The 57,671-nt window shown below is 71.4% G+C and carries 37 protein-coding genes (1 of these 37 running past the window's edge); 22 read left to right on the forward strand and 15 right to left on the reverse strand.

Annotated features, from left to right (window positions below):
• A partial coding sequence (locus tag KGQ19_RS14790; RefSeq protein ID WP_212009706.1) for a helix-turn-helix transcriptional regulator occupies positions 1-461 on the forward strand: 461 nt, incomplete at its 5' end.
• A gap of 12 nt (positions 462-473) precedes the next feature.
• On the opposite strand, the gene KGQ19_RS14795 is transcribed toward KGQ19_RS14790, so the two are convergent.
• From KGQ19_RS14795 to KGQ19_RS14810, 4 genes are all read right to left on the reverse strand, one after another.
• Positions 474-3,380 carry an AfsR/SARP family transcriptional regulator gene (locus KGQ19_RS14795; protein WP_212009707.1) on the reverse strand — a complete coding sequence of 969 codons (2,907 nt, stop codon included), beginning with the start codon at positions 3,378-3,380 and terminating at the stop codon, positions 474-476.
• A gap of 79 nt (positions 3,381-3,459) precedes the next feature.
• Positions 3,460-4,377 (reverse strand): TIGR03564 family F420-dependent LLM class oxidoreductase, encoded by a 918-nt coding sequence (locus tag KGQ19_RS14800; protein WP_212009708.1) that lies wholly within the window; start codon positions 4,375-4,377, stop codon positions 3,460-3,462.
• A gap of 64 nt (positions 4,378-4,441) precedes the next feature.
• Positions 4,442-6,706 (reverse strand): NACHT domain-containing protein, encoded by a 2,265-nt coding sequence (locus tag KGQ19_RS14805; protein WP_212009709.1) that lies wholly within the window; start codon positions 6,704-6,706, stop codon positions 4,442-4,444.
• Positions 6,699-7,721 (reverse strand): DUF6801 domain-containing protein, encoded by a 1,023-nt coding sequence (locus tag KGQ19_RS14810; RefSeq protein ID WP_212009710.1) that lies wholly within the window; start codon positions 7,719-7,721, stop codon positions 6,699-6,701. Before KGQ19_RS14810 ends, KGQ19_RS14805 begins: the two co-directional genes overlap by 8 nt.
• Positions 7,722-7,896: 175 nt before the next feature.
• On the opposite strand from KGQ19_RS14810, the gene KGQ19_RS14815 reads away from it, so the two are divergent.
• Positions 7,897-8,130: a hypothetical protein gene (locus tag KGQ19_RS14815; protein ID WP_212009711.1), complete on the forward strand. Its 234-nt coding sequence runs from the start codon at positions 7,897-7,899 to the stop codon at positions 8,128-8,130.
• A 20-nt stretch (positions 8,131-8,150) separates the two neighbouring features.
• Here the strand turns inward: KGQ19_RS14815 and KGQ19_RS14820 are convergent, their stop codons facing one another.
• From KGQ19_RS14820 to KGQ19_RS14830, 3 genes are read right to left on the reverse strand one after another with little or no spacing between them, the layout of a single operon-like run.
• Entirely contained in the window at positions 8,151-8,999 is an 849-nt protein-coding gene (locus KGQ19_RS14820; RefSeq protein ID WP_212009712.1) for a hypothetical protein, read from the reverse strand.
• Entirely contained in the window at positions 8,992-9,747 is a 756-nt protein-coding gene (locus tag KGQ19_RS14825; protein WP_212009713.1) for a hypothetical protein, read from the reverse strand. The genes KGQ19_RS14820 and KGQ19_RS14825 overlap by 8 nt, the downstream gene beginning before the upstream one ends.
• A complete protein-coding gene (locus tag KGQ19_RS14830; protein ID WP_212009714.1) occupies positions 9,744-10,301 on the reverse strand; it encodes a hypothetical protein in 558 nt (185 codons plus the stop codon). Before KGQ19_RS14830 ends, KGQ19_RS14825 begins: the two co-directional genes overlap by 4 nt.
• A 129-nt stretch (positions 10,302-10,430) precedes the next feature.
• On the opposite strand from KGQ19_RS14830, the gene KGQ19_RS14835 reads away from it, so the two are divergent.
• Positions 10,431-11,192, forward strand: a complete 762-nt coding sequence (locus KGQ19_RS14835) for a Crp/Fnr family transcriptional regulator (RefSeq protein ID WP_212009715.1) — start codon at positions 10,431-10,433, stop codon at positions 11,190-11,192.
• Here KGQ19_RS14835 and KGQ19_RS14840 read toward each other — a convergent pair.
• On the reverse strand, positions 11,101-12,438 hold the full coding sequence (locus KGQ19_RS14840) for an APC family permease (RefSeq protein WP_212009716.1): 1,338 nt from the start codon (positions 12,436-12,438) through the stop codon (positions 11,101-11,103). The two genes, KGQ19_RS14835 and KGQ19_RS14840, sit on opposite strands and share 92 nt — an antisense overlap.
• A gap of 55 nt (positions 12,439-12,493) precedes the next feature.
• On the opposite strand from KGQ19_RS14840, the gene KGQ19_RS14845 reads away from it, so the two are divergent.
• The 4 genes from KGQ19_RS14845 to KGQ19_RS14860 all read left to right on the forward strand — a co-directional run bounded on the left by KGQ19_RS14845 (position 12,494) and on the right by KGQ19_RS14860 (position 18,137).
• Entirely contained in the window at positions 12,494-13,492 is a 999-nt protein-coding gene (locus KGQ19_RS14845; RefSeq protein WP_212009717.1) for a GlxA family transcriptional regulator, read from the forward strand.
• Positions 13,489-14,532, forward strand: a complete 1,044-nt coding sequence (locus KGQ19_RS51055; RefSeq protein ID WP_212009718.1) for an ArsR/SmtB family transcription factor — start codon at positions 13,489-13,491, stop codon at positions 14,530-14,532. Before KGQ19_RS14845 ends, KGQ19_RS51055 begins: the two co-directional genes overlap by 4 nt.
• A gap of 78 nt (positions 14,533-14,610) precedes the next feature.
• Complete coding sequence (locus KGQ19_RS14855) at positions 14,611-16,335, forward strand: ABC transporter transmembrane domain-containing protein (RefSeq protein ID WP_212009719.1); 1,725 nt, start codon at positions 14,611-14,613, stop codon at positions 16,333-16,335.
• The gene (locus KGQ19_RS14860) at positions 16,332-18,137 is read left to right on the forward strand and encodes an ABC transporter ATP-binding protein (RefSeq protein WP_212009720.1); all 1,806 of its coding nucleotides are present in this window, start codon (positions 16,332-16,334) and stop codon (positions 18,135-18,137) included. The genes KGQ19_RS14855 and KGQ19_RS14860 overlap by 4 nt, the downstream gene beginning before the upstream one ends.
• 24 nt (positions 18,138-18,161) lie before the next feature.
• Here the strand turns inward: KGQ19_RS14860 and KGQ19_RS14865 are convergent, their stop codons facing one another.
• Both KGQ19_RS14865 and KGQ19_RS14870 read right to left on the reverse strand, forming a co-directional pair.
• Positions 18,162-23,762 (reverse strand): trypsin-like peptidase domain-containing protein, encoded by a 5,601-nt coding sequence (locus KGQ19_RS14865; RefSeq protein WP_212009721.1) that lies wholly within the window; start codon positions 23,760-23,762, stop codon positions 18,162-18,164.
• A gap of 7 nt (positions 23,763-23,769) precedes the next feature.
• On the reverse strand, positions 23,770-24,075 hold the full coding sequence (locus KGQ19_RS14870; protein WP_212009722.1) for a trypco2 family protein: 306 nt from the start codon (positions 24,073-24,075) through the stop codon (positions 23,770-23,772).
• A 236-nt stretch (positions 24,076-24,311) separates the two neighbouring features.
• Between KGQ19_RS14870 and KGQ19_RS14875 the strand changes: the two genes are divergently transcribed.
• Both KGQ19_RS14875 and KGQ19_RS14880 read left to right on the forward strand, forming a co-directional pair.
• Positions 24,312-25,466, forward strand: a complete 1,155-nt coding sequence (locus tag KGQ19_RS14875; RefSeq protein ID WP_212009723.1) for an inorganic phosphate transporter — start codon at positions 24,312-24,314, stop codon at positions 25,464-25,466.
• Between the two features lie 24 nt (positions 25,467-25,490).
• The gene (locus tag KGQ19_RS14880) at positions 25,491-25,760 is read left to right on the forward strand and encodes a hypothetical protein (RefSeq protein WP_212009724.1); all 270 of its coding nucleotides are present in this window, start codon (positions 25,491-25,493) and stop codon (positions 25,758-25,760) included.
• 105 nt (positions 25,761-25,865) lie between these two features.
• On the opposite strand, the gene KGQ19_RS14885 is transcribed toward KGQ19_RS14880, so the two are convergent.
• Positions 25,866-32,480 (reverse strand): isopeptide-forming domain-containing fimbrial protein, encoded by a 6,615-nt coding sequence (locus KGQ19_RS14885; RefSeq protein WP_212009725.1) that lies wholly within the window; start codon positions 32,478-32,480, stop codon positions 25,866-25,868.
• Between the two features lie 173 nt (positions 32,481-32,653).
• Positions 32,654-33,235: a hypothetical protein gene (locus KGQ19_RS14890; RefSeq protein WP_212009726.1), complete on the reverse strand. Its 582-nt coding sequence runs from the start codon at positions 33,233-33,235 to the stop codon at positions 32,654-32,656.
• A 230-nt stretch (positions 33,236-33,465) separates the two neighbouring features.
• Here KGQ19_RS14890 and KGQ19_RS14895 point away from each other — a divergent pair, with 230 nt between their 5' ends.
• The 3 genes from KGQ19_RS14895 to KGQ19_RS14905 all read left to right on the forward strand — a co-directional run bounded on the left by KGQ19_RS14895 (position 33,466) and on the right by KGQ19_RS14905 (position 37,210).
• Positions 33,466-35,088 carry a M4 family metallopeptidase gene (locus KGQ19_RS14895; RefSeq protein WP_212009727.1) on the forward strand — a complete coding sequence of 541 codons (1,623 nt, stop codon included), beginning with the start codon at positions 33,466-33,468 and terminating at the stop codon, positions 35,086-35,088.
• A gap of 221 nt (positions 35,089-35,309) precedes the next feature.
• A complete protein-coding gene (locus tag KGQ19_RS14900) occupies positions 35,310-36,353 on the forward strand; it encodes an ATP-binding cassette domain-containing protein (protein ID WP_212009728.1) in 1,044 nt (347 codons plus the stop codon).
• Positions 36,350-37,210 (forward strand): ABC transporter permease, encoded by an 861-nt coding sequence (locus KGQ19_RS14905; protein ID WP_307856423.1) that lies wholly within the window; start codon positions 36,350-36,352, stop codon positions 37,208-37,210. The genes KGQ19_RS14900 and KGQ19_RS14905 overlap by 4 nt, the downstream gene beginning before the upstream one ends.
• A gap of 10 nt (positions 37,211-37,220) precedes the next feature.
• Here KGQ19_RS14905 and KGQ19_RS14910 read toward each other — a convergent pair whose 3' ends face one another.
• The gene (locus KGQ19_RS14910; RefSeq protein WP_212009729.1) at positions 37,221-40,514 is read right to left on the reverse strand and encodes an ATP-binding protein; all 3,294 of its coding nucleotides are present in this window, start codon (positions 40,512-40,514) and stop codon (positions 37,221-37,223) included.
• Between the two features lie 637 nt (positions 40,515-41,151).
• Here KGQ19_RS14910 and KGQ19_RS14915 point away from each other — a divergent pair.
• From KGQ19_RS14915 to KGQ19_RS14945, 7 genes are all read left to right on the forward strand, one after another.
• Positions 41,152-45,162 carry a non-ribosomal peptide synthetase gene (locus tag KGQ19_RS14915; RefSeq protein ID WP_212009730.1) on the forward strand — a complete coding sequence of 1,337 codons (4,011 nt, stop codon included), beginning with the start codon at positions 41,152-41,154 and terminating at the stop codon, positions 45,160-45,162.
• Positions 45,152-45,361, forward strand: coding sequence for an MbtH family protein (locus tag KGQ19_RS14920; RefSeq protein ID WP_212009731.1), 210 nt, complete (start codon positions 45,152-45,154; stop codon positions 45,359-45,361). The genes KGQ19_RS14915 and KGQ19_RS14920 overlap by 11 nt, the downstream gene beginning before the upstream one ends.
• Positions 45,358-46,737, forward strand: coding sequence for an ATP-grasp domain-containing protein (locus tag KGQ19_RS14925; protein WP_212009732.1), 1,380 nt, complete (start codon positions 45,358-45,360; stop codon positions 46,735-46,737). Before KGQ19_RS14920 ends, KGQ19_RS14925 begins: the two co-directional genes overlap by 4 nt.
• On the forward strand, positions 46,734-48,080 hold the full coding sequence (locus tag KGQ19_RS14930) for an MFS transporter (protein WP_212009733.1): 1,347 nt from the start codon (positions 46,734-46,736) through the stop codon (positions 48,078-48,080). Before KGQ19_RS14925 ends, KGQ19_RS14930 begins: the two co-directional genes overlap by 4 nt.
• A gap of 35 nt (positions 48,081-48,115) precedes the next feature.
• Positions 48,116-49,603, forward strand: a complete 1,488-nt coding sequence (locus KGQ19_RS14935) for an NAD(P)/FAD-dependent oxidoreductase (protein WP_212009734.1) — start codon at positions 48,116-48,118, stop codon at positions 49,601-49,603.
• The gene (locus KGQ19_RS14940) at positions 49,603-49,860 is read left to right on the forward strand and encodes a phosphopantetheine-binding protein (RefSeq protein WP_212009735.1); all 258 of its coding nucleotides are present in this window, start codon (positions 49,603-49,605) and stop codon (positions 49,858-49,860) included. Before KGQ19_RS14935 ends, KGQ19_RS14940 begins: the two co-directional genes overlap by 1 nt.
• A gap of 147 nt (positions 49,861-50,007) precedes the next feature.
• Positions 50,008-51,540 carry an amino acid adenylation domain-containing protein gene (locus tag KGQ19_RS14945; protein WP_212009736.1) on the forward strand — a complete coding sequence of 511 codons (1,533 nt, stop codon included), beginning with the start codon at positions 50,008-50,010 and terminating at the stop codon, positions 51,538-51,540.
• Between the two features lie 90 nt (positions 51,541-51,630).
• Here KGQ19_RS14945 and KGQ19_RS14950 read toward each other — a convergent pair whose 3' ends face one another.
• Positions 51,631-53,379 carry a DUF885 domain-containing protein gene (locus tag KGQ19_RS14950; RefSeq protein ID WP_212009737.1) on the reverse strand — a complete coding sequence of 583 codons (1,749 nt, stop codon included), beginning with the start codon at positions 53,377-53,379 and terminating at the stop codon, positions 51,631-51,633.
• 657 nt (positions 53,380-54,036) lie between these two features.
• Between KGQ19_RS14950 and KGQ19_RS14955 the strand changes: the two genes are divergently transcribed.
• The 3 genes from KGQ19_RS14955 (at position 54,037) to KGQ19_RS14965 (ending at position 57,366) form a co-directional block, all read left to right on the forward strand.
• Positions 54,037-54,549 (forward strand): hypothetical protein, encoded by a 513-nt coding sequence (locus KGQ19_RS14955; protein ID WP_212009738.1) that lies wholly within the window; start codon positions 54,037-54,039, stop codon positions 54,547-54,549.
• A complete protein-coding gene (locus KGQ19_RS14960; protein WP_212009739.1) occupies positions 54,546-55,307 on the forward strand; it encodes a class I SAM-dependent methyltransferase in 762 nt (253 codons plus the stop codon). The genes KGQ19_RS14955 and KGQ19_RS14960 overlap by 4 nt, the downstream gene beginning before the upstream one ends.
• 1,228 nt (positions 55,308-56,535) lie before the next feature.
• Positions 56,536-57,366 carry a hypothetical protein gene (locus tag KGQ19_RS14965; RefSeq protein WP_212009740.1) on the forward strand — a complete coding sequence of 277 codons (831 nt, stop codon included), beginning with the start codon at positions 56,536-56,538 and terminating at the stop codon, positions 57,364-57,366.
• Positions 57,367-57,409: 43 nt separating this feature from the next.
• Here KGQ19_RS14965 and KGQ19_RS14970 read toward each other — a convergent pair whose 3' ends face one another.
• Positions 57,410-57,671 carry the 3' portion of a GntR family transcriptional regulator gene (locus tag KGQ19_RS14970; RefSeq protein WP_212009741.1) on the reverse strand. It continues 422 nt past the right edge of the window, so only the last 262 of its 684 coding nucleotides appear in the window; its start codon lies off the right edge, out of view; the stop codon is at positions 57,410-57,412.

Below are 57,671 nucleotides of genomic sequence, written 5' to 3' on the forward strand. Positions count from 1 at the left end.
CCCCCCACGCGCACGCCCCCGCCGAGGGCTCCGCCGCCGACAACGCCGTCCCGGCGGCGAAGAGTCTGCGCGCCGAGTACCGCCTGAGTGTGATCCGTGCCGAGGAAGACCGACCGCGCGCCGAGCGCGGAACGCCGCCGGCCCGGCCGCGACGGCGAGCCGCCGGTGTCGCTGGTGTCGCAGGTGTCGCAGGTGTCGCAGGTAGGACCCGGCGCACCGGTACGGGTCGCGGCGCGGGCACCGGTATCCGCGATATCACCTTGTCGCAGCGCCAGATCGAGGTGATGACGCTGATGTCGCGCGGGGCACGCAACGCGGAGATCGCCGAGCGTCTGCACGTCACCGAGAAGACGGTGAAGAACCACATCAACCGCATCTTCCGGGAGCTCGGCACCGACGGCCGGGTCGAGGCGGTGCTGCTGTGGCAGCGGCTCCAGGCTGAGGACGGCGGCGGACGATAGGGGGCGGAACGTTCATGGTCGGTCCAAGCCGTCCAACCCCCGCAAGAACTCCGCCACCTCGTCAACGTCCTCGGCGTCAAGGTCCCGCAACAACACCAGCGCCCGTGCCGCCAATCCGCCCGCCGGTCCCTGCCGTCCCTGGGCGTGCTGCACCTTGGCCAGGCCGAACAACGCCCGCGCCGCGTGGTAGTCGTCGCTGGAATCGCTCAGCCTCAGCGCCTCCTGGAAGTGCTCGACCGCCGTGTCGGCGTGCCCCAGCCCGTGCTCGGCCGTGCCGAGGGCGATCAGGATGTTCGCTTCCAGCATCGCGTTGTGGCAGCTCCGCGCCGCCTGCTGTCCGAGTTCCCCGACGCGCAGCGCCTCGCCGAACTCCCCCAGCTCCACATACAGCTCGCACAACACGTCGAGCGTGCCGGCCTCGTAGTAGATCAGCCCACTGTCACGCGCCAGCACCACCGCCTTCTCGGCGTGCGGCAGTGCGGCAGCGTAGTCCTTGGCCTCGCGCAGCGTGGAGGCGAGGTTGCCGAGGATGCTGATGCGCAGCGCTTCCTCGCCGAGGTCCTCGACGAGCCGCAGCGCGCTGTGCAGCTCACGCACCGCGGCGTCGTTCTCCCCCAGCCGGGAGTAGGCGACGCTCAGATGGTTGTGCAGCACCGCCTGGGCCACGTGGTCCCGGAGCTGTTCGGCGGCGCGCATGCCGAGGCGGACGGTCTCGACCCAGTCGCGGGCCTGCCCGGCCGCGTAGAAGTACTCGAAGAGCAGGTAGCACAGCTGCCACACGCGATCGTGGCGGCCGATCCGCTGCGCGGCGCGCATGAGCGGGGCGATGTTGTCCCACTCTTGGGCACACCAGGCGACCCGTTCGCTCTGGCCGCCGAGGGACACCAGTTCGTAGGGGAAATCGTCCTGGAGCGTGAACGGGAGCCGAATGGAAGGAGTAGCCCGATACCGCTGCGCCAGGGTTCGTACATACCACTCAAGCAGCCGCTCCAGCGCCTGTTGCCGGGAGTCGTCCGGCTCGCCGAGTCGCGATGTCTCCTCGGCGTAGAAGCGGGTCAGGTCGTGCATCCAGTAGCTGCCCGCGGTGGTCTCCAGCAGGTGCTGCCCGGCCAGGTCCCGCAACGTGTCGGCGGCCTGCGCCGGCGCGAGCGCCAGCAGCGCCGCTGCCGCCTCGGGCCGGATGCCCACGCCCGGGACCAGGCCCAGCAGACGGAACGCGCGGGCGGTCTTGGTGTCGAGCCGGGTGTAGGACCAGGACAGGACGCCGCGCACCGAGGACAGTTCGTCGTCCGGCAGCCGCAAGGCATCCAGCCGGCCCCGCACGTTCTCCAGATCGTGGGCCACATCGCCGATCTTCACCTCGGCTCCAGCCGACACCTGCTCGGCGGCGATCCGCAACGCCAGCGGCAGGTGGTCGCACAGCTCGGCCAGGTGCCGGGCGGCCGCCAGCTCGCCGTCCACCCGCCCGTTCCCGATCGCGGTGAACAACAACGTCAGCGACTCGTCCGCGGAAAGCGGGCCCGGCGCGACCCGGCGCGCCGCGTATCGGACGGACAGGCCGCTGAGCCGGTTGCGGCTGGTGACGATGACGAACGAGGGCCCGCCCCCGGGCAGCAGATCCTCCACCTGCTCGGCGGACTCGGCGTTGTCCAGCACGATCAGCATGCGCTTGTCCCGGACGATGCTGCGCCACAGCCCGGCCCGCTGATCGCGACCATCAGGGATCTTCTTCACGTTCACCGAGGCGAGCAGGTGGTGCAGCGCGTCCGCCGACGTGCGCGCGGGCTGCCGGGGGTCGAAGCCGCGCAGGTTCACGTGGAGCTGGCCGTCGGGGTAGGCGGCGGCCAGCAGGTGGGCGCAGCGTATGGCCAGGGCGGTCTTGCCGATGCCGCCGGCGCCGACGATCAGGGCGATCTGCGGGCCCCCGGCATTACGCGCGGCCTCCATGACCTGATGGATCGCCTCGACCCGGCCGACGAAGTTCGCGTCACCGCGCGGCAACTGGGCCGGGCGGACCAGCGACTCGGGCTGCGCTGACGGGGCCGGGGCTGGGTCCGGTGTCGGCGCCGGGTCGGGGTTCGGGTTCGGGTTCGGGTTCGGGTTCGGGTCCGGTGCCAGTAGGGGATCCGGTGCGAGTGCCGATGCCAGTGTCGATGCCAGTACCGGTGCCGTGCTGTCAGCGAGCATCGACGCGTGCAGAGCCTGCGACTCGACCGAAGGATCGATCCCGAGGTCGTCGGCGAGCAGCTTACGAAGCTCCCGATAGTGCGCGAGCGCGTCAGCGGTCTGCCCGCTCCGGTGCAACGCGCTCATCAGCAGCCCTCGCAGCCGCTCGTGATAGGGGTTCGCTCGAACATGGTCCTGGAGCTGCTCGGCCACGGCAGTCGGCCGACCGAGCTCCAGCAACACCTCGGCGCGCTCCATCAACAGCCGCAACCGCAGATCGGCCACCCGGGCCCGATGCTCGGCGGCGAACGGACCGGGCAGCCCGCCGAGCGCCGACCCCGGACGCCAACACGCCAGCGCCTCGTCGAAGGCCTCGACCGCCGCGACCCGGTCCTCATCGGCCCGGCTCGCTCGCGCCCGCGCCGCCACCCGCTCGGCCACCACGACGTCGAGCCCGTCCGCACCGAGCCGGAGCGAATACCCCGAACCGGAGCTGTCCAGCGCCTCACCCACTTGATCGAAGGCCCTGCGCAGCCCGGACATATAAGTGTGCAGATTTCCGGTGGCCGTGGCGGGCGGCGCCTCACCCCACACGTAGTCGATCAGATCGTCCCGCGAGACGATGTTGTTCCTGCACAACGCGAGTACGGCGAAGACCGCCCGCTGCTTCGGCGGGCCGAGAACCAGCTCCCGGTCGCCGACGAAAGCGCGCAGCGGCCCGAGGGTCTCAACCCTGAGGCGCCCGTTCTCCATGCCAGTTCAACGTTCTGCCATAGTGCGGTCGGACTGCCCGACTGGAAGCAGCAAGATACACCCCGCCCGTTCGCGCGCGTCAGCTGCCCGCCAATTGGCCCAACAACCGCCAGGTACGGCGCCGGTCCTCCGCGGTGGACAGGTCGGTCGAGGAGAAGACCACCTCCGTCGCCCCGGCTTCGCGGTAGCGGCGCACCTCGGCGGCGACAGTCTCCTCGTCCCCGACGACCGCGAGGTCGCCGGCCCGGGTGGCACCGGAGAGTTCGATGACCCGCTGGTAGGACGGGAACTGCTCGTAGAACGCCAGCTCTTCGACCGCCTTGCGCCGCACCGTCTCGACATCGGAGGTGACCACCCCCGGCACGAAGGCGACGATCCGGGGCGCGGGGCGGCCCGCCGCCTCGGCCGCGGCGCGCACCTGCGGGACGATGTGCTCGGCCAGCGCACGGGGGCCGGCGAGGTAGGGCAGGATCCCGTCGGCGAGTTCGCCGGAGGCCCGGAGCGCCTGCGGGCCCATGGCGGCGACCAGGATCGGCACCGGCGGTTCGGCACCCGGCACGGTCGCGGGCAACGGCGTGGTGGCGGTCAGCAGTTCGCCGTGGAAGTCGGCACTACCGGTCTCGATCAGCTGGCGCAGGGCGGTGAGGAATTCCCGGAGCAGCCGGATGGGACGCTCGTAGGGGATGCCGAAACCCGTCTCGGTCAGCCACTTGGTGCCCAGCGCGAGTCCGAGATGATAACGACCGCCGGTGGCGGCCTGCGCGGTCTGGGCCTGGCTGGCGATCAACAGCGGATGCCGACCGAAGATGGGGATGGCCGAGGTGCCCACCTGCAGGCCGGGCACTTCGCGGCCGACGATGGCGGCGAGCGAGGGCGAGTCGTACCCGAAGGTCTGACCGAACCACGCCGAGCGGGTACCCGCCTGTTCGGCCTCCCGTGCCAGCTGCACAGTGGTGTCGATCGAGTTCTGCAGAGAAAGCACTACGCCAGTGGTCATGCCCGGGAGAACCAACACGGGCATGATCGCATTCCCGGCCATCAGAACCCGCATATGAGAAGCCTTACGCGACGATGGCCGACTCGGCCCGGTCAGCCTTCGGCCACCCGCGCCGCGTCCCCGGATCGCCGCCGTCCGAAGGGGCATGCTGGATCAGGTGCTCGCGCAGCCGCGCGTGCCGGAACTGATACACCGCCCCCGACTGCCGCAGGACGCCCCGGCGGCAGCCGTCGTCCAGGAACGCCACCAGCCGCCACGGCAGCGCACCGTTCAACGGCAGCCAGATGCGGGCCACGGCGACCCACTGCCCCCACGCCGTCAGGCTCAGCCCGTAGCCGACGCCCGCGCCCAGCGCGCTCTCGATCCCGAAGACGATGCCGATCTCGACGGCGCGGACCGGACCGGTGAGGAAGCCGGCCACGATGCCGGCCTCCGGCCCGATCACCAGCGCCCACACCAGCAGGTGCACCGCCACGTTCTTCCGGCTGGCCCGCAGCAGGTCCGAGGGACTGCCCGCGGCCTTGATGTCGATCGGCGCCTCCAGCACCGCCACCAAGGCGAGCGCCAGGCCCGCCCCCAGGCCGATCTCGGTCGGGAATATCAGCAGGCTGGCCGACAGAGTGCCGTCCATCCCGTCGTCCAGGTGCAGATCGGGCAGCAGTACCTGGTCGACCAGCACGATGCCCAACGCCGCCGAGGCCCCGAAACCGATACCCCACCCCAAGCGGGCGGCCAGCTTCTCGCGGAACCAGCGCGGGCCGCCGAACCGGCGCAGCCGCACCGGCAAGGGTTTCAGCGCCGTCCGGTGCTCGGCGACGAAGTGCGCGGTGCCGAACATCAGGCCCGCCGCGAGGCCGTGCAGCAGCCCGACCGCCAGCCCCCGCTTGAGCGCGAACCCGAGGCCGTGGTCGGTGGCCACCAGGTCTATCGGGATGTTCCCGATCCCGGTGACCAGGCCGAAGATGAGCCCGGCCAGGCCGGCGATCAGCAGTGCCCGGGACCGGCGGCGCATCGTGGCCGCGAGCTGCCACCAGGCCAGGTCGCCGGTCTCCAGCCGGCGCAGGTGTTCGGCGATGAACCGCAGCCAGCCCTCGGCCTGCTCCGCCGTCCAGCGGCCGGCCGATCCCGGACGCCACCGGTCGGCGGGCTGCTCGTAGACCGTCCGCAGGAAGCCGCCGAGGAAGTGTTCTTCCAGGGCCGCGACCGAGCCGAACTTCAACGGGTCCATCAGGTCGGTCGGGAACTTGTCGTGGTCTTCGCTGTAGACGGCGCGCGCCAGCGCGACCATCAGCGGTGTGGTCAGTACGGCGGCGAGGTTGGCCCCGGCCTGGTTGGCGCCGCTATTGCCATGGCCGTTATCGCCATGGCCGCTGTTGCCGTTGCCGTTGCCATTGCCATTGCCATTGCCGTTGTTGCTGTTGTCCCGCAAGGTGGCCAGGACGTGCTGCCATTTCGTCGTGCCGACGGCGGCATCGGGGCCGGAGCGCGAGTCAGGGGCCTCCTTCGCACTGGTGCGCGGGAGGTACCCGTCCAGGTCGTCCAGCGTCAGATCACGCACCTCGACCGCGGCGGCCCCGGACAGCCCGCGGGTCCCGACCACCGCGTCCCGGTACTCCTCGATCCGGCTGGTCAGCATCATCGGCATGAGCGGATCGGCCGAGAGCTTGCGCAGCGCTGTGCGGTGCAGGCCGTCGGCGAGCTCGTCGAATCCGTCCAGCACCGGCAGGATCAGCTGGGCGTCGACCAGGACGGCGGCCAGCGTCCGGCCGTCCCGGTCGGCGGCGGCCAGCCCCGGATGGTCGCGGATCAGCCTGCTGATGAGCCAGCTCTTGAGCGGGACCTCCGAGGAGTCCCACGACCCCAGGCTGAACAGCACCGGCACCGGCGTGCCGGGCGTGCGCCGGTCCAACCGGTCCAGCACGAAGCGCAGGGCCAGGATGGTCTTGCCCGAACCGGCCCGGCCGAGCACCACCAGCCGCCGGGACGGCACCCGTTCGTAGACCTCGGCGAGCTGGTCGAGCGTGCCGGACAGGTCCAGCGGCGCGGCGTGCTCCCCGGCCGGGACTCTGCGGATGGTCTCCCAGTGGTCGATCAGGTCCTCGGCCGCCGTCCCGTAGCGGACCGGTAGCGGGACCGGGTCCTGGATCCGTCGCAGGTTCTCCTCGTCATGCCAGCGGCGGTGCACCGCCTGCGCCAGCTCCTCGATGAGCTGGCCGATCCGGCCCGCCGAGAAGGAGCCCTGGAAGATGATCGACTCGATCTTCCCGGCCTGCACCAGCGGCCCGTAGGAGGTGCCGCCGGCCTCGTTGCGGACGTTCGGCTCAGCCATCGCGTCGGCGCCTCGACCACCGTAAACGGCCGTAGCCGGTGGCCCCGACCGCCAGGAGTACCACGGCCGCGAGCACGCCCCACAGCCAGCCCGCGCTGCCGGAGCCGGCGGCGTGGGTCGCGTCGGCCGCCGGCTCCGATGACGCGGCAGTACCGCCGATGGCGGACGGCGGACCGGCGGCGACCGCGTCGGCCGACGTGCTGATCGACGTGCCGGCCGGCGATGATGCCGACGGCGCGGCCACGCCGGCCGGAGTGCTCGCCGGGCCGGAGCCGATCGATCCGGTGGTCCGGCTCGCGGGCGCGGAAACAGAAACCGGCGTCGTGGCGGGCGCCGATGCCGACGAAGGTCCGGAGCCCGCGGGCGTGCTGCGCGGCGGGGTCGGCGGGTGGCTGGTCGGCCCGCCGTGGCCGCCGGTCGTGGACGGCCGCGACGTCGGCGGTGTCGGCGGTTGTGGCGCGGGTGTTACCTGCAACGTCGCCAGGACGTCGCTCTGTGCCGGGTTCAACTGGCAGGGGACGTCGGGCAGGGCCGGCAACTCCGAGCCGTCCGACCGGTAACCGTGCAAGTGCAGGGTGACCGCGCCAACCGTGATCCGCGCGGTGCCGGGCTGGTCGAAGCCCACCCGCGGCGTGCTGCCGTGGGCCGGGACCGTCAGCGCCCCGGACGCCGGGACGGGGGTCCGGGGAATGGTCAACGTCACCGGTTCCGGGACACTCCCGCCCTGCGGCGGCAGCACGGCACCGGCCACGTCGGCCGTACCGTCCAGACTCGCCACGCCGATCATGCCGAAGTCCTGCGGGATGGTCTCGCCGACGCCGGCCTGGACATCGACGGCCAGTACGGGGGTAAGGGTGTGGACCGGCAGCGAGGGCAGCGAGTCCCATTCGACCGTCGCAGCCATGTTCTGGGGCTGGAGGAACGGGAAGGTACACGTGTAGTCCAGCTGCACGGCCGGCGAGTAGGCCGCGGACGGCTCCGGCGCCCAAAGCCCGAGCAGCATGGGCAGGGCCACGATCGCCGTTCTCGCGATGGTGCCCGTTCGGATCGGGGTTCGGCGCGGCATCCGTCCTCCCGGGTCCGATCGGTCCTGGTTTCTCCCCCAGCTTATATCAGGACTCTGTGATAGCAAGAAAATCACCCGCCGAATCCGATGTGTGGCAATATGGAGGTGATGAGGGGATGGTGGCATGGAATCGAAGGTGTCCAACACGGTCTCCGGCGGGAATCAGTACGCTCCGGTGGTCCAGAGCGGGGAGATCACGAACCTGACGTTCACCGCCACCCCGGCTCCCGCGCCCGCCGCACCGGCGAACCCGCAGGTCCAGCACAACACGGCCAGCGACGACGGCACGATCTACGCGGTCGGGAACGGGGACCTGCACGTCCATCACCACCACGGCGGCGAAGACCCGGCCCAGTAGGCCTGCGCCCGAGTTCATCGTCAGCCTCCTTCGTCGCGGTCGTTGTCGTTGTCGGCGCCGGAATCGTTGTCGGATCCGTAGTGCTGGTGGATGCCGCCGTCCATCACCGCGAACAGGGTCGAGCGGTCCCGGGCGATGTTGGTCATCGTCTTGCCGCCCGAGCGCTCGTCGGACGGGACCGCCGAGAAGCGGTCGATGAACCGGCGTAGCTCCCCGGCCTCGGCGGGGTGCCCCACCAGCAGTTCGGCCAGCTGACGGCGCCACAGCGCGGTCAGTTCGCGCCGGACGTCTTCCAGGTCGGCGGGCTCCGCGTCGCGCAGTTCCGCGACGTTGCCGTCGAGCCAGGACCGGTAGAGCTCGATCCGGTCCGGCGCCACGCGGCCGAACCACGTCAGCGCCTGATCCCTGGCCGTCGGCCAGGACGGCGTCGGCATCGCGCGCACCAGCGCTTCGCCGCCGACCGCGGCCAGACGGGTGGATTCCTCACGGGTCATCAGGGTTCTGTTCCCTTCGCGGGCCTGGCGGGTTGGGGCGTCGCCGTAGACGGCGACCAGTCCGGCCAACGGTGCGCGGCGGGACGGATCCTGGTGCAGCAACGAGGCCAGTTCCCGGGTCCAGGCGTCCAGCAGCGAAGCCCGGGCCGCCTCGCGGGCCGGGGCCGAGGGCGACTCCGAGGCCAGGGCCAGGACCGAGGCGTCGGCGTCGAGCCGGGCCCGCAGCGCCACCCTTCGGCGTCGTGAGGTGTGGAAGAGTTCTGCGACGGTGTCGCGCACGCCCTGCCAGGCGTCGGTGGCCATGGCCGACACCACCGCCGCCGCGGCCTGCGCCGCCAGCGTCACGAACTCGTCCACGATCCCGGTGTCACTCATCGCCGTGGTAGTGGACGTTCATGGTGCCGCTGCCCACTCCGTGCGCGTGCGCCCGGTCGTGCGCTTCGACGATCATGACCGCGGTATCCGGTGCGGTGTTCGGTACGGTGTTCGGGCGGCTGTCCGGCGCGGCGGCGGTTCCGGCGGAATCAGCAGCCTGTCGCGCCCGCCGTCCCGGGACGTGAAGCCATCCCCGCGCGGTGTATTCCTTCTCGGCGATCTCGACGGACTCGAACTCGCCGGGATCCATCCCCGGGTAGCCGTGCCGGACCGTCTCCTCATAGACGTGATCGGAGATCAGCAGCACCAACGGCGTGCTCTCAGGCTCCCGCTTCAGCGCCTCGCGGCTTGCCCGCGCGTCGAGCATGCGGGCCAGGACCGCCAGGGACGCGCCGGCGTGCGCCCCGTCCGGGCCGACGATGACGTCTCCGGCGTGGACCGCGACCCGCAGCCGGATCCGGGTCAGGGATCCGGCGTAACGATTGTGGGCCCGCAGCCGCGCACCGAGTTCGACGATCAGGGGATGGATGAACGCGGCCCGGCCGGCGCCCTCCGGCGCGATGAGGCGGATCCCGTCGCCGAGGTCTTCGCGCAGGCAGCGCTCCCAGACGATTCCGCTGCGCTCCACCGATTCGGCCAGGGCCTGCGCCAGCGTCCGGCGGATGGTCATCAGCGCCGGGTTCCCGCGGCCGGACGAGCCCTCGACGTCGACGGCGAGCAGAGCTCGGTATTCGGGTACTGCGTTCATCTCGTCCCCCAGTTCATCCAGGCGCCGGCGGCACGTATCTCGCGCCAATCCCGGCCGTCCAGCCCTTCGTCACACAGGTCCGCGTACAGCGGCGTCGCCACCACGACGGCCAGCGGCGCGACGCCGGCGGGCCGGTCGGCGGCGAGACGGTCCAGGCGCCGGCGCACGGCCGGGTGGCCCACCAGGGCCCACGTCCGGGCCAGGCCGGCGCCGCCGAAGCCGTCCCCCGTCACCCGGACGATCCCGACATTGAACGCCAGGAGTGCGGGGCCCTCGGGACGCTCCCCGGCGCGCGCCCCGAATCCCCCGGCTCCCAAGCCCCGCCGCACCACCGCCACCAAGTCGTGCACGATCCGCACCTCGTCCACCCCCACCGGCGCCACCGCCGCCTCCCCGTCCGGCGTCGGCCCGATGTACAGGCGGCCGAAGCCGAGCGACCCCCCGCCCCCGCTGGGACGGCACACCTCGGTGAGCAGTCCCAGCGGTCCGCCGGCAAGCACCGCGCACAGGCGCCTGCTCCCCCGGCTGGGCTCGACGAGCTCCCCCACCTGCACCTCGCGCCCCCTTCACTCAAAGCAGGCCCCTGTGCCGCGGGCCCTTGCCCTGACCACTATTGGGCGGAATCGTGGTTCTCATCCCGTGCCAGTACGGGATCTGCTCAAAACTTCCATGGGGAGGCAGCGATGAACGCCGCACCGGGAACGTGGGCCTGGCCGCCGCGCAGCCTGCTGCACAGCCTCGGACCGGCCGCCTGCCGACGGTTTCTGGCCCTGGGCACGATGGTGGAGTACGAGCCGGACCGCAAAGTGATCCGCGAGGCCGACGAATCAACGTTCGTCCTCATCCTGCTGGACGGCGTGGTCAAGGCGACCGGCCGCACCCAGAACAGCCGCGACGCCCTCCTGGCCGTCCGCGTCGGCGGCGACCTGGTCGGGGAGTTCGGCGTGATGGACGGCCATCCCCGCTCCGCCACCGTCACCACCTGCGGAGTAGTCGTCGCCCGCCTCGTCACCCGCGACACGTTCCTGGCCACCCTGCGCGACGACCCCCCGATAGCCGCCGCGGTCAGCGCCTCCCTCATCACCAAACTCCGCGCCTCCAACACCCACCGCATCGAGTTCGCCGGCACCGACGCCCCCACCCGCGTCGCCCGCATCGCCTACGACCTGGCCCTCACCTACGGCGAACCACACGGCAACACGGTCATCCTCCGTTGGCCTGTGACCCAACCCGAACTGGCAACCCTCATCGGCGCCGCCGAACCCACCGTCCACAAGGCCCTGCGGGAGCTGCGCGAGTCCGGGGTGCTGAGCACCGGTTACCGCGGGTTCCGGGTCAACGATCTGGAGCGGCTCAAGCAGGTCGCTTACCCACCCACCGCATCAAGAGCGCCAGTAAGACAACAACAACCGGAATCACCACATGCCGCGCAGCATCCGGAATGACGAGCGCCGTAAGGCACACAGTGAGCACCGCGCACCCACGAGCAACCCCGCGCAGCAAGCGAATGCCGGCCGCGGCGGCCAGAAGGTAGACCGTGACAACGAGCGTGGAGGGCACGACCACCAGCGTCTCAGTCCCCCACCCGAAGCCGGCGGCTGCGGCCAGCCCCGCGTAGGCGACCGCGGCGACCGTGACGACGCCGCCGACCGGCACCGAACGCCGGTTGATGTACGCGCTCCGGTACGGCAGCCAGCGGTCGCGGGCCAGGCTGTAGCCGAGGCGGGAGACACCGGCGATGAAGGCGTTGGCGGTGCCCAGGCTGATGAGGACGGCGATGACCGCGGCTGCGATGTCCGCGCCGGGTCCGAAGGCCGAGCGCAGGAGGAGGCCGATCGCGACGTGGTCGGTGTGCGGATCGCCGTAGGTGCCGGTGAGGACGACCGCGGCGGCGATGCCGAGGTAGAGAACTGAGACGATCGCGATGGTGGCCGCCACGGCACGCGGGACGTCCCGGTCGGGGTCGGTGAACTCCTCGGCGAGGTGCGCCACGGCCTCCCAGCCGGCGAAGGCGAAGAACAGGACGATGACGCCGTCCGCGACCGGGCCGAGACCGTGGGGTGCGAAGGGCTGGAGTCTGTGTACTGACATGCGTGGTGCGGCTGCCGCCGTGGTGACGACCAGCGCTATGGCGACCGCGGCGGCCAGGGCGAGCTGGGTGCGTGCGCTGACCCGCCGACCGTGCAGGTTCGCGGCCACCGCGGCCGTGAGGATCGCGACGGCGACGAGGTAGGCCCAGCCGCTGCCCAGGTTCAGCGCCTGGGCGACGTAGTAGCCGCCGGTGAGCGGGACGATCGTCTGTCCGAACGAGCCGGCGGCGAAGTAGAGCCAGCCGGTCAGGGCGCCGGCGGTCGGGCCGAACGCGCGGCCGACGTACGTCGCCACGCCCCCGGCCTCCGGAAAGCGGCGCGCGAACGCTGCGAACATCCAGGCCAGCGGCACTCCCAGCGCGCAGGCGAACGCCCAGGACAGCAACGACGCCGGCCCGGCCATCGAGGCCACCTGGCCGGGCAGCACGAGCACCCCCGCGCCGAGGATCGCGCTGACGTAGAGGGCCGTGCCCTGCCACCGGCCGATATGCCGGGCGAGCTGGGCCGGAGCCGTCGCGGCCGGCGATATCGGGGTGGCCGGCGATATCGGTGTGGCGGGCGATATCGGTGTGGCGGGCGCTGCCGAGGAGTCCGTAGTCATCACCAGCCACTCTGCGGGGTTCCCAGGCGGCGGCGTGAGTGGCAAATTAGCCACTATGCGCAAGGAATCAGACGCCCACCGAGTAGCACTGGTAGCGATCCCGGGCGTCCGCCTCTTCGAACTGGCCATCGCCGCCGAGGTCTTCGGCGTGGACCGCCACGACCTCGTCCCGGACTGGTATGACTTCGCCCTCGTCGCCAGCACCCCGTCCGGCGAGACCATCTCGCACGGCATCACCGTGCCCGCCGGCCGCGGACTGGACGCCCTGCGCACTGCCGACACCGTGATCATCCCCGCGTCGGCCGAAGCCCACAGCGGTGCGCCGGCCGAGCTGCTCCTCGCGCTACGCGCAGCCCACGCGCGCGGAGCCCGCATCGCGGCGATCTGCTCCGGCAGCTTCGTCCTGGCCGAAGCCGGCCTGCTCGACGGCCGCCGCGCCACCACGCACTGGATGCACGCCGACGAGCTCGCCCGCCGCTATCCGACTGTGGACGTCGATCCCGCCGTCCTCTACGTCCACGACGGCGTGTGGACCTCGGCGGGGAGCGCCGCGGGCCTCGATCTGTGCCTGGAGTTGGTCCGGCGGGACCACGGGTCGGCGATCGCCAACGAGATCGCGCGCCGCATCGTGATTCCGCCGCACCGGGACGGCGGTCAGGCGCAGTACATTCGCGCCGCCGCCACCGGCGTCGGCGAGTCCGCTCCGAGGCGGGACGTCTACGAGTGGGCGCGGCGCAACCTGCGCGCCGTCACCGTCGCGGCGATGGCCGAGCACCTGGGAATCAGCACCCGTACTCTGCACCGCCGCTTCCTCGAAGAGACCGGCCGCCCGCCGCAGGTCTGGCTGCAGCGCCTGCGCCTGCAATCGGCCGCCGAGCTGCTGGAATCCACCGATCTCGGCCTCGCCGCGATCGCCCGCCGCGCGGGTCTGGGCACCGCGACCAACCTGCGCGCGCAGTTCGCCGCCGTCTACGGGGTGCCGCCCGCGCACTACCGCCGAACCTTCCGGCCGGCCTTGGAGCCCGCGAGCGCCGGGCCCGGGAGAGCCGAATGATCCGCATCCACCTGGATCCGGCGACGCTGGCGCGCACCCGGATCGCGATCAGCCCGCTGGCGGAGACGGTCGGCGCCCTACAGCTGGTCCAGCGCAGCGGGCCGCGGGCCGCGTGGCCGTACACCGGCTGGGCCAAGCAGGCGTGGGAACTCCTGCAAGCGGACGAACGCCTGGCCCCGTTGGGAATCTACGCGCTGCTCCAGGAGTGGCAGACGTACGGCCCGACCCCGGATTTCTTCGATCCGGTTCCCGAAGCACCGCGCGCGGAGTTGACCGAGGAACTGGAAGCGCTGCGCCGCACGCCCGCAGCACTGATCAAGGAGCAGTTCGCGCGGCACTACCCCGCGGAGCTGCCCGAGCCGCTCCGGCCATTCCGCGACGATCACACCACCGCGCTCGACACGCTCGCTGACGCGCTCGGGGAGTTCTGGCGCGGTGCACTGGAGCCCGTGTGGCCGAAGATGCGCGCGGCGCTGGACGAGGAGGTGCTGCTGCGAGCCCGGTCGCTGGCCTCCCACGGCCCGGAGTCCGTGATCGGCGGACTTGGCGGGCGCACGGTATGGGAGGAGCCGGTCCTGTCGCTGCCCAAGCTCAAGGAGTCAAAGCACCACACCGTCGATCAGCGCCTGCTCCTGGTGCCGCTGATCTTCGCGCAGGAGCGGGTCTCCTGCTCGACCGACCACCCGCACCTGCTGCGCGTGAGCTACCAGGCGCGGGGGGCGGCGCTGCTGGCCGGTGGCGCGGCCGCACCGTCGGCGGCCGAGCCGGATCGGCTGGTGCCGCTCGTCGGGACGCGGCGGGCGGCGGTCCTGCGGGCCCTGGACGTTCCCGCCACCACCAGCACGCTCGCGACGCGGTTGGCGCTGGCTCCCAGTACCGTCTCGGAGCAGTTGGCCGCGCTCGTGGCGTCGGGGGTCGCGCGGCGGACGCGTTCGGGTCGGCAGGTCTTCTACGAGCTGGAACCGGCCGGTGAGGTGCTGCTCGCGCTGTTCCAGGCAGCCGTGGAACCGTCATCGGCTCCGGTGATCGACAGCCCATGATTCGGTGACACCGAATCGTTTGAGCCCCCGCACCCGCCCACATACCGTGGCGCCGTTCCACCGAGGAAGGGCGCCACCATGACAGAGTTCGTACCCGCGCGCACCGCGGGCATACCCCCGCCACGCGAGGTCCTGCGCACCGTGCTGCGCAGACAAGCACGTCCCCTGACGATCGCCGCCGTGGGCTCCTGCGTACATCAGGCCTGCGAGGCACTGGTGCCACTCGCGATCGGGCTGGCGGTCCAGAACGCCGTCGCCGGCGGCGACCTGTCCGACGCCCTGCTGGCCGTCGCGGGCGTGCTGGCTCTGTTCGCGGTGTTGGCGACCGGCGGCGGGCTGGCCTTCTACCTCAACGCCCGCAGCGTGTCGCGGGAGGCGCACCGGCTGCGCAGCGACGCGACGGCCCGCATCCTCGCCGACCCGGCGGCCGGGGCCGGGCGCACCGCCGGGGAATGGGCCTCGGTCCTCACCTCCGACGCCACGGCCACCGCGCAGGCCGCGCGCGCCCGGTCGAACGTCGTCTCCGGGGCGGTCGGGCTGGCCGTCACCGCGGCGGTGCTGCTGCGCATCGATCTGTGGCTGGGGCTGGGCACCCTGCTGACCGTGCCGCCGCTGATCCTCGGGATCGACGCGATCAGTCCGCGGCTGGAGGCCAGGCTGCGCGAGCGGTCCCAGGCCGCCGGGCTGGCCGCGGCACTCGCCGCGGAACTGGTGCGCGCGCTGGCGCCGCTGCGCGCGTTCGGCGGCACCGGGGAGGCGCTGCGCCGCTACCGCGCGGCCACCGCCCGCTGTCTGGACGCCGACCTGGCCGCGGCCTCGGCGAACGCGGTGGTCGCCGCCGTCGGCCTGGTCTCGACGGCGTTCGTGACGGTGGCGATCGCGGCGGCGGCCGGGTGGATGGCCTTTAACGGGCGAATCGACGTGGGCCAGTTCGTGACCGTGGTGGCGATGGCCTCGTTCGTCGGCGATCCGGTCAGCAGGATCGCGTTCGGCGTGCAGCAGCTGAGCGCCGCGCGGGCCGGCGCGGCGCGCATCGCGCCGCTGCTCGGCCCTCCCCCGCTGCTCGGCACGCCCCCACGCGACGACGCCGAACGAGGCCATGGCCACGCCGCACCGACGGGGCTTGATCAGGAGCCTGTGATCCTCGAGAACGTGTCGGCGGGGCCCATTCGAGCCCTGACACTCCGACTCGATCCCGGCGCCGCGGTCGGCGTGGTCGCCGTCGATCCCGCGGCGGCCGCGACGCTTCTGGCGATCCTGAGCGGTCGGCAAGCGCCCAGTACCGGTTCGGCACGCCTAGGCGGCCGGCCATTGCACGCCATCGCGCGGCACGGCCTCGATTTCCGCATCCTGGTGGTCCCGCACCAGATCCACCTGCTCGGGCGCACCCTGACCGAGGCACTGCAAACCGGACGCGACACCGATCCGGCCCGGATGCGAGCGGCACTGGCCACCGCGAGCGCCGCGGACCTGCCGGAACAACTGACCGAAGCCGGGGCCAATCTCTCCGGCGGCCAGCGCCAGCGGGTGGCCGTGGCCCGCGCGCTCGCCGCCGAACCGGCCGTCCTGGTGCTCAGCGATCCGCTCACCGCCCTCGACGCCGTGACCGAGGACCAGGTCGCCGCCCGGCTGATCGCGACCCGCCGGGCCCAGGGCGGCGCCACCGTCGTCCTCACCACCTCGCCGCCGCTGCTCTCCCGCTGCGACCACGTGCTCTACATCGACGCGCAGGGCACCGTGCTCGACGCCGCCCACGCCGAGCTGATGTCCGAGCCCGGCTACGCCGCGGCGGTGCTGCGATGACCGCGCTGCCGGTCGCCACCGGCCGCCGGACCCTGTCCACGATGCTGCGCCTGGCCCGGAGCCACCCGCGCGACTGCGTGGCGACCGGCGTGTGGACCGTCGCCGCCGCGCTGGCCACGGTGACCGGTCCGCTGCTGCTCGGCGCGCTGGTCGACGCGGTCGGCAGCCGGCACCGCGGCTCGGCCGGGCCGCTGCTCGCGCTGCTCGCCGTGGTCGGGGTGGCCGGGGCGATCCTGAGCGCGCTGGCCCAGCGCGCGATCGTCGCACTCGCCGCGCGCATCACCGCCGCGCTGCGCGAGAAGATCCTCGGCCGGGTGCTGACGCTGGACTCGACCGTCGTGCACGGCGCCGGAAGCGGCGACGTGACCTCGCGGGTGACCGAGGACATGGAGATCTTCTCGGAGGCGGCGCCGCTGCTGGCCGAGGTGTTCGCGGCCGCGGTGACCGTCGCCGTGTCGTTCGTCGGCTTCAGTTCCCTGGACTGGCGCTTGGCGGCGGCTTTCGTCATCGTCTTCCCGGTCTACGCACTGAGCTTGCGCGGCTACCTGCCGAAGGCCGGGGCGCGCTACGCCGCCGAGCGGCGCGCGGCGGCGGACCGCACGCAGACGATCCTGGAATCGCTGCACGGAGCGGCGACCGTCGAGGCTTTCGGCATGGCCCCGCTGCAAGCCGAGCGGGTCGCCGCGGCCTCGGCGCGCGCCACCGAGGCCGGAATCAGTGCCCTGAGGCTGTCGTTGTGGCTGACGAAGACGATGAACGGCGCTGAAGCCCTGGGCCTGTCGGCGATCCTGCTCACCGGCTCCCTGCTGGTGCACGGGCACGTGATCGCCGTCGGCGCGGTGGCCGCCGCGGCGTTGCTCTTCCACCGGCTGTTCGATCCGCTGGGCACGCTGCTCGGCTCCTTCGACGACGTCCAGCGCGCCGGGGCCGCGCTCTCGCGCATCGTCGGCGTCGCCGGCATGCCCGGGGCCGAGCCGGTGTCCGTGCGCGCGCCGGACGGTCCGGTCGCCATCGAGGTGCGCGGGGTGCGCCACAGCTATGACGGCACGGCCGACGTCGTGCGCGCCATGGACCTCACCGTGCCGGCCGGCACGTCGGTCGCCGTGGTCGGGGCCAGCGGGGCGGGCAAGTCCACGCTGGCCGCGATCCTCGCCGGGCTGCTGCCGTCCTCGGCCGGCACGACCGCGCTGCGCGACGCGCGCGGGACGGTGGCCAGCGCGGACCTCGGCGAAGCGGGCCGGTCCAGGTGGATCGGCATGGTCGCGCAGGACACGCACGTGTTCACCGGGACCCTGCGCGAGGACCTGACGCTGGCCGTGCCCGACGCCGACGACCACCGGATCAGCGCCGCTCTGGCGACCGCCGGCGCCCGCTGGGCCGCCGCCCTGCCCGACGGCCTCGACACCCGGATCGGCCCCGACGGCCTGCACCTGGACCCCGCCCAGGCCCAGCAACTCGCGCTCGCCCGCATCGCGCTGGCCGATCCGCCGGTCGTCGTGCTCGATGAGGCGAGCGCCGAGGCCGGTAGTGCGCACGCTCATGAACTCGAGGAAGCCGCCACCGCATTGATGCGCGGGCGCACGGCGGTCGTCGTCGCGCACCGGCTGTCGCAGGCCCGCGTCTGCGACCGCGTCCTGGTCATGGACCACGGCCGGGTCGTCGAGCAGGGCACGCACGACGAACTGCTCGCGCGCGATGGACGGTACGCGGTGTTGTGGCGGATGTGGACGATGCGCACACACACTCCGGCCGAGCCGGTTCAAGCGGTGTCGGGCAGCTCTGCTCGGCCGGCTCGGGGCTGAGCCCTCGGGCGAGGGCATCAGGAGTCAGATATCCGCCAGGTCGTCGCGCCGGGCCCGCTCCTCATCGAGTCCGGACTCCATGGCCAGGCCGAGATCGGTGCCGTCCGGGACGATCCGGACGCGCAGGTCCGTGAGCTGTCCGGCGAGCCGGGCGTTCAGGCCGTCCTGGCCGATGCTCCCGCGAACCTGGTGCTCGGGCACCGCGACGATCGCCCGTTTGCCCTCGATGAGCACGTCGGTCGGCTGGATGAAGGCGACGGCGTTCGTCAGCATCGTCCGCGGGTCGCTGGAGTAGGGGACGATCTCGATCTCCTCGTGGGCCATACCGCGGGAGAGCAGGCGGCTGGAACCGTTCGCGCGCTCGGCGCCCTTACCGATGAAAGAGCCTTTGGCGTTCTTCGACGGGGTGGTGGATGCGACCGCGATCCTCGTCTTGGCGGTCGGGACCCGGGCGATCTTCATGATCGCCACCTCGCCGGTCGCCAGTTCGGGCACGAAGCCGACCAGGACGCGCTCGACCAGGGCGAAGGCGGTGACAGACAGGGCCGGGGCCGGGTTCTCAGGGGCCGAGGACTCCATCAGGACCGTGAGATCGCGTCGCCTTGAGACCATCGCGACCAGGGTGTGTCCGCTGGCCAGGCGCAGGCCCGGATCGGCCTTGTGCAGTTCCCGCATCGGCAGCAGCGCCTCGTAGTCCCGGCCAGTGACCGGGTGGCGGAGGGTGCACAGGTACGCGTCCGGCGTCGATCCGACGACGCGGGCGGTCACCGCCATCCCGGGCGTCGGGAAGTCGTCGGTGTCGGTGTCGGTGTCGGTGTCGGCAGGGGTGTCGGCACTTTGTCCAGCACTGCCACCGGGGTCGTTCAGGATGAACACGGCAGCCTCGTCGGGGGTCAGGAGCAGGGTGTCCATGGTGAGCCGCACCAGCCCGACCGGATGTTGTGGATAGCAGCGCGGGCAGCTGACCTGCCCACTGCCGTGCTCCTTCATGACGAGGATCCCGTGATCCTCCTCGTCGCGCGGACAGCTCCACCGCACGTCGTCAACCGGGGCGGCACCGAGTCGGCGCAGCACCGCGGACCGGTCCGCCGCGTTCGCCTCAGCGATACGCACGTTCAGCGGCGACACCGTGCGGGCCGGGACGATCTCATCGAACTCCTCCACCTCCTTCACAACATCGCTGCGGTACTGGTGCGCCGCACGCCTGATCACCTCCAGATCGAAACCCTGTCCTTGCGTCGACTTCCCGACCGGAAGCGGCTCGGTGCCGGTGGACAGCACCGGGAGGCGCCACCTGCCTCGCTTGGGCCGCAACGCCGCGACCCTGACCAACATCTGAAACGCCGCGGAGGCGGAGTCCGGCGGGACCATGCGCACCCGAGGCGCGCGTCTGAGCACCCCGGCCGTGTAGCCGTCGATCCGCGCGTCGGGATCGGGCGGAAAGGGAACGGTGAGCATGCCGTCCACAGCAGGACCGCCCACCTGGGCCCAGAACAGGGTCGACTGGGGCTCCACCACCTCGCCGGCGTCCTCGTGCCACCTGGAGTCGGCGAGTTCGAGCACCTTGCCGTCCGCGTAGGCGTCCACCCACCGATGGGTGAACCCCACCACCGCGGCGTACACCGGCAGGCCCCTGGTCCCCGGCGGGGCGATGAAGACGATCGTGGCGGCGGTGTCGCCCAAGGCCAGGCCGCTGGAGCGCAGCGCGTCGACCGTCGCGGTCTTCGGATCCGCGTCGGCCCCGAACCCCCACGGGATGTCGATGGTGTTCAAGGCCAGGCCCGGCGGCGTCGACGGCGACCGGGTGGTCCGGATCGCCAGGTCGTAGCGGCGCAGCGAGTCGTCCGGCGGCGTGGCGCTGAGCGGCGCGCCCAGCCCGCGCGAGCCGGGATCGGCCCGCCGGTTCGAGGCGTTCGGGCCTGCGGGTGTCTGCCGCCCGGGCTGCCTGCGCCGGTCCAGCATGGCCGGAGAAGGCCGGGCCGGCGGGCGCGGCGCACCGCCGCTGGGTTTGGGCCTCGGCGCCGGGACCGCCCGCGAACCCATGTCGATGGCATGGCGTTCGATCCGCTCGGCGGCGACCGCGGCCCGTTCGGCGTCCGGCGATGCGAGATCGGCGCGGTCCAGCAACGACCGGAGAACGGACCTCGCGCCCTCGGCGCCGACATGGTCGTCGAGCCAGCCCAGGGCCAGGGAGACGGCTTGCCGGACGTCGTGCGGGGCGAGCCCGGTACGCCGCAGGAGCGGGGCGAGGACATCCTGGGCGTTCTTGTCGGGCGCGTGACCGGGGTCGAGCCAGGCGAAGGCATGGATCAGTGCACGTTGACTCTCATCAGCACCGAGGTCCGAGCGGGACAGCAACGGGCCCAGGACGAAGCGCGCGTCGGAGTCAGGACCGTGCTTGTCCAGCCAGGCCAACGCGGCGCCGACCGTCTGCTTCCCGGCCCGCGAGCCGGGGTCCGTCTGCACCAGCAGCGGCGCCAGCACGAGCCGGGCCAGCTCCGCCGTATCGTGACGCTTGAGCCAGACCAACGCGGCGGCGATCACCGGTCGGCCGTCCAACAGCTTCAGACCGGTCCGATCCAGCAACGGCTGAAGCACGAACCGGGCGACGGCCGCGCTGGGATGGCCGCCGAGCCAGTCGAACGCATATATCAGCGCACGTCGACCGTCATCGGAACCGAGATCCATGCGGGACAGCAACGCGCTCAGCACATAGTGCGCGTCCATGTCAGGACCGTGATGCTCCAGCCAGTTGAACGCGGCTGCGACGGTCCGCGCACTGGCGCGCGAGTCCAGGTCCGCTTGGCGCAGCAACGGCCTGAGCACCTGCCAGGCCTGCGCCGCCGCATCGTGCCGCCCGAGCCACACCAGGGCGGCATCGACCACCGGTCCGCTGTCCAACAGCTTCAGACGGGTCCGGTACAGCAACGGCCGAAGCACAGACTGCGCGTCGGCCGCGGTCGGATGGCCCGCCAGCCAGGTGAAGGCCGCGGCGACCGCGCGCCGGCCGTACTGGGCGTCGCGGGTGGTGCGAGCGAGCAACGGGGCCAGGACGGATCTGGCCTCCATCGCGTCCGGCCGGACTTCGAGCCAGGCGAAGGCGGCGGCGACGGCCCGGGCGTTGTCCTGCGGGCCGAGGTCGGTCCGATACAGCAGCTGCGAAAGGACGTACCTGGCGTTCGCGGCGGTGGGATGGCGTGTGAGCCAGGTGAAGGCGGCGGCGACGGCCAGTCCGCTGTCCGGCTGCTCAAGGTCGGTCCGGTACAGCAGCTGCCGGAGAACGTTCCACGCCTCGGCCGCGACCGGGTGGCGTTCGAGCCAGCTCAGGGCGACCGCGACGGTCTCCTGCGCGGCCTGCGGCGGCAGATCGTCCCGCTCCAGCAGCGAGGCGAGCACGAAGCCGGCCTCGGGAAGCCGCCAGTGCTCCCCGATCCAGGCCAGCCCGGTGGGTATCAGTGGACGCACGACGCTGGCCGGGGAGAGCGGGTGCAGACAACTGGACAGCAGGTAGCGGGCATGGACGCTGCCGCCGTAGTCGGCGAGCCAGGGGCCGACAGCCTCTTCCCAGCACCGTACGGCCGAGTCAGACCACAGCGAGCCGGCGAACAAGGCCCCGAGCGCGTGGCCACCGACGCGCGAGCTGCGCCGCAGGATCTGGCCGATGACGGTCGCGTTGTCCGCGAACCAGTCGTCCAGCACCGGGGTCACGGCCGCGGAACGCTTGGCGAGGTCCAGGTCATTGGCCAGCCGGCCGACGTTGACGGCGAAGCGGCCGATGGTACGGGGATCGGTGAGGCAGCCGTCCAGGAGCGCGCGGGTCCCGACGGCATCCGGTTCGATGCCGCGCTCCGGAAGCAGGACGGACTCCATGAGCTGATCGGCGACCACGTCGTGGGCGACCGAGACCACGCCCTCGTGCTGTTCCAGCCAGCCCCAGGAGATGAGGGTGGCGACGACGTCCTCGGCGGTGAGGTCCGCGTCCTCGGCGGTGGGAGCAGAGCCGGCCGCCGCGTCCAGGGAAGCCTGGGCGGCGGCCGTCACCTCGTAGCGGGGCTGCGGGCACGCGGCCGCCGCGGCGGCGGCGGCCAGCAACTCCGATGAGGCCCGCACCCGCCCGAAGGCCGTCTCGCGAGCCGCGACGGTCAGACCGTCCTCTCTGAGCCGGCTCTCCAGCCATCCGGACAGTTCGCCGCCGGAGCGGAGCGCGGCGCCTTCCGGCAACGGCTTCCCAACCTGCACCTGGTGTTCGATCCCGCGGGCGATCAGCAGCGCGATGATCGGCCGGCGTCCGCAGATCCGCATCATGTGCCGCATGCCGAGCTGCTCGATGGCGCCGGGCGCGTGCTGCCGCAACGCGTTCTCGGCGACCAGGCGCTGGAAGGAGTCGTCCTGGCGCAGTTCCACCTCGTCGAAGAGCTGGTGCAGCAGGGCCCGGTCGGCCCGTTGCAGCCCGCCGGGACGCATCGAGGCCAAGATGGCCACCTGCATGTCCTTACGGCGGTTGGCCTCGGCGATCAGCTGTTTGCGCAGCTGCACCGGATCCAGCCGCGACTCGTTGAAGTAGTCGATGACGACCAGCACCGAGCTCCGCTCGGCGAACACCCGCCCGATGATCTCCTCGAGCGTTCCGTCGTCGTCGCTGGGCACGACGTGCAGCACCCGCCAGCCGGCCGCCAAGGCCACGTTCCCGACCTCGATGCCGGTGCGGGTCTTGCCGGTGCCCGCGGCACCGACCAGCAGCACGCCGCGGCCGCCGGAGTACTTGTCCTTCAGCCTGTCGAACAGCAGACTCGGGTACGCCGGGTGGTCGGCACCGGGCGAGACGAAGGGCAGCCCGTCAGCGGTGAGGTTCTTCTTGAAAGTGCTGAACCCGTCGACGAGTTGCTGTTGCGGGAGCACGGCCCGCTGGGTGTTCGCCGGCGGTGCGCCGGGAAGGGCGATCTGCTCCGAGCGCGGCGACTCCCCGTCGCCGCCGAGGGCTTCGAGGAAACCAGGATCCTGCAACACCCGGGCGATCGGCTCGCCCTGGAGGTTCGCGGTCCCGGCGCGGGGCAGCCGCGCTGCCTGCACACCGATGAGCAACCCGTCATCGCCGGTGAACACGGCCGCGCCCGACATCCCCTGCCAGGGCTCGCCCATCCGATCCGAGGGCCCGGCGGGGTCGAGCGCCAGATCGAGCAGCCCCGACTTCAGATTGGAACCCAGCTGGACGGACCCGCTGATCCGTCGGCTGTCCCGCTGGCGCAGGCCCTGGCGGTCGGCCGTCTCGCCCTGGAACGCGTAGGCCGGGAAACCGATCGCCACGAACAGGATGCTGCCGACATCGTCCGGCAGCAGGCCGAAGGCGACCGGCGGCACGGGGTCGATCGTGGCGGAATCGTCCAGGCGCAGCAACGCGAGATCGTGTTCAGCCGAGCGCCACGCCTGCCTCGCGGGCAGCTGGACGTCGGTGCCGCCCAGGCGTATCTCGAACGACGTGACAACGTCGGCGTCGCCGTCGACGTCCAGCACGTGACCGGCCGTCAGAATCAGACGGGAGGTGATCCGGTACCCGGACCCGTACCCGGCCTTGGCCCCCCGCCGAACGACGACCTCGGCCACCCGGGCCGTGACCAATGGCGTCATCGGCGAATCAGCCCTCGTTGACCAGGCTCGATATGTCGTCGCTCGTCCGGATGGGATCACCGGCCTCGGTCTCGGCGGTGAGGCTCAGCTTCAGCAGGTGGGTCTGGGCTTCCTTCGCAGACCTCTTACCCCCTACCGAGAGCACCCAGAACTTCACCCCGGTGCTCCCCTCGCCGGTCTTCTCCACCTCGACCTGGACCTCCAGTTCGATGGAGTCGATCCGGAAGCGCACATCCTCGCCGGCCCCGCTGATCCGCGCCCGGCTGATCTCCGACCGCAGCGACGCGAGCAGATCGGCGAGTTCGATGTCCATGCCGCCCCCAGCCAGATCGAAACCACGCAACCATTTCGTGCGTAAGTTTCGCATACCGCTGACCATTCATAACGGGCGTGGCGTCCCACGAATCCGCGGGCGGCCACCATCGCCCACCTTGGCCGCTCCCCCAACACAGGGTGAGGTGCGAGTGAATCCAGATGAATAGCTCCCGCACCCCACATCGACGCCTCCGGGAACGTTTCCGCAGGCCGGATGCGGTTACTCAACCGGTTGTGACTGGCAACAGCGTCCTGCTCGCGCTCGTAGTAGCCACAGCGCTGGGCTTCGACTTCACCAACGGCTTCCATGACACCGGCAACGCGATGGCCACGTCCATCGCCACCGGGGCGCTGCCGCCCCGGGTCGCCGTCGCCATTTCCAGTGTGCTGAACCTGGTCGGCGCCTTCTTGTCCTTCAGCGTCGCGGCCACCATCGCCAGCGGGCTGGTGCAGACCCATCTGGTGACGCTCACGATGGTGTTCGCCGGCCTGGCCGGCGGCATCCTGTGGAACCTCGCCACCTGGTACCTGGGGCTGCCCTCCAGCTCCTCGCACGCCCTGATCGGCGGGGTCATCGGGGCCGGGCTGGCCTCGGCCGGCGGGCACGCGGTGCAGTGGCACGGCGTGACCTCCAAGGTCATCCTGCCCGCGGTCCTGTCGCCGGTGATCGCCGGGGTGGTGGCCGCGGTGGGGACGTTCCTGGTCTACCGGATCAGCCGCGGCGTGCCGGAGGAACTGCGGGGACGGGGCTTCCGGCTCGGACAGATCGGGTCCGCGTCCATGGTCTCGCTGGCGCACGGCACCAACGACGCGCAGAAGACCATGGGCATCATCACGCTGGCCCTCATCGCGAACGGCTCGATCGGCGCCCACGCCAAGGCGCCGGTGTGGGTCATCGTGTCCTGCGCGATGGCGATCAGCCTGGGTACCTACGTCGGCGGCTGGCGGGTGATCAGGACCCTGGGCAAGGGCCTGGTGGAGATCGAGTCGCCGCAGGGCATGACCGCGGAAGCGGCGTCCGCCTCGGTGATCCTGCTCTCCAGCAGCTTCGGCTACTCGCTGTCCACGACGCACGTCGCCACCGGCTCGATCCTGGGCTCCGGCGTGGGCAAGAAGGGCGCCGAGGTCCGCTGGTCGGTCGCCGGCCGGATGGCGGTCGCCTGGGTGCTGACGCTCCCGGCCGCCGGCCTGGTCGGCGCGCTGGCCTACGCCACGGCCCACGGCATCGGCGGCACCGCCGGCACCTCCACGATCTTCGTGGTCCTCGCCGCCTGCGCGACCGGCTTCTACCTCGCCTCGCGCCGCACCGCGGTGACGGCCTCGAACGTCAACAGCCAGTGGTCCGGCTCGATCGCCCCGACGCCGGTCCCGGCCGGCGCGGCGCTGTGAACGGCTGAAGGGAGCCGGTGCACCGTGAATTCCTGGATCAATCTGACCGCGCTGTGGAAGATCGTCGTGATCGGTCTGCTCATGGGTGCCGGGCTGCCCGCGCTGTTCGCCGTCGGGCTGCGGGCTCTGGTGCCGCGCGGCGGGACGGCGGACCCGGCGCAGGCCGGGGCTGAGGCCGGAACCGGGGCCACAACAAGCCCGGCCCTCCTCGGCAAGCTGATCGCAGCGCTCTGCTTCGCCGCGATCCTCGCGGCCATGGCATGGGGCATCTACAGCATCGTCCACAACAGCTGACAAAGCTCTACACACCTACACACGCCTACACACGTGAGGCTCGGCTGGAATCCCAGCCGAGCCTCACGTGGTCTACCGACAACTCAGATCAGACGCGCGGCCTCCTCAAACGCGCATCCTCCTCAGCCCCGCCGAATCCCCCGCCCGACGCCGAGCGGCGAACGTCAGCGCGCCACCGGCGGCCAGCGCCGCCAAAGCAGCCGTCGAGGTCTGCCACAGTCCATCGGCACCGGTCGCGGGCAGCGTCCCGACCAGAATCCGAACCCTGGCATCGTGCGGGTCGTTGCTGTTGTTCCCGGGGTTCGGATCGATGGCGTCGCTGGCCGCGGTCGCCTTGTTCCGGATGTCCGAGCCGTTGCCCTTGTAGGTCGGCGCCAGCCGCACCGTGAACGTCCACGACTTCGACGCGTCCGGCACGAGCTTCGCCTCCGGCCCACACGTCAGGGTGCCGCCGTACACGCCCACCGGCCCGGCGCAACCGTCCGGGGAGGAGACGAACGACAGCATCTTCGGCAGCGGGTCGGTGATCCGCGCGTTCGGCGCCGTCGCCGGGCCGTGGTTGGTGACCGTGACCGTGTACTGGAACGTGCCGCCCGGAAGGACCTGACCGCTCTTCGGCAGCTTGGCCACCTTCACCGTCGACAGGTCGGCCTCGGCCGGGGCCACCTTCCCGCTCGGCAGCGGCGCCGGCGGCGAGGTGTTGTCGTCCGGGTTGGGGTCCTTGGTGTCCGACGACGCGGTCGCCACGTTCATCACGTCCGAGCCGTCGCCGACGTAACTCGGGTCCAGCTTCACCGTGAACGTCCACGCCACCGACGCACCCGGCGCCAGCGAGGCCCGCGGTCCGCAGGTCACCGTGCCGCCGTACACACCCACCGGCCCGGTGCAGCCGTCAGCCGAGGAGACGAACGCCAGCCGGGCGGGCAGCGCGTCGACCGTCTTGGCCGCGAGCGCCGTGGACGGCCCGGCGTTGGTGATCCGCACCCGGTAGGCGAAGGCCTGCCCGGGCCCGATCGGCGTGTCGGTGACCGCCTGCTTGTGCGCGGACAGGTCAGCCTCCGGCGGGTCCACCTTGCCGCCCGGCACCGGCGCCGGCGGCGAGGTGTTGTCGTCCGGGTTCGGATCGGTGGTGTCGGACCGGGAGGTGGCGCGGTTGCCGAGGTCCGAGCCGTCGCCGATGTAGGCGGGGTCGAGCCGCACCGTGAACGTCCACGACTTCGACGCGCCGCCGGCCAGCGACGGCACCGGCCCGCAGGAGACCTGGCCGGCGTCCGCCCCGACCGGGCCGGTGCAGCCGTCGGCCGAGGAGACGAAGGACAGGTGCGCCGGCAACGGGTCGGTGACGCGGACGTTCACCGCCGCGGACGGCCCGTGGTTGGTGGTCGTCACCAGGTAGTCGAAGGTCTCCCCCGGCTTGACCGGGGTCGTGCCGACCGCCGACTTGGCCGTCGACAGGTCCGCCTCCGGCACGATCGGGCCCGGAGGCTCGACCGGGTCGCTGGGGTCCTTCTCGCCGCCGGTCGGCGAGGTCGCGGTGGCCACGTTGCCCTGGTCCGAACCGTCGCCGGTGTAGGCGTGGTCGAGCAGTGCGGTGAAGGTCCACGACTTCGACGCGCCCGGAAGCAGCGACGCCTCCGGACCGCAGGTGACCGTCCCGCCCTCACCGGCGGTCCCGGTGCAGCCGTCGGCGGAGGACACGAAGGAGATCTTCGACGGCAGCGGGTCGGTGGCGCCGACGGTCACCGCGGTCGAAGGGCCCTGATTCGTGACGGTGATGGTGTAGGCGAACGTCTGCCCCGGCTTCACCGCGGTGCTCGACGTCGTCTTCACCGTGGTCAGGTGTGCCTCCGGCGGCGCCACCGGGCCGGGCGGGTCCACCGGGTCGCTGGGGTCCTTGGTGCCGTCGGTCGAGGACGTGGCGGTCGCCACGTTGGCCTGGTCGGAGCCGTCACCGGTGTAGGACGGGTCCAGCTTCACCGTGGAGGTCCAGGTCTTCGTCTGCCCCGGCAGCAGCGTCACGTCGCCGCCACAGGCCACGGTGCCGCCGTTGGTACCGGCCGGACCGGTGCAGCCGTCGACCGAGGAGACGAACGACAGCTTGGACGGCAACGGGTCGGTGGTCCCGACGTTCACCGCGGTCGAAGGACCGTTGTTCTTCACGGCCAACACGTAGTCGAAGGTCTGGCCCGGCTTGACCGGCGTGGTCGACGGGGTGGTCTTGGTCGTTGCCAGATCGGCCTCGGGCCGGATCGGGCCGGGCGGGTCCACCGGGTCGCCGGGGTCCTTGGTGCCGTCGGTCGCAGACGTGGCGGTCGCCACGTTGGCCTGGTCGGAGCCGTCACCGGTGTAGGACGGGTCCAGCTTCACCGTGAAGGTCCACGACTTCGACGCACTCGGAAGCAGCGATGGCTCGGTCCCGCAGGTCACCGTCCCGCCGTTGCCGGCGGTCCCCGTGCAGCCGTCCGCCGAGGACACGAACGAGATCTGCGAGGGCAAGGCGTCCGTGGCACCGACGGTCACGGCCGTCGAAGGGCCCTGATTCGTCACGGTGATGGTGTAGGCGAACGTCTGCCCCGGCTTCACCGCGGTGCTCGACGTGGTCTTCACCGTCTTCAGATCCGCCTCGGGGTGGATCGGGCCGGGCGGGTTCACCGGCGGACCGCTGGGGTCCTTCTTGCCGTCGGTCGAGGACGTGGCCGTGGCGACGTTGCCCTGATCGGAACCGTCACCGGTGTAGGAGGGGTCCAGCTTCACCGTGAACGTCCAGGACTTCGACGCACCCGGAAGCAGCGAAGCCTGCGGCCCACACGTCACCGTCCCGCCGTTCCCGGCCGTGCCGGTGCAGCCGTCCGCCGAGGAGACGAAGGAGATCTTCGACGGCAACGGGTCGGTCGCGCCGACGCTCACCGCCGTCGAAGGACCCTTGTTCGTCACGGTCACCGTGTAGGTGAACGTCTGGCCGGGCTTCACCGGGGTGGCGGAGGTGGTCTTCGTCGTGTCCAGCTCGGCCTGGGGCTTGATCGGGCCGGGCGGGAACACCTCAGGGCTCGGATCCTTGTCGCCGCCGGTCGTCGAGGTCGGCGTGGCGACGTTGCCCTGGTCGCTGCCGTCACCGGTGTAGGAGGGGTCGAGCATGACCGTGAACGTCCAGGACTTCGACGTACCCGGAAGCAGCGAAGCCTGCGGCCCACACGTCACCGTCCCGCCGTTCCCGGCCGTACCCGTGCAGCCATCGGCCGACGACACGAACGAGATCTTCGACGGCAGCCGGTCGCTCGCGCCCACGGCCACCGCCGTCGACGGGCCGTTGTTGGTGACCGTCACCTTGTAGCTGAAGGTCTGTCCCGGGACGACCGGGGTGGTGGTCGTCGTCTCCTTGGCGGTCAACAGCTGCGCCGAGGGCGCCGCCGGTCCGGGCGGGAGCACCGGGCCGCTGGGGTCCTTCGTCCCGCCGGTGGTGGAGGTCGGCGTGGCGACGTTGCCCTGGTCCGAGCCGTCACCGGTGTAGGAGGGGTCCAGCTTCACCGTGAACGTCCAGGACTTCGACGCACCCGGAAGCAGCGAAGCCTGCGGCCCACACGTCACGGTCCCGCCGTTCCCGGCCGTGCCGGTGCAGCCGTCCGCCGAGGACACGAACGACACCTTCGACGGCAGCGGGTCGGTCGCGCCGACGGCCGCCGCCGTGGACGGCCCGTTGTTCTTCACCGTCACGGTGTACGTGTACGTCTCGCCGGGCTTCACCGGCGTGGTCGAGGCCGTCTTGGTGGCCACGAGCGCGGCGGTCGGCGTGATCGGCCCCTTCGGGTACGCCGGGTCGCTGGGCGTCATGGTGCCGGGGGTGTCGGCCGAGGGGGTGGCGACGTTGCCCTGGTCGCTGCCGTCACCGGTGTAGGACGGGTCCAGCTTCACCGTGATCGTCCAGGACTTCGTCCCGTTGGCGGCCACAGTCGCCTCCGGTCCGCAGGTGACCGTGCCGCCGTTGCCCGCGGTCCCGGTGCAGCCGTCCGCCGAGGACACGAACGCCACCTTCGACGGCAGCGGGTCCGAGATCTTGACGTTGCGCGCCGGGTCAGGCCCCTTGTTCTCGACCGAGATCTGGTAGGTGAAGTTCTGGCCCGGCTCGACCGGGGCGGCCGAGGCCGTCTTGGTGGCGACCAGGTCGGCCTGCTCGACCGCGCTGGTCGCGGTCGCCGGGTCGGAGGTCTGCGGGGCCACCCCGGCCACCGGGGTCCAGGTGGTGGTGGCCGAGTTGGTGATGGTCGACCCGGCCGGGGCGCCGGCGTTGACCGTGGTCTGGAAGGTCACCTTCCAGGTCTCGCCGGGCTGCACGGCGCCGCCGGTCGCGGGCGGGCCGCCGGTGCCGATGGCAACCCGGACGACGCCGTTGGCGTATCCGTTGGCGTCACTGACCGGGGTCGAGGTGCCGGACGGGCTGATCAGCTTGATGGAGCCGGGCACGAACGTGGTGTTCGCGGGGATGGGGTCGTTGACGTAGGAGCCGGTGGTCTGGGTGTTCCCCGGGTTGTTCGCGGAGATCGTGTAGGTCAGGGTGTCGCCATGCCGGGCCGGGTTGTTGCCCTGCACGTTCGCGACGGTCTTCATCGGCTTCAGACAACCGGGCGAGCCGAACACGATGGCGTCGAGGAAGTTGCCGATGCTGGCGTTGCCGCCGGCGGAGGAGACCGAGACGAAGGCGAAGCGGGTCACGGTCTGCCCGGCCGGGACGGTGTACGAACCGGTGTAGCGGCCCCAGGCGGTGTTGCCGTCGGAGATGGCGGTCGTGCTCTGGCCATCCGGGGTCTGGGCGACCAGCGGACCGCCGGGCGGGCCCATCTCCAGCCGCATGACGTCGGTGCCCACACGTCCACGGTGGGCCAGCGCCCAGTTCATCGGGGTTCCCGGCACGGTCGGGATGTCCTGGTAGAGCGTGGAGACCTCGTTGGCGTTCAGTTCGACGAACTGGTTGCCGTCAGCCGACTGGACCCCGTTGGTCCCGCTCTTCCAGATCTCGATCTTGTGGTCGCTGGCGGTGGTGTTCCAGCCCGGCACGGTGGAGTCGTCGACCATGGTCACGCCGCCGGAGGTCACCGGCTGCTCGAAGCTGCCGTTGACCATGTTCACCGGCACGTAGCCGCAGGAGTCCTTGGGCGCGGTGACCGAGGTGGAGGTGGTCGAGCGGTTGTCGGTCAGGTCGGGGTCGGTGCTGCCGGCGGCCGCGGCGATGGTCGCGGTGTTGTTGAGCACCTGGGTCTTCATCGTCTTCGAGGTGTCGCCCTTGACGGTGATGACGACCTTCCCGCCGACCGGGATGCCGACGTTGGCCGAGACGTTGTTGCCGGTGCCGGACGCGGCGCCGCACGTGGCTCCGTCCGAGCCGGTGCACGTCCAGGTCACCCCGGTCAGCTGGGAGTCGACGGTGTCCTGCACGACGGCCCCGGTCGCGGCGGCCGGACCGGCGTTCGTCGCGGTCAGGGTGAAGGTGATCGAGTCGCCGGCCTGGGCCGTGTCGGGCGCCGACTTGACGATCTTCAGGTTGGTGCGGGTATCCACCTTGAACGGCTGCGTGTCGCTGGCCGGGTAGGTGGCCGCGGACGCCGCGGGGTCACTGGCGGTGGCCACTACGGAGTGCGAACCGTCGGACAGTGCCGTGGACGGGGTGCACGACCAGGAGTTGTCCGGCTGCACCGGCGCGGTGCACAGCGTCGTCGAACCCTCCTTCACCGTGATGGTGGTGCCGGGCACGCCGGTGCCGCTGATCGGCGGCTTGTTGATGAGCTGCGTGGAGTTGGCGGCCGGGCCGGTGATCACCGGGGCCGGCGCGGTCCACTGGAGGGTGACCGAGCCGTTGGTGCCGCCGGAGCTGCCCTGGCCGGCCTGGGTGGCGCCGTCGGTGACGCCGGTTCCGCCGGTGTAGCCGGAGCCGCCACCGCCGCCGGTGTCGCTGTTGTTGCCGCTGGTGCTCTGCTGGCACTGGCCGCCGCCGCCGCCGAAGTAGCCGCCACCGCCGGCGCCGCCGGCGTCACCCCCGCCGTTGCCGCCGTTGCCGCCGCGGTACTGCGCGCCCGCGGTCGGACCGGTGGAGCAGTTGTTGGTGGTGACGGCCGCGGCCCCGCCCGCGCTCTGCGTGCCGCCCTGGCCGCCGTTGCCACCGCCGTTGCTGGGGTTGCCGCCGTTCGAACCGGAGGCCCCGCCGCCGGAGCCGCCGGACGAGCCGCCCTCGGCACCGCCGGCTCCGCCGCCGGCGATGAGCAGCGGCGTCCCGGTGAGCGAGGCGCCGGTCCACAGGGCGCTCATACCGCCGCCGGACCCGCCGCTGAAGCGCGAGCCGCTGCCGCCGGCGCCACCGCCGCCGTAGGTCGCGGCGCCCTTCACGCTGCCGCCCTGCCCGACCATGACGGTGAGGCTGTCGCCCGCGGCCACGGCCAGCGTGCCGGTGGTCTGACCGCCGGCCGCGCCGTTGCTGCCGCCGCCACCGGCCCCGCCCAGGCGCACCTGCAGGCCGCTGACGCCCTTGGGCACCACGAACTCCTGGTCGCCACCGGAGTAGGTGAACTGCACACAGCTGGTATTCGAACCCGTCGGAGTGCACGCCACTTGCGCGGCCCGGGCCGGCGCGGCCCCGGCTGTGAAGCCGGCCACGGTCGACGCGGCCACGAGGGCGGCACTGGTGACGACACGCAACAGCCGAACGGCTGCGGCGCCCGCGGGTCGGGGAGCCAAGGTCACGGATCCTCCGGCAGGAGAAGGGAAGAAGGCATGGGAATTGGACGATCGATCAGCAAGGTAAGGCCCTTGCCTTCCCCATTCCTGCCGACATGGTGGTTGCGCGACAAATGCGCCCTGTTCAGCGCATTTCTGTGACTATTCCGGGGGTAGTCACCCGGGTAGCGGGTTCAGCGCGCCGGCTGGATCGTGAACCGCAGCACCTGCTTGGTCAGGGTCAGGCTGGCGGCGGGCTGGTCCGGGTCGGCCGGGCAGTCCACGAAGGCGACACGCACGGCGCCGACGGTCAGAACGTAGCTGTAGGCGTCGCGGCAGCGAGTCGGCGGCCGGGAACGGGCCGCCTCGGCGGTGAGCCGGGGATCGGCGGCCAGGGTGGTGATCCGGGTCGCCTGGTCCGGCGTCAGCTCGCCGGTCCGGCGGGCTCCGCTCTTGTCGGTGGCGGTCCACGATCCGTGCGGGGCGAGGTCGACGGTGTCCTTGGCGCCGGCGAAGCCGCCGGTTCGCTGGACGGTGATGTCCGGTGCCGACGCGGCGGCGGTCGTCGTGCTGTCGGCCGGGGCCGAGACGGTGGCACCGCTGTGGCCGTTGGCACCGCCCTGACCGGGCGCGCTGGATGCGCCGGAAGTGCCGGAAGCCCCGGAGCCGCCGGAAGCACAGGACGCGGTCGCCGTCACCGAAGCCGCGAGCGCCAGGCCCGCACCGAGGGTGAAGGATGTCAGGCCGCTGACTTTGGTTTGTCCGTGTGCTGACATCGTCCTCCCGCCGCCCGGCGGCCTGCTCGCCGATTGTCATGAATTGGCAAAGCCTCTGCCATCCGGCGAATCCACTCTTTGTTCACCATTGACCCCATCAGGGTACGGCGATACGTTCCGCCTCGGCTAGCAGGTTTCTGAAGATTTCCTGAAGGCCTGCGCGCTCGGGCCGCGCCGCGGGTGGCTCGAGCACGCCCCTCACCCGCCTGTCTTACGTGAAAGGAATGGCCGTGAGACTCAGCAACCCCCTGACCCGGCGCCGAAGTATGCGGCGCCTGGCCATCGGCGTCACCGCCGGCGCCACCGTCCTGGCGATGTCCACCACGATGGCTGCGTATGCCAACGCCTCGCCGTCACACCGGGACGGCTCAGCAGCCTCCCCCGCCGCGATCCAGGCTCTGGCCGCGCGCTCCGCCGACGCCCTGGTGGCCACCCACCCGGCGTTCCTGATGGCGGCCGCGCAAGACCAGTTCCAGCGGCAGCAGGTCGTCTCCGCGCAGGGCACGCAGTATGTGCCCTACCTGCGCACGCACGCGGGCCTGCCCGTGGTCGGCGGCGACTTCGTCATCGTCACCGACAGCGCCGGGCACACCGTGTTCCACTCGGTGGCCCAGCAGCACCCGATCGGCGCGCTGTCCACCACGCCCAAGGTGAGCAGCACCCAGGGCGCGGCGGTGGCCGAGCACCAGTTGAAGCAGGTGTCGAAGGTCGAGGCCACCAAGCTGGTGGTGTTCGCGCTGGGCAACGCCCCGGCCGCGCTGGCGTGGGAGACCACGGTGGACGGCATGGGCTCGGACGGCGTCAGCCGGCTGAGCGTGGACGTCGACGCCGGCACCGGCCGCGTGCTGCACACGCAGGAGCACGTCACGGACGGCACGGCGAACGCCGTGTGGAACGGCCCGGAGCCGCTGAGCATCGACACCACCGACTCCGGCGGGACCTACTCGCTGGCGGCCCCGGACATCAGCGGCCTGGCCTGTCAGGACGCTGCGAACAACACCACGTTCACGAACACGACCGACTCCTGGGGCAACGGCGACGCCACCGACCGGGAGACCGCCTGCGCCGACGCCCTCTACAGCGCCGAGACCGAGAACCACATGCTCTCGCAGTGGCTGGGCCGGAACAGCTTCGACGGCAACGGCGGGGCCTGGCCGATCCGGGTCGGCCTGGACGACGTCAACGCCTACTACGACGGCTCGGAGGTCCAGGTCGGGCACAACACCGCGGGCCAGTGGATCACCGCGATGGACGTCGTGGACCACGAGATGGGCCACGGCATCGACGACCACACCCCCGGCGGCATCTCCGGCAACGGCACCCAGGAGTTCATAGCCGACGTCTACGGCCAGTCCAGCAAGGCCTTCGCCAACGAGCCCTCGCCGTACGCGGTCGTGGACTGGGTGGTCGGCGCCGAGGTCAACCTGGAGGGCACCGGCCCGATCCGCAACTTGTACGACCCCTCGCAGATCAACGGCGACCCGGACTGCTACTCCGACGCCATACCGGGCGACGAGGTGCACCAGGCCGCCGGGCCCGGCAACCACTGGTTCTACCTGCTGGCCCAGGGTTCCAACCCGAGCACCGGGCCCACCAGCCCGACCTGCGACGGCTCGACGGTCACCGGCATCGGCGTGGAGAACGCGCTGAAGATCGTGTACAACGCCCAGCTGATGAAGAACTCCGACAGCTCCTACCTCGCCTACCGCACCTGGACCCTGCAGGCCGCGATCAACCTGGACCCGACCTGCGCGGAGTTCAACACGGTCCAGGCCGCGTGGAACGCGGTGAGCGTGCCGGCCCAGTCCGGCGACCCGACCTGCTCGGCCGGTGGGAGCGCCGCCCGGAGGTGAACCACCGGGCGATGATCGCAGCGTACTGATAACCAACTGCGGACAACGGACTGCGGAGAACAGAGAGCGGACAACGGAACAGGAAGGATGAAGGAACGTGTGCCCGTCGCGCTCGGCGGCGGGCACACGCGCGCTGTGAATCCGCCGTGAAGCCACGGTGAAACCGCCTCCGCTTAGCGTCCTGGCATGAGTTCCACACCAGGACGAAGGAGCACGACGCGATGACGACAGCCACCGCAGCCGTGGAGGCGATCGGGCTGCGCAAGGACTTCGGCGGATTCCGGGCGGTCGACGGCGTCGACCTGGAGGTCCGCCAAGGTGAGATCTTCGGCGTGCTCGGCCCGAACGGGGCGGGCAAGACGACGGCGCTGCGCATGCTCGCCACTTTGTTGCCGATCGACGGCGGGCAGGCCCGGGTGTTCGGGGTGGACGTCGCCCGCGAACCGCACCGGATCCGGCAGCTGATCGGCATCACCGGCCAGTACGCGTCGGTCGATGAGGACATGACGGCCACGGAGAACCTGTGGATGTTCGGCCGCCTGCAGGGCCTGCGCTCGGCCGACGCCCGGGCCACCGCGCGCCGGCTGCTGGCCCAGTTCGATCTCGAAGCCGCCGCCGACCGGCCGATCGCCCAGTTCTCCGGGGGCATGCGCCGCCGACTGGACCTGGCCGCGAGCCTGATCACCCGGCCGCCGCTGATCTTCCTGGACGAGCCGACGACCGGCCTGGACCCGCGGACCCGCGGGCAGATGTGGGACACCATCCGCGGCCTGGTCACCGAGGGCTGCACGGTGCTGCTCACCACCCAGTACCTGGACGAGGCCGACCAGCTCGCCGGGCGGATCGCGGTGCTGGACCGGGGCCGCAAGGTCGCCGAGGGCACGCCGGCGCAGCTGAAGGCCTCGGTCGGCGACTCGACGCTGCAGCTGCACCTGGCCCCGGGGGCCGACCAGGAGCAGGCGCGGCAGGTGGTGCTCCGGGTCGCCGGCGCCGAGCCGGTGCTCACCCCGGAGTCGGGGCGGATGAACGTGCCGCTGGACACCGCCGACCGGGCCGCGGATGTGCTGATCGGGTTGCGCGGGGCCGGGGTGTCGATCGCTTCGGTCAGCGTGGCCCAGCCGAGTCTGGACGAGGTGTTCCTCGCACTGACCGGGCACGGTGCCGATGCCGGTGAGGACGACGCCCGCGGCGGGACCGACGGCACCGATGACACCGACACGTTCGCTTCGCGTCCCACCGACCAGATCCCGCAGGAGGTCCAGTGAACACCGCGTCCCCGACCCTGGCGGCGGCGCCCCCGGCGGCCACGGCGTACCGCGTCGACCCGGCCGCCGCGGTAGCCGCCGCGCGCCCGCGCAACACCCCGGCCGAGACCGTGAGCCAGACGCTGATCATGGCCAGGCGCGCGCTGAAGAAGATGCGGCGCAACCCGGAGCAGTTCTTCGACGTCACCGTCCAGCCGCTGCTGTTCACGGCGATGTTCGCCTACATCTTCGGCGGCGCGATCGCCGGCGGGGTGAAGAACTACCTGCCGGTGCTGATTCCCGGAATCGTCGCCCAGACTGTGCTCACCACCTGCATGGCGACCGGCGTGCAACTACGCGAGGACATGGAGAAGGGGGTCTTCGACCGCTTCAAGTCCCTTCCGATGGCCCGAATCGCCCCGCTGGCCGGCCCGATGGTCGCCGACCTGATCCGCTACCTGATCGCCGCCGGCCTGACCTTCCTCACCGGCGTGGTCATCGGCTACCGCCCGCACGGCGGCGTCCTGGGCGTGCTCGGTGCCGTGCTGCTGGCGATCGTCACCGGCTGGTCCCTGGCCTGGATCTTCACCTGGCTCGGCACGATCACGAAGAGCGCGAAGTCGGTGCAGGGCATCTCGATGATGATCCTGTTCCCGCTGACCTTCCTGTCCAACGCCTTCGTGCCGGTGTCGACGCTGCCCGGCTGGCTCGCGGCGTTCGTGAAGGTCAATCCGGTCTCGCACTTGGTGTCCGGGACGCGGACGCTGGCCAACCAGGGGTCGGTGGGGGCTGAGGTGGGGTGGACGCTGCTGGCTTGCCTGGTGGTGGTCGCGGTGTTCGCGCCGCTGTCCACTCTGAGCTACCGGCGGCATTTGTAGGGCCCGCGCCTCAGTAACCGCCCACCAATCCATCCACCAGCCCCCGGGCCTCTGCCAAAAGCTCCACCGGCCGCCGGTCTGCATACTCGGCCCGCAGTTCATCAAGCCGACCCGGCAGTGCCCGCTCAGCGACCGGCACGATCCGCTCCCAGTCCATGGTCGGCAACATCCGGTTGTAGGAGAACCGCTGCGCCAGCGCGAGCAGGCGCAGCGCGTTCGCCGTGTCTGCCGCGTTCGCAGCATCTGCCGGGTTCGCCGCGTGTGCCGCGTCCCCGACCGCACACCGCCGCAGCAGCCACCAAGTCCCCAACCCGAACAACAACATCCCGCTGGCCGGGTAGTCGATCCGCTCGTTGTCCGCGGTGAGCACCAGCAGCGCGGAGGTGCGACACGCCGCGAACACCGCACGGCCATGCGCCTCATCCGCCCCGGAAGCGTGCCAGGCGTGGGCACTCAGCGCCATCGCGTCACCGATGAAGCTCCACAGCTCGGTCCCGGTCTTGGTGGCGCCGGGGAGCTCGGTCTCACGGTACTGATCCGCGCACTCGCGGAAGAGGCGCAGCCCGTCTTCGGCACGGCCCGAGGCGAGCAGCAGTTCGGCGCGGCAGACATGGCGGTGCAGGTCGGTACCGAAGGTCGCCGTACGCGTCTCCATGCGGTCGATGAGCTCGATCTCCTCCCGGGCCTGTTCCAGCCGGCCTTCGGCGACGTCGCTGAGCGCCATCAGCGTGCGCAGCTGCGCCTCGTCGTCGACGGCGCCGAGGCGGCGCACCACGGGCAGCGCCACGCGGGCGTGCGCCACGGCCGCCGGGCGGTCGCCGAGCTGCATGCTCAGCTCCGCCAGCAGCATGCGCGGCATGGCGGTCATCGTCCAGGGCCCGGCGGCGGAGTCGGTCAGGGCCAACGCGCGTTCGGCCAGGGCCAGGGCGCCGTGCGGGTCGCCCTCGTTCTCTCGGTAGTGGCTGAGCCAGACACTGGCGCCGGCGGCGGTACTCGGCTCCGGTCCGGCGGCCAGTGCGGTGAGCCGGGCCAAGGACCCCTCCACGTCCATGGCGTCCCAGGCCAGCAGCACCCGGACCAGGGCCGAGACGTAGAGGTCACCGTCGTCGGCCGGGCCGAGCCGGCGGAGCAGGGCCGACAGGTCGGCGCCGTGCTCGCCGGACAGCGCCATCGCGTTGCTCAGCGTGACCGCCACCGCGGCGCGGGCGGCGTCGGCGAGTTCCGGCGGCGGCGTCCAGTCGGACAGCGCGTCACGCAGCGCCCCGGCCAGGAAGACCATGCGGATGTGCTCGCCGCGGATCGTCCACATGGTGCCGAGCGTGGCGAGCAGGCGGACCAGGGAGGCGTTGTCGCCCTCGGCGAGCGCCGCGCGCATCTCGTCGGCCAGGTTGGTCTCCTCGGCGCTGAGCGCGTCGATCGCCGCGAACTGCCCGGAACCGGCGAGATCCGCCTGCTGCGCGGTGGCGTAGGCGACGGCCCACCGGCGCTGCGCCGCGCGCGCCTCGGCCTCATCCCCGGCCTCCGCCAGCCGCATCCGGCCGAACTCGCGCACCGTCTCCAGCATCCGGTAACGGACGCCGGCCGGGCTCTCGCGCACGGTCACCAGCGACTGCTCGACCAGCCCGCGCACGGTTTCGACCACGTCCGGCTCCGGCCCTGATGATCCGAGCACTGATTCGGCGGCCTCAAGCGTGAACCCGTCGTGGAACAGCGCCAACCGCCGAAGCGCCCGCCTCTCCCCCGGATCAAGCAGATTCCACGACCACTCGATCACCGCCACCAACGCCCGATGCCGGTCCGGCGCGCTCCGATCGCCGCCCCGCAGCAGCGCGAACCGGTCCTGAAGCCGCCGGTCGATCTCCTCGACCGCCATCACCCGGACCTTGGCCGCGGCCAGTTCGATGGCCAGCGGCAGCCCGTCCAGCCGGCCGACGACGCCGGCCACGACCGGCTCGTCGAGCCGCACGTCCGGCCGCGCGGCCAGCGCCCGCTCGCGGAACAGCCGGGCCGCGTCCGCCGGACCCAGCTCGCCCAGCGGATAGACGCGCTCGGCCGCGATCGCCAGCGGCGCCCGGCTCGTGGTGAGCACGCGCAGATCGGGGGTGGCGGCGATGAGGAACGCCACGAGCTCGGCGACCGCCTCGATGAGATGCTCGCAGTTGTCGAGCACCAGCAGCCCGGGCACCAGCCCCAGCTGCTGCGCCAGCCGGGCCCGGATGTCAGCCCGCTGACTCGCCGTCAGCGTCCCGCGGCCGCTGACCGAATCGCGCACCCCCAGCACCGACCCGACCTCCGCGGCCAGGTCCTCGCCGGACACGACACCGGCCAGCTCGACGAAGTAGACCGCCGCCTGTTCCGCCTCGCGCGCCATGAGCTGCGCCAGCCGCGTCTTCCCGAGCCCGCCGGCGCCGACCACCGACACCACCCGCGAGCCGGCCAGCGCGGCCCGCAGCCGCTCCAGGTCGGCGTCCCGGCCGATCAGCTCGGTGGCGTCGTAGCGCAGCCCGTGGCGCACCGGGCGGTCCAGGGCCAGCAAACCACGCTGCACCCGCCGCAGCGGCTCGCCGGGATCGGTGCCGAGGCGGTCCCGCAGCTCGCGCCGGTGACGCTCGAAGCGTTCGAGCGCGGCCGCCGGACCGCGGACCGCCGCCTCGCTGCGCAGGAGATCCGCGAGCAGCGATTCATCGTGCGGCGCTCGCGTGTACGCCGCCTCAAGGTGCGGCAGCGCCTGCGCATGCCCGCCGGTCCTGCTGGCCGCCCGCGCAAGCACCAGCCCCGCGGCCTGCGCGTCGGTGGCCGCGCCTCGGCGGATCTCGGCCAGCGGACCCGCTCGCTGGTCATCGGCCGCGGCCAAGCCGCCGACCGGGCTGCCCACCGGGCTGCCAGCCAGACCGCCGGCCAGACCGCCGCCCGCCGGGTCGCCGCCGGCCAGCGCCAACGCCTCCCGGGCCAGCGTCTCGGCCCGCGCCGGATCGCCGTCGAGCGCCGCCGCCGCGTCCCGGACCAGCGCGGACAGCCTGCTGCTGTCGACCTCGTCCGGCCCGGCGCCGAGCCGGTACCCGGCCTCCTCCCGGACGATCGCCTCCACCCCGCAAGCACTGCGCGTCCGCGACACCAGCACCTGCAAGCCCTTCACCCCGTTGCTCGGCGCCGCCTCACCCCACACCAGCTCGATCAGCTCCGCCGACCCCACCGGACGGCAGTCGCGCGCGGCCAGGGCGGCCAGCAGCGCCCGCGGGCGCTCACCGACGACGGGGACCCCGTGCCAGCGCACGTCGCCCAACAAGGTCAGTGTGATGCTCACCTGCCAAGTCTAAGTGCGGCAGGCGTCCTGAAGCGGGGCGCTGCAGCCGGCCACAGCCCGCAGCTGCGCGCGGCCCTCATCGCGGCCGTGCCGATGAACCGTCTGGCAAAGCCGGAGGAAACAGCTGGTGTCGTGACGTTCCCCGCCTCGACCCCGGCAGCTTCATGACCGGCGCGGAGGTCTTCGCCGACGGCGGGGCCGGCCAGATCGGGCCGTTGCGGTAAAAGCAGACCTCTGATAGGAAGGGGACGTGAGCTGAAAGGTACGGTTGCGATTCCGCCCTGCGCGATATCGAACCCGGCCAACGGGAGGGGCTCCATCTCATGACGGCCAGTGCCGCACACCTCGTCTGTACCGACTCCGGATCCGCGCTGTTCATCCACGGCGACCGGAACGGTTGGCGCAGATCCGCCTGATCTCTTTCCAGCAATCCCTTTCTCGGCTCTGACGCCGATTCATGCCCCGGTTCCGGGGCGGCGATGACGCACGTCTGATTCGCCCGCGGCGAACCCTCGCCGCGGCGCGAGCGCGCCGTGTCCAATTCCTGTCCAGCCCTCGCCGACGCCGAGCGCTCGCCTGCTCGCGTACCGCGCAGACCTCATATACGCCTGCCCTCGCTCAAAGAGGTGGTTCTGCCATGTCCAGCGAGTCCGCCATGTCCAGCGAGTCCGCCGCCGACCAGCCCCGGCCATCTCGGAGACGCCAGCGCCGTCCGGGAAATCCCTTCGCGCTGGCCCACGACCCCCAGGCCCGCAGCCACCCGCTGTCGGCCGGGCAACAGCGCCTGTGGTGGCAGCGGCAGCTGGACTCGGCGTCCGACCAGTACCACATCCACGGCGGCTGGCGGTTCGCCGGCGGCCTGGATCCCGGGACGCTGGACGCCGCGCTGGCCGCGCTGGTGCGGCGGCACGAGATCCTGCGGACCGCCTTCGTCGCCGACGCCGACGGCCGCACCTCGCAACACGTCCTGGACACGGTCGAGATCCCGGTGACCTGGGCCGGGGGCGACTGGCGCGCGGCGGTGGACCGGGCCGGTGCCGAGCCCTTCGACCTGGCCCGGCCGCCGCTGTTCCGGGTGGTGGCCGCCGAACCGGACGACGGACCGCCGGCGCTCTACCTGGTCCTGCACCACATCGTCACCGACCGCTGGTCGATGGATCTGCTGCCCCGCGACTTGTTCGAGTTCTACGACGCCGCGCGCACCGGCCGCGAGCCGGACCTGCCAGAGCTCGCCGTGCAGTACGGCGACTACGCCGCCTGGCAACAACGAGCCCTGACAGCCGAGCGCCGGGCCGAACTGGCCGACTGGTGGCGCACGACGCTGTCCGGCCAGGAGCGGGCCGAGTTGCCCTCGGACCGGCCCCGGCGGCCGGCACCGGACGGGAGCGGGGCGACCGTCGCCGTGGACCTGCCCGCGGACGTCACCGCGCAGCTGACCGACCTGGCCTGGGGGGCGCGCGCCACGCCGTTCATCGTGGTCACCGCCGCCCTGGCCCGGCTGCTCGGCGAGGCCACCGGGCAGGGCGACGTGACGATCGGCGCGATCGTGTCCGATCGGCCGCACGGCGCGTTGCAGGACCTGATCGGGTTCTTCGTCAACACCGTCCCGGTCCGCGTCGACCTGTCGGCGCCCGGCCTCACCTTCCGGCAGGCCCTGACCGCCACCCGCGAGGCGTGGCTGGCAGCCGACGCACACCAGGACGCGCCGTTCGAGGAGATCGTCGGGGCGCTGCGGGCCGGTTCGGATCCGGGCCGGCACCCGCTGTTCGACGTCGCGGTGAACCACGGCGGCGACCACACCAACCTGACCGGCCGGCAGAACGCGCCGGCGTGGTGGCGTCCGGGGGTGCCGGAGACCGCGCGCTTCGACCTGTCGCTGACGACGATGGTGGTCGACGGCCGGTTGCGTGCCGCGTTCCTGTATCGGCCGGACCTGTTCGACCGCGGGCCGATCGCCGCGCTCGCCGAGCGCTACCTCCGATTGCTGGAACACGCGATCGCCGAGCCCGACCGGCCGATGGATGAGTTCGTCCTGGTGGACGCCGCCGCTGTGGAGTCACAGGATCGGCACGATGATCCCATCCCGGCGCCCTCGGAGACCGTCGTCGAACTCTTCCAGGCCCGCGCCGCACGGCATCCGGACGTCCCGGCGGTGGTCGCCCCCGACGGACAGCTGACCTACGGCGAACTCAACGAGCGGGCGAACCGGCTGGCCCGGCGGTTGGTCTGGCTCGGCGCCGGTCCGGAACTGGTCGTCGGGGTGTGCCTGGAACACAGTGTGGACCGGGCCGTCGTGCTGCTGGCGGTCGCCAAGAGCGGCGCGGCCTACCTTCCGCTCGATCCGGACTTCCCCGCTGAGCGGCTCCGGTTCCTGGTGGCCGACGCCGAGGCGATCCTGACCGTCGTCAGTCCCGCGCTGCGTGCGGCGCTTCCCGCCGACCTCGGGTCCGTGGTGGAGTTCGGCGGCGGTGTCCCGGACCTGTCGCAGGCTGCTGCGACGAACTTGGCCCCGGTGCGCGCGCGGCCCGACAACCTGGCCTATCTGATCTCCACGTCCGGCTCGACGGGGAAGCCGAAATCGGTCGCGGTGCCGCATCGGGCGCTGAGCCGGCTGGCCGTCGGCGCGGCGGGCTACCTCGCGGTGGGCCCCGGCGACACGTTCCTGCAAGCCGGTCCGCTCACCTTCGACGTGGCGGTGCTGGAGTGGGCGCCGCTGGTCCACGGCGGGCAGGTCGCGATAGCCGCCCTCGGGACATGGCTGGAGGACGCGGCCGATGTGGTCCGGCAGCACGGCGTCACCGCCCTCAAACTCGTCTCGCCGCAGCTCGACCTGCTCGTCGAGCGGGACATCGACCTGCTGGCCGGGCTGCGCCAGCTGATCGTCGGCGGCGACGTGGTGCGGCCGGGCAGCTTCGCCCAGGCGCGCCTGCGGCTACCGGGATGCGAAGTACTCGCCTCGTACGGACCGACCGAGAACACAGTGCTGTCAACGATCTTCGCCGGTCCGGCCCCGTCCCATCGCGTGCCGATCGGCCATGCCGTGCCGTATACGAGCGTTTACGTCCTGGACCGGAATCTCCGGCCGACGCCGGTCGGCATGCGCGGCGAGATCTACCTGGCCGGCGCCGGCCTGGCACGCGGCTACCACGGCCGTCCCGGACGTACCGCGCAGGCTTTCGTCCCCGACCCCTACGGCCCGCCGGGATCGCGCATGTACCGGACCGGGGACGTCGGGCGGCGCCTGCCCGACGGCGAGATCGACTTCCTGGGCCGCGCCGATCGGCAGCTGAAGATCCGCGGGTTCCGGATCGAGACCGGCGAGGTCGAGCACGCGCTACTACGTCAGCCCGGCATCACGGCGGCGGCCGTGACGCGCGCCGAGTTGGAGACCGGTCCTTGCCTGGTCGCCTACCTCACCACGGCCACCGAGCCCACCACGACCACCGAGCCCGCCGCGCCGATGGATCAGGACGCGCTGCGCCGGGCCCTTCGTACCGAACTACCGGCGTACATGGTTCCGGACCACATCATCGAGCTGCCGCGGATCCCACTGACAGCGCACAACAAGGTGGACCGGGCCGCACTGCCCCCGATCAGCCGGGTCGCCGACCGCCCGGAAGAGCAGGTCAGCACCGTTGGCGACGACGGACTTGTCAGCCGGGTCGCGCGGGCGTGGTCTGAGGTTTCGGGCGCCGCGCTCACGCCCGAATCAGACTTCTTCAACAGCGGCGGCCACTCCCTGATGGTGCCGCGGGCGACGGCGGCCGTCCGGAACCTCCTCGGCAGGGAGATCCCGCTGCGGCTGATGATGGAGCACCGGACGCCCGCCTCCTACGCGGCGGCGCTGGCCCTGGCGAGCACGCCCGATCTGGCCGCCGCCACGCGGGAGCACCGGCTGGTGCGCCAGAGCTGGCACAGCGCTGCGCTCGGCGGCGACCGGCGGGTGGACCTGTTCGTCACGCCGGGCGCCCCCGACACCGTTGTCGGGCATGCTTTGGTCGTCCCCGACGGATCAGAGTTCGTGGACATCATGCGGCTGCCCGCGCTGCTGGACCGGCTGGCGTCCGAGGGCCGGATCGGGCCGACGGCGGCGGTGTTCCTGAGCCCGGCGGACTCCTCGGCGCGCCGTACCGAGCTGCTCGATCCGGGGTACGCCGACGTCCTCGCCGACGAACTGCTGCCGCACCTGCGCGCCTGGCTCGGGACACGATCGCGGGCCGAGCGCGCGGTCGTCCTCGGCGCGAGCCTGGGAGCGGTGGTGGCGCTGCGGGCCGCGTTGCGTCGGCCCGATCGGTTCGCCGGGGCGGCGGCGCTGTCCGGGCCGTTGAGCGAACACCGGCTCGGCCCGGAACTGGACGGACCAGAGGAATCAGACGAGACGGACGGACCCCTGCTGAGCCCGGCTTCGGCTTCAACGCGGGCCCGGCTGTTCCTGGCGGCCGGCGACGCCGAAGCCGACCTCACCCTCGACGACGGACTCAATCTCCTGGAGGCGAATCAGAAGACCGCTGTGGAGCTCGACGAACAAGGCAACACCGTGCGCTTCGAGCACGGCGCGGGGGGCCACACCTACGCCGCCTGGGAGGCGCTGCTTCCCGAGGCCCTCATCTGGACGCTTCAGGAGGGAACAGAGCAGCATGTTCGCTGACGAGAGCCGGGATTTCCTGGTCGTGGTGAACCACGAGGAGCAGTACTCGATCTGGCCGGCCGACCGCGAGCCGCCGGCCGGATGGCGCACCGAGGGACCGCCTAGGCCGAAGGCGGAGTGCCTGGCCCGGATCGACCGGGAGTGGACCGACCTGCGGCCGCTGAGCCTGCGCCGCGCGATGGACGGTGAGGCGCGGTGAGCGACGTGCGCCAGGAGGCCGCCGAGCCCGCGGCCGAGCCCGTACCCGAATCCGTGGCCGAATCCGTGGCCGAATCCGCGACAGAGTCCACAACAGAGGCGGCCGGTGTGGCGCAGCGCCCTGCTTCAGCATCGACCGAGCCGGTCGTCCTGGTCATCGGCGGCCGACCGAAGATCGTCCAGAAGGCCAGGACCCTCGGCCTGCGCGTGGTCTACCTGCAATATCCGGGCTCTTATGGCGAGGCCCACCGGCCCTACGTCGACCAGGCCTTGCTGCTGGACTACTCCGACGTCGAGCGGCTGCTTCCGTTGGTATCGGCACTGCATCGTGCCTATCCCTTCCAGAAAGTGGTGTCGCTGTTCGAGCTCGGTCTGCTGCCCGCGGCCCGCATCAGCCAGGCCCTCGGGCTGGGCGGCACCACGCCGGAGACCGTGGAGCTGCTGCTCGACAAGTGGCAGATGCGGCAGCGGCTCCAGGCAGCCGGCGTGAGCCCGGTCGCGGCCGCTGTCGGACGCACCGAGGACGATCTGCGCGCGTTCGTCCAGCGTCACGGCCTGCCGGTGGTGGTGAAGCCGACGCGCGAGGCCGGGAGCATCTGCGTGCTCGCGGTCCGCACCGAAGCCGAGGTGCCATCGGTGCTGGCCCGCTACCGCGAGCTCGGCGCCCTGCTCGATCCGCGCGATCTGGCCGGGCCGCTCGAAGAGTTCCTGATGGAGGAGTACCTGGACGGCCCGGAGATCAGCGTCGAGACGCTGAGTTCCGACGGCCGGCACGTGGTCGTCGCGGTCACCGACAAGGTGATCGGCGCCGGTCCCGCCGGGTTCGTCGAGCTCGGGCACTCGATGCCGAGCCGACATCCGGGCCCTGATCTGGAGCGCGCCGAGCAGTTGGTGTCCGCGTTGCTGGACGCGGTCGGGCTGCGGGACGGACCGGCGCACACCGAGCTGAAGCTGACGCCGCGCGGGCCGATGGTCATCGAATCGCACAACCGGATCGGCGGGGACCGGATCGGCGAGCTGGCCGAGCTGGTCTACGGGATCGACATGGACAGCTACGCGCTCGGGGTCCCGTTCGGTCTGGTGCCGCCGCTGACCGAGTCGCCCGCGCCTTCCGGCGGCGCGGCCATCAGGTTCCTGACACCGGCGCCGGGCCGGGTGGTCGAGGTGACCGGGACCGAGGCGGTGCGCGAGGATCCGGCGCTGGTCGAGCTGGAGATCGCGGTCGCGGCCGGGGCGCTGGTGCCGGAGCTGACCTGGAGCGAGGACCGGGTCGGCCACGTGATCGCGCGCGGTGCGGACGCCGGGGAGGCGATCGCGAACTGCGAACGGCTGGCGGCGGCTGTGACGATCCGGACGGAGCCGGTGGGCCGCCGGTGAACGACACCGCGCCCGAGGGCGAACTCCGATTCCGCGACAGCCTGCGGCACCTGCCGCCGCGGGTCTGGATCGTCAGCGCCGGCAACCTGGTCAACCGCGCGGGCAACTTCCTGCCGATCTTCATCGTGCTCTACCTGGCCAGCAAGCACCGCTCGGCGGGCGCCGCCGGCCTGGTCCTGGGCGCCGCCGGGATCGGCAACGTGCTGGGCGCCACGCTCGGCGGGCACCTCGCCGACCGCATCGGCCGGCGCTGGACCATGACCGTGTCCGCGTTGCTGACCGCGGGCCTGACCGCGCTGGTCCCGCTGGTGGGCAACCTGGCGCTGCTGGTCGGGCTGGTCGGCCTGACCGGCGTCGCCTCCCAGCTCTACCGGCCGGCCGCGGCGGCGCTGCTCGTGGACGGCATGGACCACCAGCAGCGGCTGGCGGCCTCGGGGGTCTTCCGCTTCGGGATGAACGTCGGGGCCTCGATCGGCGGTGTGCTCGGCGGCCTGCTCGCGTCCCGGTCCTTCGCATGGCTCTTCTACAGCAACGCGATGGCCAGCCTCGCATTCGGCATCCTCACCGCGATCCTGGTCCGCGACGCCCCGCGCCCCGCCGCCGCCGTTTGCGCGGCGGACGGCGATACAGGCGCGGACGGTGATGCGGACGCGGACGCCGGGAGCGGATCAGGGGCCGAACACACAGCGGCCGACCCGACTTATCGCACGGCGCTCCGCGACCGTCACCTGCGCCGGTTCCTGGCGATGACCTTCGTCGCAGAGTTCGTCTACGTCCAGTCCACGGTGGGTCTGCCGCTGCACGTGACCTCGGTCGGGCTGTCCGCCGAGAGTTTCGGCCTGTTGATCGGCCTCAACGGCCTGCTGGTGCTGATCTGCGAGCTGCCGCTGACCGGCGCGGTCTCGCGGCGCCGCCCGGAGTACGTCCTGTTCCTGGGCAACCTGCTCACCGGAGCCGGGCTGGCGCTCACGGTCTTCGCCGACTCGATGTTCTGGCTGGCGGCGACCGTGGTGCTGTGGACCGCCGGGGAGATGCTCTACGCCTCCATGGCCGCCGCCCACCTCGGCGGCCTGTCGCCACCGCACCTGGTCGGCCGTTACCAGGGCCTCTACGCGGCGGCGATCACGGCCGGAACCGGCCTCGGCCCGCTGATCGGCGGGCTCGTCTACACCTCCAGCACGAAGGTGTTCTGGCTGCTCGTGGGAGCGGCCGGGCTGTGGTCGGCACAGCTGTGCCTGCCGCCGCGGCGCCGTGCTGACCGACAGGGGGCCGGCGGCACCGGCCCCGACCACCACCCGGAGGAAGGCCGGGAAGCGCAGCCGATCCGGATCAGCAACCAGTGATTCCCAGTCAGATCCCAAGCGGAGGTGCCACTCCCATGTCAGCCACTATCGAGAAACCAGACGTCCGGCCCGCACAGGCCGACGTCCTCATCGTCGGCAACGGCGCGCTCGGGCTGTTCCTGGCCCGCGAACTCAGCGCCGCCGGCGCCGGCTCCGTCGTCGTGGTCGGCCCGGCCGACCGCTCCTCCGGCGGCAGCCAGGCCGCCGGCGCCATGATGGGCTGCTTCGCCGAGGCCACCAGCGAGTCGTTGCGGACCCAGCCCGCCCGGACCCGGTTCGAACTGGGCGTCGCCGCCCACGAGCGCTGGCCCGCGGTGCTGGCCGCGCTCCAGGAACACGCCCCCGGCGGACGTCCGCTGCTCACCGCGCCCGAGACCCACGTGGTGCTGAACTCCATCGGCGCCGAGTTGGACAACGTCAACCTCGCGGCGATCATCAATGCCCTGACCGAGTACGGCAAGCCGTGGCAGGAATGCGACCCGCACGACATCCCCGGCTTCAACCCGCGCACCGACACCCGCGCGCTGCGGGCGATCCTGCTGCCGGAGGAGGGCGCAGTGGACGCCCGAGCCGTGCTCACCGCGTTGCAGGCCGACCTGCTGGCCTCCGGCGTCACCCTGCTCGACGCCTCGGTGCGCACCCTGCTCGGCGACTCCGACTCGGTCACCGGGGCCGAACTCGACGACGGCCACGTCATCGAGGCCGGCAAGGTGGTGGTCGCGGCCGGCGCGCTCAGCGAGAGCGTCCTCAAAACCCTAATACCGGACTTGGACCTGGTCCCGACCTTCGCGGGTCTGGGCTTCGCCATGATCGCCCGCCGCACCGGCGGGGAGCCGTTCCGCAGCGTCGTGCGCACCCCGAACCGGGGCTTCGCCTGCGGCCTGCACGTCGTCCCGCAGGCCGACGGCACCGAATACTACGGCGCCACCAACCGCCTGGTCGACGAGGTCGGCAGCACGACCTGGATGGCGGACGTGCGGTTCCTGGCCCAGTACTCGATGCAGCAGTTGGACGAGCGCGCCGCCAGCCACGAGGTGGTGCGCTGGCTGGCCGGCAACCGGCCGGTCACCCTGGACGGCTTCCCGCTGATCGGCTGGCTGCCGCGCGCCGGGCTGTATCTGATGTCCGGCACCTACCGCGACGGCTTCCACTGCGCACCGCTGCTGGCCGCGCACGTCGCCAACGAACTCCAGGGCAAGCCGGGTCTCATCGACCCGATCTTCCAGCCCACCCGCCGACCGGTGGCCACCCGCACCGTCGAGGGCTCGATCCAGGAGTACGTGGAGCACAACCTCGCCGGCTGGTTCGAGACCGGCGCGCAGGCCGCGCCGCAGCTGACCACCCGGCAGATCGCCGACTACTACCGGAACATGGCCACGCAGTTCTACGAGCGGGTGGGGACCGACTACGCGCTGGGGCCGGACATCCTCTGGTACGCGCAGGGGAGCCTGGTCGGCGGCCGGCGGGTGGCCCGCTACCTGCGCCGGTTGCAGCCGGCCGCGGCCGGGACGGGGGCGCTGTAATGACGATCGCGCAACAGACCACCGTGGCGGCCGTGCGGACCCTGGTCGTGCAGCACCTCAACCTGGCGCTGCCCGAAGGCCGGCCGGCCGAGGACGACGACCTGTGGAAGCTGGGCATGACCTCGCTGTCGTGCCTGGGCCTGATGCTCGCCATCGAGGACGAGTTCGACATCGAACTCGCCCAGGACGCGCTGAAGGAGGCGACGTTCCAGAACCTGGCGACGATCTCGGCAGCGGTGGACGCGGTACTGAACTAACAGCCCACTGACAACAATGCCCTGACAGCAGTGGGCCTGACAGTAGTGGCCTGACAGCAGCCATCTGACGACAGAAATCTGATACGTGCGGTGTGCGGCGCGCCCCTGAGGCGGGCCGCACACCGCCCGATGTGAGAGGAATGTGCCGTGGCCGAATCGGGCCGCTCCCGCCTGGTCCCCGCCGGGGCCCAGACCGTCCTGGACCTCATCGACGCACGGGTCCGGGACCAGCCGGACGCCACCGCGATCCGCACCCCGGGCCGTACGCTGACCTACGCCGAGACCGCCCAGGCCACCTCCCGGCTGGCCGACCGGCTGCGCCGCCGCGGCGTCGGGCCCGAGACGATCGTCGCGGTGCACCTCCCCCGCGGCCTGGACGCGCTGATCGGGATGCTCGCGGTCCTGCGCTGCGGGGCCGCTTTCCTGCCGCTGGCCGTGGACGACCCCGGACGGCGCAAACAGGAGGTGCTGGCCGACGCCGGATGTCTGCTGACGCTGGTCGAGGCGCCGGTCGACTGGACTTCGCAGGTGGAACTCGTCGTCGATCCGGAGCCGGCCGACCGACTCGAGAACCGCGATGGCGACGCGGCTCGGCTACCCTCCCCGGGCGAGCCCAGACCGCAGGAGCTGGCTTACGTCATCACGACTTCCGGCTCCACCGGCCGCCCGAAGGTCGTCGGGATCCCGCACGAGGGCATCCTCAACCTGGTCCTCGCCTCGATCCTGGAGCTGGACCTGATCCGGCCCGACGACACGATCCTGTGGACCACCACGCTCACCGCCGACATCACCGTCCACGACTGCCTGATGGCCCTGTGCTGCGGCGCGACCGTGGCCATCCCCGACCGCTCCGAGCTGCCGATCGGCCGGATCGCGGCCACCGCCCGGGAACTGGCGGCCACCATCGTCGATCTGCCGGCCGCGGTCCTGGGCCCCTACGGCCGCTCGCTGGTGCCGCGCTTGGCCGAGGCCGGGGTGCGCCTGCTGCTCACCGGCGGCTCACAGCTGGACGGCGACGGCTTCGCCGACCACGCGTCGCTGGTCGTCGCCAACGGCTACGGCCCGACGGAGGCCACGGTCGCCGTCACCTGGTACAGCTGCACAGACAAGACGCCGGCCTGGGTGCCGATCGGCTCGGCCTTCCGCGGCGTGCGCCTGTACGTGCTCGACGAAGAGCTGGCGCCGGTACCGCAGGGACAGTCCGGCCAGCTGTACGTCGCAGGGGTCTGCCTCGCCCGCGGCTACCTCGGCCTGCCCGGCCGTACCGCCGAATCATTCGTCCCCGACCCCTTCGCACCGACCTCCGGCGAGCGCATGTACGCCACCGGCGACCTGGTCCAGCAGAACGAGGACGGCGACCTCGTCTATCGCGGCCGCATCGACAGCCAGGTCAAGATCAGCGGCTACCGCGTGGAGCTCGGCGAAGTGGAGCACGCGGTACGCGACTGCCCCGGCGTGGTCGACGCGACGGCGCTGCTCCGAACGGACGCGCCGGGCGGCGCCGCGATCGTCGCCTTCGTCGTCGGCGACAGCGGCCTCGGCGCGGTGGTCGGCGACCGGCTGCGGGAGCGGCTGCCGGCGCACATGGTGCCCCGGCATGTCGTGTGGCTGCCGGAGCTGCCGATCAACGCGCTGGGGAAGGTGGATCGAGCGGCGCTCGCGGCGCTGGCGATCGGTTGACGCTTGCCCGCCTGCGCCCGACCGGCTGGCTCGCGCCTGGACCGGTTGGCACGCGCCTGGCCGGTTCACTCTCGCTTGTCTCCGCCCTGGTCAGCCGAGCCGACCGAGCACCAGGTCCCGCAGCGTGTCCAGCCCCGCGGGACCGGCCCGCAACGCGTCCATGTGGAACCGCCGCAGCTCGAACCCGGCCCCGTCGCGGGCCCTGGCCTCCTCGCGCAGCTGGAGCCACAGGCGCTCGCCGAGCTTGTAGGCGGGCGCCTGACCCGGCCACCCCAGGCACCGGTCGATCTCGGCCGTCGCGCGTCGCGCATCCATCAGGGTCCTGCTGCTCAGGAACTCCACCGCGAGCTCCGGCGTCCAGACCTCACCCTCGTGGAAGCCGGCGCCGCCCGGAATGCGCAGCCCCAGATGCAGCCCGATGTCGACGATCACGCGCGCGGCCCGGAACAGCGCCTTGTCCAGCATGCCCAGCAGCTCGCCGTCATCAAGGAAGCCGAAGTCCTGCATCAGGCGCTCGGCATACAGGGCCCACCCCTCGCCGTGCCCGTCGATGAAGCACAGCAGCCGCTGGAAGCGGTTCAGGCCCGGTGTCGTCACCGCGGTACCGATCTGCAGATGGTGCCCCGGCACGCCCTCGTGGTACACGGTGCTGAGGTCACGCCACGTCGCGAACACCTCTTTGCCGGCCGGCACGTTCCACCACATCCGCCCCGGACGACTGAGGTCGTCCGCCGGTCCGGTGTAGTAGGCACCGCTTCCCCCTCCGGGCGGCGCGATCAGGCACTCTAGGCGCATCAAAGCATCCGGGACGTCGAAGTACGCCCCGGCCAGATCAGCCAGCGCTCGATCAGCGCGCTCCTGCAGCCAGTCCCGGAACGCATCGACACCGGTGACGCGATAGCGCGGATCGGCGTCGAGCACCTCGGCCGCCTCCCGAACCGAACCACCCGGCACGACCCGCCCGGCGGCAGCAGACTGCTCCTCGCGGATCCGCTGGAACTCGCTCCATCCCCACTCATACGCCTCGCGCAGATCCACCTCCGCGCCGAGGTACTTGCGGGACCACAGCCGGTAGACGTCTTCGCCGACCGCGTCCACGTCCGTCGCCCCCGGCGCCGATTCCTCGCGGAGGTAGCGCGCCAGCTCCGCGTACGCCGCAGACGCGGCCATGGCACCGGCGTCCAGATCCGCCCGTAATGCGGCGGTGACACCGGCCACCTGCTCGGCGCCGACGGCCAACTCCCCGAACGCCGACCCGCCGCCGTCCATCCCCGCCCACTCCCGGCACTGCCCGATCACCTGCTCAACCTGCCGCACCACCGGCACGCGCCCGGCCGCTTCCGCCCCCGACCCTGACGCCCCCACCGCCGCCGCTGTCAACGACTCCTGATATCCGGCCAACGCCGCCGGCACCGCGGCCAACCGCGCGGCGATCACAGCCCAATCCTCGGCGGTCGAAGTCGGCATGAGATCGAAGGCCTGCCGCACCTCCTGCACCGGACACCACGTCGCGTTCAAGGCCGAACCCGGCAGCCCGGCCGCGTGCAGGTCCACCTCCACCCGCATGCGCTCGGCGAACACCGCACGCGCGGCCCGCTCACCGTCATCACCCGGCCGCGCGGCACTGATCGCGGCCAACCCCCGCCGAGCAAGCTCAGCCCGCGCCTCATGCCCAGCCGGGGAGAGATCGGGCAGCGTGGCGTCGTGGCCCTGGATCCCGAACTCGGTAGCCGCAGTCGGATACAGCCGGGCGTATTCGTCCACGTACGCGTCACAGATCGCGTGGACACCACCGACGAGCGAGGACCTTGATCGCAGCGTGCTGATTCGCCTCTTCACGCGACAAGCGTCGGCCCCAGGGGCTCCGGACGGCAACCCGGCTGACGAAAGCGCCCGGCCAGCGATCGACGGGACGCCCCACTGCGGGCAAGCGAAAGGCAATGCCCCTGGCTGGTCTTACTGCCAGGGGCATTACTCGGGGGTACCGCTGGGCTCGAACCCGGCCCACGCGGTTTCAACGGGCGCATGCGAGTCACTTCTTGGCTTCGGTCTCCACCGGACGGGTACGGCGCTCACGCTCGGCCTCAGCCTTGCGCCGAGCGGCGGCGATCTGCAGGCGGCCGGTCACGACTTCGCTGTTCATGGTTTTCTCCTTAGGAATCCATCGGATCCGATCTCGTTGCTTACGATTCTAAGGCATCAGCTGGCTCTGGCTAACCAATTTAAGGTGAACACCATCACAGGGGGCGGATTTAAAAGTTCAGACAACGGTTGGACAGGCGCCTTGATCACCGCCGCGCCCGACCCGCCTCGCCGAAACCGACCCCGCCGCCTTCTCAGCCGTACTGCCGCCGCAGTAGCGACGGTGTCTTCAGACAGCGGATGTGCCCGTTGCTCCCCGGCCGAGAGCATGAGCCTGCCGAGCTGAACGCCCGGCCCCACCTCGCCGCCAGCCGATAGCCGATAGCCGATAGGAGCGTGCCGCCCTTGCTTGCCGTGAAGAAAGACACGGTGCTGCCACGCCTGGGGAGCAGGGCGCGCAAGGCGTTGGTCTGCGTGCATGTGGCCGTGTCCGTCAGCTGGCTCGGGATGACGCTGTGCCTGTTGGCGATGGCCGTCACCGCGCTGCTGACGAACGACGCCGACACCGTGCGCGCGGCCTACCGGGCGATGAAGATCCTCGGCGACACGTTGGTGATCCCGCTGAGTCTGGCCGCGTTGCTGTCCGGGCTGTGGCTCTCGCTGGCCACCCCCTGGCGACTGTTCTCCTGGCGCTGGGTGACGGTGAAGTTCTGGCTCACCCTGGCCGCGGCCGCCGCCTCGATCTTCGCCCTGCGGGCCCGCCTGGACCAGGCCGCGCACGTCGCCGCCACCCATCCGGTCGGAACGATCGCACAGATGCACCTGGGATCCCTGCGGTCCAGCATGGTGATCATCCCCAGTGTGGCAACCTGCGTATATCTTGCCAATGTGGCGATCTCGGTGACCAAACCATGGGGGCGTAAATGAGCGAGCGGAAACCACCGTCGGCCGAGGACTTCAACCAGTGGTACGCGGACATGGCCGAGCAGTCGGCCGGCGACGAGGTCAAGCGGGCCCATCTGGGACTGCCGCCGCTCCTGCTGTCGTCGAGCCTGCTGGCCTGGGACGGCATCGCCGACGTGGTCCAGGCCCTGCGCCTGCCGCAGGGCGGCCGGCTGCTGGACCTCGCGTGCGGACGCGGTGGCTACGGCCTGGAGATCGCCTCGAGGACCGGCGCGAAGCTGACCGGCGTCGACTTCTCCGAAGAGGCGATCACCCAGGCCGAAGCGCTCGCGCGACAGTGGGGCGCTGAAGCCGAGTACCGCGTCGGCGACCTGACCGCCACCGGCCTGCCCGACGCGTCGGTCGACGCCGTCGTGATCGTCGACTCGATCCAGTTCAAACCGGAGGCCGCCTCGTTCCAGGAGATCCACCGCGTACTCGCCCCGGGCGGCCGCGTCGCGCTCACGACCTGGGAAGCCCTGGACCCCACCGACGAACGCGTCCCGAACCTGCTCCGCGTGGTCGACACCCGGTCCGGCTTGGCGCAGGCCGGATTCGTCGACATCGAGGTCCACGAACGCCCCGCGTGGACTGCGGTGGAACGCACGCTGTGGGAGGAGGCGGTGAGCCTGGACCCGGGCGACGATCCGACCCTGAAGTCCCTGCACGACGAGGGCCTCCGCGTGCTGCCCGGCTTCGACTTCGTTCGCAGGGTCCTCACAAGCGCGAGCGCCGATCGGTAGTGCCGTGCCAGGCAACGTTTGCCCGGGAGCTTTCGCGATGTGGTCCGCGACGTGCCGATCGGCGGGCGGGATCCGTCGGCGGGTGGAGTTTGCCGGGGCTGGAGTTTGTGGGCCAGGTTGCGGTTGGGGTGTGGGTTGAAAGGCGATTTTTACGGCCTTCGGTCATAGTTGTGCCGGTTCGGGGTTCGGGGTGGCGAGTTGTGTTTGTCGGCTGCCGGTTTCCGCGTTCACAACCCCGCCGCACCTCAGGCCTCTTCAACTCCAGCAAGTCAGAGCAAGGACACAGGCCAGATCAACAGCAAGATCAACGACACAAGCAAGATCAAGAGCCGAAGATCAAGAGCTGAAGATCAAGGTCAAGGTCAAGAGCTATGGTGAAGAGCCGGGCCTCCGGCGGGCCTCGGCAACCTCAGGGAAACTAGCGCGGTTCCCTCGGGTGGCCGGGTGAGTCTCAGCGGCGGCGGTCCCTGAGGTGGTGCGGTCCGTTCCCCACGGTCGCGTCGGCAACCCATGTGCGAATGTATCTAAGTTCGATACCGCTGGCCTGGCCCTTTGACCAAAAGCGCGACGCGACGTTGCGCACAAGGGGCGGGCTGAGATTTTGGCCGGTGTCCTGCGTGTGCGGGGCTGAAGTGCTCTGAGGGGGCCTTACGCTGGCCAGGCAGGGAGGGCAGGTTCGTAGCCTGCCCGTTGTTGGCACTCCCAGGCCCCCTCAGAGCACTTCAGGTGGGGTCCCCGTGCACGGAGGTGGCTAAAATCTCGGGCCGCCCCGGACCGGACCACAGGCAAACCACGTGCAGGACGTGAGTTGTTGGCCTGTTCTGGTGACCACGCGGTTCAAGAGCGGAGGAGGTGTCTTCGGAGGAGGGCGAGGGCTAGCGTAGCGCCCTCGACGTCTGGAGAAGGCGCCACCGTAGCGGCGGCTACCCTCCTACGTAGATGGCTGATTCGCAAACGGAAGACGCAGGTAGACGGCAAGGACCACCCTATCGGGCGGTCGCAGGTTGACTCCGCAGCACGCGGCAGGCCACACTCGCCGCGTAACGTTAATGAAAATGGTTTTCGAGGCCATCTCATGTAGAACGCACGGAGGTCTGCCATGCGCATCGCCCTGGTCGGCAAAGGCGACAGGCGAACAAGGCGACAGGCCTCGACTTGGCAACACACGTCGATCCCAGTTTCGTGTCCGGGCCGGACGCCTTCGCGGCATCGTAGTTAGAGTGCAGTCGTGGCAGAACTGGCCTTGACACAAGAACGCCGTGAACAGCTGCGGAGCTACCTGAGTGACGAGCAACTACTAGGCACCGAATATCCCGAGGTAGCACGGTACTTAGACGCTGCGGTAGGGCTGGCAGGTACGGGCGATAGCGAGGCGGATGCAAGCTTTGATGTCCGGCTGCTGCACTTCATGACCGGGGGCCGAGCGGAGAGCCAGAACCCGTACTGGGAGATCGTGGCACCGTCAGTATCAGAGCTGGACGGGCGACGCGTGGTCAACGGCGGCCATCCGAATGGGAGCGCTCGTCTGGCCTTCGCTCAGATGACTTTGCAGGCCACGTACGCCTACGCGATCCCATCCCCCGAAACGATCGAGTGGATGTCGGGTATCTGCGCTGACCGGCCGATAGTAGAACTCGGTGCTGGGCGCGGCTACTGGGCGAGCCAACTCGACCAGGCCGGCCACGCGGTCACCGCGTACGAACTTGAGCCACCTGACACGAGCGAGAACGTCTCGTTCCCCAAGGCGGCTGGCCAGGACGATATCTGGCACCCGGTATCCCACATCGACGGGCACCAGTTTGAAGACCACTCCGACAGTGTCCTGTTTCTCTGCTGGCCTCCTGGCTGGGGCAACACGATGGCGTCCGCAGCACTCAACTCGTTCGAGAGTTCGGGTGGAACGCAGCTGATCTTCGTGGGTGAACCCAAGGGCGGGAAAACCGGAGATGACGCATTCTTTGACGCATTGACGGAAGGCTGGGTATTGCAGTCTGCGGACCCGGCCTTCGTCTCATGGTGGAACTTGGCAGACGTAGCACAGGCTTGGGTCCGCCGATAACGCCTGCCAAGTGTCATAACGTCAGCACTTCCACGACCAACGCTCAGTTTGTCGTCGGCCTGACTGACGTTCGAAACGTATACGCCGCGTAGCGATCCAGCGGATACGAGATATCCGAGATCATAATCAACCGCCCGTCTACGTCGAAGAACCGTTGATGAATGGTCTTGACCATGACGCCAGGTGGGGTACGCAGCCAAGCCGCATGCGATCCCGCAGGAAGCTGATCTTTCAGCGTCTCTTCGAGATCGAAGCCTCTGCCGTCGTTGACGCCAGAGATCCCGGACGGCTGGTACGTGTCCGAG

Source organism: Catenulispora pinistramenti, assembly GCF_018274385.1.
Classification (GTDB): domain Bacteria; phylum Actinomycetota; class Actinomycetes; order Streptomycetales; family Catenulisporaceae; genus Catenulispora; species Catenulispora pinistramenti.

What these genes read in the sequence shown, in the direction of transcription:
- KGQ19_RS14835 (WP_212009715.1), top strand. Translation starts at nt 10,431, where the DNA reads ATGAACGCCGCACCGGGAACGTGGGCCTGGCCGCCGCGCAGCCTGCTG.
- KGQ19_RS14890 (WP_212009726.1), bottom strand. Translation starts at nt 33,235, where the DNA reads ATGTCAGCACACGGACAAACCAAAGTCAGCGGCCTGACATCCTTCACC.
- KGQ19_RS14825 (WP_212009713.1), bottom strand. Translation starts at nt 9,747, where the DNA reads ATGAACGCAGTACCCGAATACCGAGCTCTGCTCGCCGTCGACGTCGAG.
- KGQ19_RS14855 (WP_212009719.1), top strand. Translation starts at nt 14,611, where the DNA reads ATGACAGAGTTCGTACCCGCGCGCACCGCGGGCATACCCCCGCCACGC.
- KGQ19_RS14940 (WP_212009735.1), top strand. Translation starts at nt 49,603, where the DNA reads ATGACGATCGCGCAACAGACCACCGTGGCGGCCGTGCGGACCCTGGTC.
- KGQ19_RS14795 (WP_212009707.1), bottom strand. Translation starts at nt 3,380, where the DNA reads ATGGAGAACGGGCGCCTCAGGGTTGAGACCCTCGGGCCGCTGCGCGCT.
- KGQ19_RS14915 (WP_212009730.1), top strand. Translation starts at nt 41,152, where the DNA reads ATGTCCAGCGAGTCCGCCATGTCCAGCGAGTCCGCCGCCGACCAGCCC.
- KGQ19_RS14920 (WP_212009731.1), top strand. Translation starts at nt 45,152, where the DNA reads ATGTTCGCTGACGAGAGCCGGGATTTCCTGGTCGTGGTGAACCACGAG.
- KGQ19_RS51055 (WP_212009718.1), top strand. Translation starts at nt 13,489, where the DNA reads ATGATCCGCATCCACCTGGATCCGGCGACGCTGGCGCGCACCCGGATC.
- KGQ19_RS14815 (WP_212009711.1), top strand. Translation starts at nt 7,897, where the DNA reads ATGGAATCGAAGGTGTCCAACACGGTCTCCGGCGGGAATCAGTACGCT.
- KGQ19_RS14900 (WP_212009728.1), top strand. Translation starts at nt 35,310, where the DNA reads ATGACGACAGCCACCGCAGCCGTGGAGGCGATCGGGCTGCGCAAGGAC.
- KGQ19_RS14845 (WP_212009717.1), top strand. Translation starts at nt 12,494, where the DNA reads ATGCGCAAGGAATCAGACGCCCACCGAGTAGCACTGGTAGCGATCCCG.
- KGQ19_RS14960 (WP_212009739.1), top strand. Translation starts at nt 54,546, where the DNA reads ATGAGCGAGCGGAAACCACCGTCGGCCGAGGACTTCAACCAGTGGTAC.
- KGQ19_RS14870 (WP_212009722.1), bottom strand. Translation starts at nt 24,075, where the DNA reads ATGGACATCGAACTCGCCGATCTGCTCGCGTCGCTGCGGTCGGAGATC.
- KGQ19_RS14805 (WP_212009709.1), bottom strand. Translation starts at nt 6,706, where the DNA reads ATGGCTGAGCCGAACGTCCGCAACGAGGCCGGCGGCACCTCCTACGGG.
- KGQ19_RS14800 (WP_212009708.1), bottom strand. Translation starts at nt 4,377, where the DNA reads ATGACCACTGGCGTAGTGCTTTCTCTGCAGAACTCGATCGACACCACT.
- KGQ19_RS14820 (WP_212009712.1), bottom strand. Translation starts at nt 8,999, where the DNA reads ATGAGTGACACCGGGATCGTGGACGAGTTCGTGACGCTGGCGGCGCAG.
- KGQ19_RS14935 (WP_212009734.1), top strand. Translation starts at nt 48,116, where the DNA reads ATGTCAGCCACTATCGAGAAACCAGACGTCCGGCCCGCACAGGCCGAC.
- KGQ19_RS14860 (WP_212009720.1), top strand. Translation starts at nt 16,332, where the DNA reads ATGACCGCGCTGCCGGTCGCCACCGGCCGCCGGACCCTGTCCACGATG.
- KGQ19_RS14865 (WP_212009721.1), bottom strand. Translation starts at nt 23,762, where the DNA reads ATGACGCCATTGGTCACGGCCCGGGTGGCCGAGGTCGTCGTTCGGCGG.
- KGQ19_RS14840 (WP_212009716.1), bottom strand. Translation starts at nt 12,438, where the DNA reads ATGACTACGGACTCCTCGGCAGCGCCCGCCACACCGATATCGCCCGCC.